Origin of the sequence: Bacillus sp. FSL R12-0074 (assembly GCF_038005725.1) — a bacterium.
Classification (GTDB): domain Bacteria; phylum Bacillota; class Bacilli; order Bacillales; family Bacillaceae_G; genus Bacillus_A; species Bacillus_A mycoides.
The window spans coordinates 5,019,152-5,076,822 of record NZ_JBBOTR010000001.1; the positions used below are offsets into that span (position 1 = coordinate 5,019,152).

Below are 57,671 nucleotides of genomic sequence, written 5' to 3' on the forward strand. Positions count from 1 at the left end.
GCCTCTTTAGAAGGTCTATATAGCGATTCCACAAGTCGATCATATTCACGACGCGTAATTTCTTTATTATACAACTTTAATAATAAATCTCTATGCTCTCTTGAAAATGCCATCTTTTTAATGACTTCAGGATACATAAAACACCCTCTCCATTTCACATAAACTTCTTCATCCCGGAAATAGAACTTACGTTCGCACAAAAGATTATAAAAGATTCAGCCCTAAAAAACAAATAAAATATTACCAAATATAAATTTCTTTCTTTTTAGAATATTTAAATATTGCATTACCGTACTCATTTTTTAAATACATATATATTTCTGGTAGTTTTTTGAATAAATTTTCCAATTCAATCAGAAAATAATGGCAAAAAGAAGGGGAGTATACATATGGATACCGTAACATTAGCAAGGGCATTTTTTGGTTCTTCATTAGCATTCCACATTATCTTTGCAACGCTTGGAGTCGGGCTTTCTTTAATGATTTTTATAAGTGAAATACTCTATCACTGGAAGAAAGATTCCGACTATGCCATTATGGCAAAAAGATGGACAAAGGCTTTTGCTATCCTTCTCGGTGTAGCAATTCCAACTGGAACAATTGTTGGTGTACAAATTTCACTTCTTTGGCCTGGTTTCGCCAAAATTGTTGGGCAAGTTATTTCCGTTCCGTTTCAAATTGAGATTTTCGCCTTCTTTTTAGAGGCTTTATTCATGTCTATTTACGTATATGCGGCTGATAAACTGCCTCCAGTTATGAGATTAATCTCGCTATTTTTCGTTATGATTGGCGCCACTGCATCTGCCGTGCTTATTACATCGGCAAACACATGGATGAATACACCTGCGGGCTTTTCAATGAATCCAGATGGCTCAGTTTTTAACGTTGATCCGTGGAAAGCTTTCTTTAATCCGAGCTTTGGCACAAGTGCATTCCACGTCGTTATTACGGCCTATACAACTGGAGCAGCTGTTATTGCTTCTATCGCTGGATTTAAATTATTAAAGAAAAATTTAAGTGCTCGTGAAATTGCTTACCATAAAAAAGGATTACTGTTAGGGCTTGTCGTTACATTTATCACAGGTGCTACGATGTGGCTTTCAGGACACGAATCTGCTATTGCCTTACATAAACATTCACCTGAAAAACTAGCATCTGCTGAAGCTTTGTTTGAAACGACATCACACGCGCCTTTATCGATTGGCGGGGTTGTGGACCCTAACACACTTGAACTAGACTATGCCCTTGAAATTCCGAACATGCTTAGCTTATTAGTGGGACTAGACCCTAACACCGTTGTAAAAGGTCTAAAGGAATTCCCGCAAGAAACATGGCCACCATTTTACACACATACACTGTTCAATTTAATGGTCGGCACCGCTGCCTTTACCTTTGCAGTTGCAGCTATTGCCCTCTTATATTGGTACTTTGTTTACCGAAAAAAAGGGGTAGAGTTACCGAAGTGGCTTCTTTGGGGAGCTGCCGCCTGTGGACCCGTTATGTTGCTCGGTATTGAATTCGGATGGATTTTTAGTTGTAGTGGTCGTCAGCCATGGACAATTTATGGCATGCAACGCACGGTAGATGCTTCTACCCGCGCTGATTTCGTCGGTCCTTTATTTTTTTTATTCATCATTTTATATATCGGACTCGGTATTTTAACAGTCTTTGTACTACGGACATTCTTTAAGAAACATCCGTTAAAGAATGATTTACATCACGAAGGAGGCGATTCTCGTGCATGAGGAAAGCATTGCAATCATCATCTTATGGGCTCTTATTTTCGTATATAGCATATTAGGATCTATTGATTTTGGAGCTGGTTTTTGGGGCATGGTATACGCTAAACACCCGACGCTTGCTGCCAAGCTTGCTAATCGGTACTTATCACCAACTTGGGAAGTAACAAATACGTTTCTTGTCTTTGTCGTCGTTGCTTTTCTCGGTTTCTTCCCAAAAGCGGCCTTTACCCTTGCAACCGTTATGTTTGTACCAGTTATGTTAATTTTAGTACTCGTTGCGATTCGTAGTACATTTATGGTATTTGCTTACTCCCTGCCAAAATACCAACACCTTCTTCGGATTATTTCAGGTATTACCGGGCTCTTAATCCCAGCTCTATTAATTACCGTTCTGCCAGTTACAGAAGGTGCCTATATTACGATGTCTGAAGGAAAAGAAGTACTCCTTTACGGAAAACTTCTTTCTAGTCCCGTTATTTATTGTTATATGCTCTTCGGACTAACTTCGGAACTATTTCTATCATCTCTCTTTCTTGCTGATTTTGCTAGGGAACAAGGTTCTGAAGATACGTACCGAATTTATAGAAGAAATGCCATCATACTTGGTCCTGCAACGCTCGTGACTGCTATTATCGCTCTCGTTGTAATGGACCCTGAAACACACTGGCTTATGCAAGGACTAATAAAGCAATTCCCATGGTTTACAGTCTCTATCATTTTATTTGTTATCGGATACTCTTCCCTTTGGTGGACAAATAAGAAATATGGCACACTAGGCTTTCCTCGCATTGCAGTTTTAGCTGTCGTCGCTCAATATGCATTTGCAAGCTACGCTTACGGCGTCGCCCATTTACCTTATATCATTTACCCGGACGTAACTGTATTTACAAGCTTTACGACGGTCGAAACATTCTATGCACTTCTTATTCTTTACGCAATCGGGATTGCAATTTTACTACCAGGATTTATTTTCTTCTGGAATTTATTCTTAAAAGATCGAACATTTTTAAAGGAAAAATAGTAAATTAGGGGCATTCACACATAGAATGCCCCTAATTTATTAGACTCCTCTCCTAATAGTTATTACACTACTCCTTATACTTGCCTTATTGCTCAAAATACACATATTCACTAGATTAAGGTAGATGCCTAGTTCTTCTTATTTTCTTTTGAATATAATGCTATATAAACTTGAGACAAGCTACATTTGTTCAAGGGAAAATAGAAAGGTAGGTTAAATATGAGCATTGAAATATGGATTACTATTATTGTATTTTTCTTAACGATGATTGTTATCTTTTGGCGCCCTCGTGGTATAAATGAGGCGTGGCCAGCAGCAATCGGCGCTGGTATTATCCTCATTACTGGAATTGTATCAAAGCCAGATGTCATGGACATTATAAGTAAAATTGGAGGCGCCTCCATAACGATATTAGCGACCATCGTTATGGCAGTTATATTAGAAAGCTTCGGCTTCTTCCATTGGGCTGCAGCAAAACTCGCAAATTTAGCGAAAGGTTCCGGACACCGCCTATACTGGTATATTCAATTACTATGCTTCCTTATGACTCTTTTATTTAATAATGACGGTAGTATTTTAATTACAACTCCAATTTTAATTCTTCTTCTGAGAAATCTTCAATTAAAGCCTCATCAACAAATCCCTTATTTATTAAGTGGCGCTTTAATCGCTACTGCATCTAGTGCACCAATCGGTGTAAGTAATATCGTAAACTTAATCGCATTAAATATCGTCCATATGACTCTTTATATGCATACTGCTATGATGTTTGTACCTGCAACATTAGGATTATTGTTTATGTCATGGCTCATGTATACAGTTTTAAAGAAAAAACTTCCGAAAAAACTACCTGTTTCTTCATATGATATTGAAGAAATTTTCTTCACGAAAAACTTCCATCCGTTAAAAGGAAAAAATTCTGTTGATACAAAACAAAAACGTACAAAATTCATGTTAAAAGTATTAGGTTTCGTCTTCCTTATGCGCTGTCTTCTATTCGTTGCATCCTTCTTATCGATTCCAATCGAAATTGTTGCCGTACTCGGTTCACTCGTTCTTCTCATCTGGAGATGGTACTACTTACGAACGAACCCTGTCGATATTTTGAAAAAGACACCGTGGCACATTTTAATTTTCGCTTTCTCTATGTATGTAATTATTTACGGGCTTCATAACGCAGGGTTAACAGCGGCACTTGTAAGTTGGCTTGAGCCAATTGTAAGTCAGCATCTACTCTATGCTAGCTTTGCAATGGGCGGACTCGTTTCCCTCCTCTCTAACGTCTTCAATAATCACCCTGCACTTATGATTGGTACAATCACATTAACAGAAATGGGACTAGACCCAGTTACATTAAAAACTATCTACCTCGCAAACATTATTGGAAGTGACATCGGTTCACTATTATTACCAATCGGTACGCTAGCTTCCCTCATTTGGATGTATATCCTGAAACAAAATAAAATTAAAGTAAAATGGAAAGATTATTTAAGCGTATCTCTCATCGTTATTCCTCTCACTACGGTCGTCACATTATTCCTCTTGTACTATTGGGTACACCTATTCTTCACCTTATAGACAACAGAAGCCCCTTTGCTACCGTCTTAGCAAAGGGGCTTCTTCTATATTTAAGTTAGGTACAGTGTGATCAATCAAGTAAAGAGGTGTAACGTGTTATTGATATAAATGACTACCAGTTTCTTTAAATTCTTCCGCTTTCTCTTTCATTCCTTTTTCAATTGCTTCTGTCGTTTCTAAATCATTTTCTTTCGCATATTCACGAATATCATGTGAAATTCTCATACTACAAAACTTCGGTCCACACATTGAACAGAAATGAGCTGTTTTCGCTCCTTCTGCTGGCAATGTTTCATCATGATATTCCATTGCGCGTTCAGGATCTAAAGATAAATTAAATTGATCGCGCCAGCGGAATTCGAAACGCGCTTTTGAAAGTGCATCATCACGCTGATGAGCCGTTTTATGCCCTTTCGCAAGATCAGCCGCATGCGCAGCGATTTTGTACGTAATAACTCCTTCGCGAACATCATCTTTATTCGGTAAACCTAAATGTTCTTTCGGAGTTACATAACAAAGCATCGCCGTTCCAAACCAGCCGATCATCGCAGCCCCAATCGCTGATGTAATATGGTCATAACCTGGTGCAATATCTGTCGTTAACGGCCCAAGTGTATAGAACGGCGCGCCCTGACAAATATCAAGCTCTTTCTCCATATTCTCTTTAATTAAGTGCATCGGTACATGCCCAGGTCCTTCAATCATAACTTGCACATCATGTTTCCAAGCGATTTTCGTCAATTCACCAAGTGTTTCAAGCTCAGAGAATTGTGCTTCGTCATTTGCATCTGCAATCGAACCTGGACGTAATCCATCTCCAAGAGAGAACGAAACATCGTACTGCTTCATAATTTCACAAATCTCTTCAAAATGAGTATATAAGAAGTTTTCTTTATGATGGAATAAACACCACTGCGCCATAATCGAACCACCACGCGAAACAATACCTGTCGTACGCTTTGCAGTAATTGGAATGTAGCGAAGTAATACACCAGCGTGAATCGTAAAGTAATCAACGCCTTGCTCCGCTTGCTCAATTAACGTATCACGATACACTTCCCACGTTAAATCCTCTGCAATTCCGTTTACTTTTTCAAGCGCTTGATAAATGGGAACAGTTCCAACTGGTACAGGAGCATTACGGATAATCCACTCACGTGTTGTATGAATATTTTTACCTGTAGATAAATCCATAATCGTATCTGCACCCCAGCGAGTCGCCCACGTCATCTTCTCTACTTCTTCTGCAATAGAAGAAGATACGGCAGAGTTTCCGATATTCGCATTTACCTTCACATGGAAATTACGTCCGATAATCATCGGTTCTGCTTCCGGATGGTTAATATTCGCTGGTAAAATCGCGCGACCTTCCGCGATTTCCTTACGAACAAATTCAGGCTCTACCCCTTCACGAATCGCAACATATTCCATCTCAGACGTAATAACGCCATTACGTGCATAATGCATTTGCGTAACGTTTGCACCTTGCTTTGCTCTAAGCGGCTGGCGATCCATTTGCGGGAAAACAGGTGTATATTTCGAAGCCACTTTCACGCCGTCATCCTCTGGTTTCACTTCACGTCCTTCATATGCTTCTACATCTCTGCGCTCAACAATCCAAGAATGACGTGGCGTTGGAATCCCCTTTTCCAGCTCCACTTTATACGCAGGATCCGTATAAGGACCACTCGTATCATACACACGGATTGGCGGATTTGGGACACCGTTCGTTTCGCTTTGTTCGATCTCGCGCATCGGTACTTTCATACCTTCGCGTGGTCCATTCACATATACTTTCTTACTTCCTGGTAAACTCGATTTCAATTCAATTTGCTCAGCTGAAACAGATTGTTTCATAACCTTTATTGCCCCCCTGTTCGTGACAAGGACGAGATATGGCCAGCGTATGCCAAAATAAAAAGAGCCAGGTCCATAAAAAAACAAGGACCTGGCTCATAAAGACATAATTATGTAAAGCCGTTAACTTCCCTACGCTGGTACGAGCCAGATCAGGTCCAAAGGGTTAAGAAGTTCACGCGCTTCTCTCTCAGCCTACGCATACGTTAGGCACCCCCAGTTTATCACTGATTTAATTTTCAATACTTTCCCATCATACACTATAATCTGAAAAATGCAAAGGTTATTTCTTTTGCTGTTTACGGAATCATCCAAGTTAAATAATAAGCCTGTACATACGTCATAATCCCAACAATAATTACGAAGAATAAACTATGCTTCAATGTAAATCGGAACAAATCTGACTCTTTCCCAGCAAGACCAACTGCCGCACAAGCGATCGCAATCGATTGCGGAGAAATCATTTTACCTGTTACACCGCCCGTTGTATTTGCTGCAACGAGAAGCACTTCAGATACACCGACTTGCTGCGCTGTAATTGCTTGTAAATTCGAAAACAATGCATTCGCAGACGTATCTGATCCTGTTAAGAATACACCGATCCAGCCTAGGAATGGTGAGAAGAACGGGAATAGTCCGCCAGTTCCTGCAAGTGCTAACGCTAATGTAGAAGATAGACCAGAATAGTTTGCGATAAATGCGAATCCTAATACGAATCCGATAGATAGAATTGGCATTTTTAGTTCGTTTAACGTTTCTTTAAATGTTGCTACTGCATCTTTTGCACTCATTTTCAAAATAAAGATAGAAATGATACAAGCAATTAAAATTGCTGTTCCAGTCGCTGATAAAATATCTAATTTCAAGATTGCTTCATAAGGTGTTGGTTTATTTACAATTGGCTCTGCTTTCATTACTAAATTGTGCAAGCCTGGAACTTCAAATTTAAATACGAGACTTTCTAAAGCGCCACCCGGAGCGAATAATGCTTTAAAGAAACTCTGGCTCCAGATGACTACCATCACAGTCAAAATAATGAACGGAGACCATGCTTTTACTACTTTTCCTGCTGTTAGTTTCGGCATAGATGTCACCGTCGTCGCCGCAGCTACTTCACTATTCGCTTCTTTAGATTGATAAATTTCTTTCGGCTGCCAAACTTTTAAGAATAGAGATAAACTCACTAAACTTACAAGTGCTGACGTAATATCAGGAAGTTCTGGTCCTAAAAATGTCGCTGTAATAAACTGTGTAATTGCAAATGAACTACCCGCTACAAATAGAGCAGGCCATGTTTGTCTTACCCCTTTAAATCCATCCATTAAAAATACGATAAAGAACGGAACAAATAATGATAAGAACGGTAATTGATGTCCAGCCATTTGCCCGATTTTATGCGGATCAATACCAGTTACTTGTCCAGCTACTGTAATTGGAATCCCCATTGCTCCGAATGCTACTGGTGCAGTATTTGCGATTAAACAAAGACCAGCCGCATATAAAGGATTTAAGCCAAGGCCTGCAAGAAGCGCTGCCGTAATCGCTACTGGTGCACCAAATCCTGCTGCTCCTTCTAAAAATGCTCCAAATGAAAAACCGATTAAAATAACAAGTAAACGATGGTCATTCGTAATTGATAATACAGATGCACGAATAACATCAAATTGACCTGTTTTCACAGAAATTTTATATAAAAATACTGACATAATAATAATCCATGCAATTGGCCATAATCCGTATAAGAAACCGTATCCCGTCGCTGCCATTGCCATTGTGAATGGCATTTTATATGCAAATAGCGCCACCAAAATTGTAAGTACAACTGTAATAAATCCTGCCACATACCCCTTCATGCGGAAAACTGCTAAAGCTAAGAAAAAAAAGATAATCGGAATAAGTGCGACCGCTGCAGAAATCCAAATGTTCCCGAACGGATCATAAACTTGTGTCCATGTGTTCATTGTTCTCTCCCCCTCAATAATCCCCTTTTAAATAAACATAATCCCATCAATAGACTATCAGGTCATCATACCTTTAAGCCTAAAATAAAAAAACGTTCAGGAAAACGTTTTCATTAATTTTATCACAACAATTTTCATTTAAAAAGATTTTTTTGAAAATTTTATTATTTAAAATAGAAATCTTACAAAAGAGTCACATTCTTGTAATGTTAATCGATAGGAAGCTCGCCAAATTTACTGCATACTAAAGGTATAAACAACGGACATTACTTATGAGGTGATATATATGAACGGAAACAAAATATTAGCAGCTTTATCATACTTTAGCGTACTATTCGCGCCTATCTTATTCCCTATTATCGTGTGGATTGTAGGCGATTCTGAAACAAAACCACATGCAAAACGTGCTCTATGGACACATATCATTCCAAGCATCGCTTCATTTATTGGATTAGTTATTTTAGGAATTATGGGCATCGGATCTGATCAACCAGATGTAACACTTGGAATCGGAGCAATGATTGTTCTATGTATTTGCGGAATCATTAGCTTATACTACTTCATTTGGAATATCGTAAAAGGTATTAAATTACTGAAAGCTTAACTATAAAATGCGACAAGCATAACCTACCTATTAATAAGAAAAAAACCGTCCCAAAATACCTTTTGGGACGGTTTCTTTATCTTCTGCGTTTCTTCTTTTTTCGCATCATTTTCTTTCGGCGTGTATTCACTTTATCCGCTATAATGTGGAGCGTACTCGCCACTACAATTCCCATTATGAACGTTACAATTTCAACCTCATGTTTCTTCGCAATTTCTATTAAATTTCCATCGAGTGCGATTACATTTAATAGGAATAAAAACGGAGAAAATACGATTAACATGTATGCGATACGAATAATATCACCAATTATAATCGTATGTGTGAAGAAGGAACGATGGGGCATTACGCTCCTATATGGATACCAAAAAATGCGGAGGAATCCCCATTTATTATACGCATTACTGTACGTATCTAAATCCGGTGTTAAAAATGAAGTACCTACTAAAAATCCAATTGCAAAAGTTAATAAAAAATCAAAATTTGTTAATCCATACGAAAAGAGCATAAACAAAACAACCGGAAGGGATATTAAGTTTATTTTCGTATGCGTTCTTCCTGATGGCATAATGCACTTCCTCGCTTACGTTCGCCCTGTCACTCTATGACAGTTCTCACCTATTGATCTAATTTCTGATCGATAAATGATGTGTCTATATCCGAACCAAACCATTCTGCCAACTTCACTCGTGCCTTATCTTTCACATCTTCATTAACGTATAACGACGCTTGTAATAATGCAGCCGTTAACGCCCCTAAATCATCCGTATAACCAACTCCAGCAATGAAATCTGGAATGGCATCGATCGGTGCAATGAAATAAGCAAGTGCTCCAATTACAATAATTTTCACTCGTTTTGGAACATCAGGTCTTTGCAAAACGTAAAACAACAATAAACTCGCATAAATTACCGATTGCCCTGCCTGCTTCGCAACATGTTTTATTTTTTTCCAAAACGCTTCAACTGAAAATTTTTGTTTCATTCAAAAGCCTCCCTATTTTTCAAAAAAAATAAGCTACAATATGTTATCAGTAAAAGTTCATCAAAATTACACATAATCTATCAATGAAATTTAATTGTAACAAACACAACCAAAAAGAACAAGTGTTCGTTAATTTTTCTACATTTCCCTTCATATAATTGTTTTCTAGATACCGATTTTAAAGTTTCTATTCCATATTTCTCAACCAAAAAACTTTCAATTCCACTTAACATTCTTTTCTATTTTTGTTATATTTTCTAGTTGACGGGCATATAAACGAATGTTAAAGTTTTCTCTGGTAGTGACAAATCACATACAAAAAATGTAAAATGTTATAGTGTTTCTCAGAAATGAATTTTGTTGTATAATACAGAAATGACGTTATGCTTATGAGCAGCAAAAGAAACCAAAAAAGGGTATGCATAGTTAAAGTCGTATATGGGTGAATATAGAAGCTCTAATTATGGCAAAAGAAACTATGTATTTTTTATTTTAACATTTTTCGCTCCAAAATCGACCAAGCCTGATAGAGAAAGGGTGGAAATGAATGAAAGAAACCTTGAAATCACAATTTCAAAATGTGCGTTTCACTTTATTCGTAGCTTTGGCCATATGGCTAAAAACCTATATCATTACACGCACTAGCTTTGATTTAAAACTTGAATCTTTCATGCAAGAATTCATTTTATTCATTAGTCCATTAGCAGCATCATTACTGTTTGTGGGACTTGCATTATTTGCAAAAGGAAAAAAACGTAACTATATAGCACTAGGAATTAACTTTATCTTAACGTTCATTCTTGTTGGTAACGTAATGTTCTACGGATTCTACAATGACTTCGTTACTTTACCAGTACTAGGACAAACGTCTAATTTCGGAAGTTTAGGTTCTAGTGTGAAAGAATTATTTAACTACAAAATCATCCTTGCATTTGCAGATATTATCGTATTCTTCGTTCTATTGAAGAAGAAGAAAAATTTTGCACCGACAGAGCGTGTAGCACGTCCGATGCGTTCCCTATACTTCGTGTCAACAATTGCTATTTTCTTCGTAAACCTAGGATTTGCAGAAGCTGAGCGTCCAGAACTATTAACACGTTCATTCGACCGCGTTATGCTTGTTAAAAACTTAGGATTATATGTACACCAAGCATACGATCTTGGCTTACAAGCAAAATCAAGTTCGCAAAAAGCATTTGCCGACGGTAGTAAGTTACAAGAAACAGAAAACTATGTAAAAACAACACAAAGTAAACCAGATCCAAATATGTTCGGTACTGCAAAAGGGAAAAACGTAATTGTTGTCTCTCTTGAGTCATTACAAACATTCTTAATTGGTGCAACAGTTAACGGACAAGAAGTTACACCATTCTTAAACCAATTTACGAAAGAAAGTTATTACTTTGATAACTTCTTCCATCAAACTGGGCAAGGAAAAACATCTGATGCTGAATTCTTAGTAGATACTTCAATGTATCCACTAGACCGTGGTGCTGTATTCTTCACACACGGTAACAACGAATACACAGCAACTCCAGAAATTTTACGTCAGCAAGGGTACCACACATCGGTATTCCACGCAAACAACGCAACATTCTGGAACCGTAATATTATGTATCCGGCACTTGGTTATGATCGTTACTACAACGAACTTGACTACAAAATTACGCCAGAAACAAAACTAAACTGGGGACTAAAAGATATCGAATACTTTGATCAGTCTGTCGATATGTTAAAAGAAGTGAAGCAACCGTTCTATACTCGCTTCCTTACTTTAACAAACCATTACCCATTCACTTATGATGACAGTACGAAATTAATCGATGAATACAATTCTGGTGATGGCGTATTTGACCGTTACATGGTAACTGCTCGCTATTTAGACGAAGCAATGAAACACTTTATTGAGCGTCTAAAAGCTGAAGGCATCTACGACAACTCTGTGATCGTATTCTACGGTGATCACTATGGTATTTCTGAAAACCATAACCGTGCAATGGCACAGTTCTTAGGAAAAGAAGAAATCACTACATTTGACCATATGAACTTACAAAAAACACCGATGTTTATTCACGTTCCAGGTCAAAAAGAAGGTAAAACAATTTCAAAACCAACTGGTGAAATTGACATTAAACCAACAATTCTAAACTTACTTGGTGTAGATTCTACGAATCAAATTCAATTCGGTCATGATGTATTCTCACCTGATAATAAAGGATTCGTTGTTCTTCGTGACGGTAGCTTCGTTACAGATAAGTACATGTACACGAACAGTACATTCTACGACCGTAACACTGGCGAAGTTGTACAATTACCGAAAGAAGAATCTCAACCACTTATTGATCGTGCCCAAAATGAATTGAACATGTCTGACAAAATCATTGAAGGTGACTTACTTCGCTTCTCTGAAAGTAACAAGATCAAAACTGGTGAAGTAAAGACAGCTATTAAAGAAGAAAAGAAGAGCGCTGAGTAATCTCAGCCTCTTTTTTTATTTTCTACTATCCTTCCTCTCCTATTCATTAACTTTAAAATTACATAACCTTCACCGAATATTTACACTACATTAATGAAGTATCTTTATAATAAAATATGTAAACGAGGTTTCACATATTTCTTATCTCTCATCTGTGATAAGATCCCTTAGAGAAATATGTGCACCATTTGTTTTCAACTTTCTTATAATTGTCTTACTAAAACTTTTAATAAGACGATGTCCCTACGAAAGATAGCTACCCTCCTTGTGCAGCATTCAATACGAATGTTGCTTTTTTTATTTCAAAAAGCAGGATTCTTATTTCTCATTTTCGAATTTGTATATACAAAATGCTATAAATCACCACTACTTCTCTATAATTTTCAAATACATATACGTCATATGAAGAGAATTGCTCACATAAAAATAACTAGAGTGCTTTTTATTCATGTACTAACGAAAGGATGGGACGAAAATTGGCATACGAAAAATTTGTACTATGGAATGATGCAGTTATTGATACAACAAAACATAGCGCGTACATAGAACTTGAAGAAAGAGGCTTGCAGTTTGGAGATGGTGTCTATGAGGTTATTCGCCTATATAAAGGGAACTTTCACTTATTAGATCCGCATATCACAAGGTTATATCGCTCCATGGAAGAAATAGAATTATCACTTCCTTTCTCAAAAGCAGAGCTTATTATCCTACTTTACAAACTAATTGAAAGTAATAATTTCCACGAAGATGGTACTATTTATTTGCAAGTAGCTCGTGGTGTACAAGCTCGTACCCATGCATTCTCATATGACGTCCCTCCGACAATCTATGCCTATATTACAAAGAAGGAAAGACCAGCTTTATGGATTGAATATGGTGTACGTGCTATATCAGAACCAGATACGCGCTGGCTACGCTGTGATATCAAATCTTTAAATTTATTACCCAATGTATTAGCTGCTACGAAAGCTGAACGCAAAGGTTGTAAAGAAGCTCTTTTCGTACGAAACGGTACTGTAACTGAGGGGAGCTGTTCTAATTTCTTTCTCATAAAAAATGGAACTCTTTACACACATCCAGCCAATCACCTTATTTTAAATGGCATTATTCGTCAATATATCCTTTCCTTAGCGAAAACCCTTCGTATTCCTGTACAAGAAGAACTGTTCAGCATTCGCGATGTTTATCAAGCAGATGAATGCTTCTTTACGGGAACGACTATTGAAATTTTACCGATGACCCACCTTGATGGAACTGCAATTCAAGATGGTCAAGTTGGCCCTATCACAAAAATGCTACAAAAATCCTTTTTTCAAAGCTTGTTACAATCCAACATGTCATCTTCTTAAACACGAATAATTTCAAATCTCTCTACATCCAACATATGTATTTAAATAAAAATCAAGGTGTAGATTTATACCTTGATTTTTTCTTGTAATCTTTTTGTCATATTCAGATTCCCGCATAAGTCTTGACAGTAATCGACATGCTCTTTAGAATTTTTAACAGTTGGTAAATATTTCTTCACTACATTACAGACAGAAAGGAATCGACAAATTATGAAAAAATACCTTGCCGGTCTTGCGGCAGTGTCTGTAGCAGGAGGAGCAGCACCTACACTTGATAGCGTTCAAGCTGCCCCTGAACAAAACACACAAAAAGCTGCTACACAAACTGTCCAAGCTTCCACATCAAACAGTTCATCTTATACGGTGAATGCTAGCGTGCTACATGTTCGTGCAGGATCAAGTACTTCTCACGACATCATCTCTCGCGTTTATAATGGTCAAACATTAAACGTAATTGGAGAAGAAAATGGTTGGTTCAAAATTAACCATAATGGGAAAACAGGTTATGTGAGTGGTGAATTTGTATCAAAAAATGGGAAAAAAACAAATAACAATGTAAGTACAGGTGGAAACAATAAAGTTACTGCTGATGTATTACGTGTACGTACCGCTCCTAACACTTCTAGTTCTGTTTCAGGACGTGTATATGAAGGACAAACATTAAACGTAATTGGTCAAGAAAATGGTTGGGTGAAAATCAACCATAATGGAAAAGTTGGCTATGTAAGTGGCGAATTCGTATCTAGTGTTTCTTCTAATGCAGGTTCTTCAAACAACAATACGAATAATACTGTAAAACCAGCAAGTGGAAACTATACAGTAAACGTATCTTCCCTTCGCGTTCGTACAGGTCCTAGCACTTCTCATACAACTATAGGTTCTGTGAAAAAAGGACAAGTAGTACAAGTTATAGGCGAAGTTCAAGATTGGTTCAAAATCAATTATGCAGGACAAACAGCTTACTTAAGCAAAGACTACGTAACAAAAGGCGGTTCTAACGAAAACACCACGCAAGGTAACAACCAGGAACAAAACAATAATGTAACTGTTCAAACTGGTGGCACTTACGTCGTTAACGCAACATCACTACGTGTTCGTACGGGCCCTGCTACTTACCATAGCGTAATTGGTGGCGTATTAAATGGTACGAAATTAAACGTAGTTGGATCTGAAGGTAGCTGGTTTAAAGTTAATTATCAGGGAAAAACAGGCTACGTTAGCAGCGAATTCGTAAAATTCGTTAAAGGTGGCACTACTACTCCTGAACAACCTGAGCAACCTAACCAAGGTGCAATTGGCGACTACTACATTAATGCTTCTGCACTAAATGTACGTAGCGGCGAAGGTACAAATTATAGAATCATAGGCGCACTTCCACAAGGACAGAAGGTTCAAGTAATCTCTGAAAACTCTGGATGGAGCAAAATTAACTACAATGGCCAAACTGGTTACATTGGAACACGTTTCCTATCTAAAACACCAGTTGGGGGCGCAGTAGATAATAAGCCTAATGAAAATCAAAATAATAATAATAATAACAATAACAATACAAGCAACAATAGCGGTGACAGTTCTTCTATACTTGCATACGCGAAATCTATGCAAGGCGTGCCATACGTTTGGGGCGGTTCTTCTGCTAATGGTGTTGACTGCAGTGGTTACATCTACCACGTATTTAAGAAATTTGGCCATAACATTAGCCGCCAAAGTGTTGCAGGATATTGGAGTAGCTTACCAAAAACTTCAAGTCCACAACCAGGCGACTTAATTTATTTCCAAAATACTTATAAAGCAGGTCCTTCTCACATGGGTATTTACCTTGGAGGTGGATCGTTTATCCAAGCTGGAGATAAAGGTGTAGCAATCGTTTCATTAAACAATTCTTATTGGAAAAGCCATTTCTTAGGGTATACAAAAGCACCTTAAATGATAGTTTCAGAGCCTTCTAGTTTACTAGAAGGCTCTTTTTTAAAGGGCTCAATATAGTAATCCCCTTTCATTCTCTCTACGCAAAAATTATGCGTTCATTTCCTTATTTCATACACTATATTCTATAAAAATCATCCAAAACGTTATCACAATGAATATATTTCCACAAAAAACATAACCTATTTCATGTCGATTCATTTTATATGTGTTTTTTCAAAGAATTTTCTTTTTATTTAAACTTTTCGTTAGACGTTTGACCTCCGATGTCCATTATGATAAGTTACTTAAGATGTTATATTCGCAAAAGTATAGACAACTGGTTTATACACTTTTTTACTATGAGGAAGGAGCATACACTGCATGAATGTTTTATGGGGAATTGGCGGCGTGATTGGAGTATTAGCAATCGCTTTCTTATTATCTTCCAACCGCAAAGCTATTAATTGGCGCACAATCTTAATCGCGCTAGCATTACAAATGTCATTTTCATTTATCGTATTACGATGGGATGCTGGAAAAGCAGTTTTAAAACACGCTGCTGACGGTGTTCAAGGATTAATTAATTTTTCTTACGAGGGAATTAGGTTCGTTGCTGGGGATTTAGTCAACGCAAAAGGACCTTGGGGATTTATCTTCGTGATTCAAGCACTACTTCCAATTGTATTTATTAGTTCATTAGTTGCAATCTTATATCATTTCGGTATTATGCAGAAATTTGTTAGTATTGTTGGTGGCGCATTAAGTAAACTTCTTGGAACCTCGAAAGCAGAAAGTTTAAACTCAGTAACAACTGTATTTTTAGGACAAACTGAGGCACCAATTTTAATTAAACCATACTTAGCACGTTTAACTAACAGTGAATTCTTCACTATTATGGTAAGTGGTATGACAGCTGTTGCCGGATCAGTTCTTGTCGGCTACGCAGCAATGGGAATTCCGTTAGAACACTTATTAGCAGCAGCAATTATGGCAGCTCCATCAAGTTTATTAATTGCAAAACTAATTATGCCAGAAACAGAAAAAGTAGATAATAACGTTGAACTTTCTACAGAACGTGAAGACGCAAACGTTATCGATGCAGCTGCACGTGGTGCATCTGAGGGTATGCAACTTGTTATTAACGTAGCAGCAATGTTAATGGCTTTCATCGCATTAATCGCTTTATTAAATGGCTTATTAGGATGGGTTGGTTCTTGGTTCGATATTAAACTTAGCCTTGATTTAATCTTCGGTTACTTACTATCACCATTTGCAATCTTAATCGGGGTTTCACCGGGTGAAGCTATACAAGCAGCAAGCTTTATCGGTCAAAAACTTGCAATCAACGAATTCGTTGCATACGCAAACTTAGGACCTCACATGGCAGAGTTCTCTGCAAAAACAAATCTGATTTTAACATTCGCAATCTGTGGTTTTGCAAACTTCTCTTCTATCGCAATTCAATTAGGTGTAACAGGAACATTAGCTCCTACTCGCCGTAAACAAATTGCACAATTAGGGATTAAAGCAGTTATTGCTGGTACACTAGCGAACTTCTTAAACGCAGCAGTTGCAGGTATGATGTTCCTATAAATTAATGTACAGTCTCCTCTTTTAAAGAGGAGACTTTTTTGTATACTATAAATATAATTTTCATATATACTAAACACCACATGTCTAGATATCTAGATGATATGTTACGATAATTAGTATGTCTGTTTATTTTTTCTTGCACAAGAGGGATACTATTTGATGTCGCACGCTTTAAAAAAAATTCCAGCTACACGGTCCATTTATTAATAATTGTGCATACTACAAATATCCTGCATGAATTATCTTTAAGGAGGAAAGTTTCGTGAAAGATAAATCCTATAAAGTCCTTTCTATGTGGATTTTACAAATTTTATTTTATTTTACTACTGTACATGTGACGAAATATGAGCACGCGCTCATTTTTACAATTATATATGTCATCATAAATGTACTATTCCTATTTTTAGCTGATAAAACAGCATTTATTTTCTTTATACTGGGAGCCATCATTTCAGTATTCTATTTATTTTATGAAGCGTGGCTTCACTTATGGAGTACATCAGAACAATGGGAATATATCATTACCCACTTCCTAATGGCAGCTAACTTCTTCATTGTTTATATTTCAACCCACCTATTAAAAAAGGTCATCCTTAAAAATAAAGAGTTAACTGAACGAGTGAGAGTGTTGGAGCAATACATCGGAGAATCAAAACTATTAACAAGGCAAGAATTCGAAAGACGACAAGCATTATTAAGGACTGCGATGGATCGTCGTAATGAAACAGGCATGATTATTTTCTTTGATTTCACTTCCTTTAGTAAATATACGAAGGAAAGTGTCATGGATCGTGTAGCTTCATTATTAGTTGATACAGTAAGAACTGACTTTGACCTTGCTGCTGAATATGAAAGCAATACATTGGTCATTTTATTACAAAACACAAATGAAGCTGGTGCTGATATTGTAATGAACCGTCTACATCCAAAAATGGAGCAATGGCTTGCCGCTGAAGCAATTCAAGATATTAAAATAAAACGAGAACAAATCAACACAAAAGGACAGACATTATTATGATGACACTCGTTATACTCCTTTTATTCCTTCTGTTCTGCGTACTCGTATTTTGGATTAGCATCACATTTTCAATCAAATATGTACTTATTTTTACTGCCTTTCTATTCTCAGGCCTACTCGTTTACTACTCTCTCTTAACACTCGCGGGCTTAATTCATCGAAATAGTAAACGAAAAGATCGTACGCTAGAACATTATCCAAGTGTAGATATTTTAATACCTGCCCATAATGAGGGTGTCGTTATTAAAGATACATTAGAAGCGATGGCAAAGATTGAATACCCGGGCAAATTAAACGTTTATTTATTAAACGATAACTCTCAAGATGAAACACCTGAAATTGGCGATGATTTCGACAAAGCTTATGCTCATATTCATCACATTCGTGTACCACCTGGCGAACCGAAAGGAAAATCGCGTGTATTAAACTACGGTCTTAGCATTTCAGATGGTGAATACTTCTGTGTTTACGATGCAGATAATCAACCTGAACCACATGCACTGCGAATGCTCGTAGAACATGCTGAAACCATCCAGGATGCCGTTGGAGCAGTTGGACACGTTCGTACAGTAAATGAAAAGAGAAATTGGCTTACACGAATGATTTCATTAGAATTTCAGATTTTCCAGCTCCTTATGCAATCTGGACGCTGGCTATTATTCCAAACAGGCTCACTGACCGGAACAAACATGCTTCTTCGTCGTTCCGCATTAGAAGAACTTGGCGGCTATGATCCTTATGCAATTGCAGAGGATGCCGAATTAACATTGAGAATTACCCAAAAAGGATATCTCTTACCAATCGTCCCGGAATCGATTACATGGGAACAAGAACCTGAACATTTAAAAATTCTTATTAAACAGCGTACACGTTGGCTTCAAGGAAACTTATATATTTTAGAAAAAATGTTTTCTTCGCTAAGCTTCTTTAAAGGAAAGCTACTCGTCCATTCCTTACAGCAAGTTTTAGTATATGTCGTATTTTGGCTATTCTTAATCATTTCAAACGTTTGGTTTGTAATTGGACTGCTCGGGATATTCCAAATTCAATACAGCATTCCATTACTATTTATGTGGTATGTCGCATATATTACATATGTTTCTCAATTATTTAGTGCCCAGAGCGTCGAACGAACCTTTACACCAACCAACATTTTCATAAGCGTCATTATGTACTTTACGTACGCACAGCTCTTTACGTATTTGTTTATTCGCAGTCTCATTCTTTACTTACGTGCAAAGAGCAAGAAACAAGTAATTGGCTGGGATAAAACAGTACGATTTAAAAAGGAAAAATAAAGTGAAACTTTAATCAGTGGGGTTATTCATTTCCCACTGATTATTAGCCCTCATCAATCGGGCTTTTACGGAATAAAAAATAAGCACAGAGCGCCGTAAGCTCTGTGCTTATTTTTTACCGTAATACTATATATCAGACAATACCCCTTAGCTGAAAGTAATTTCACGTCCATCCCCCAACGAACGATCGACCTTCATTTATATACGAAAAAGTGATTGCTATTTTTGTAGAACCAGTTGCTTTTCTTGCTGCTCTTTGCGCGTTTCAGTCTTAGGTTCCGTGCTTTCTTGGACATTGCGATGTGCCACACGTTTCAAACAAATATGCTTCCACTTTCTTTCGTAACGTTTCATTATTCTAGATGTCCCCCTTGAATGCGATTTAAAAATATTTGAAATCGCTTACAGGAAATAATATAGCACATATACATAAAAGTGACAACACATTTCCGACATATTTTTGTCAAAAATATGAATATAACGTGTAAAATATCAGATATTGTCGAACTATATCGATTTTTCTTTTTAAATTACCGATATCTATAGTATTCCGTAACAAAGTAATGATTTTCCTACAATAGTATAGAACAGTGAAAAAGGACTGCCGACATTCGACAGTCCTAATACTATTTATATATACAGAATTTTTTTCTTCTATTATTAATGCTGTTTCATACGTCCTTCTTTTTGCAACTCTTTAAATAGTGCTGCAATCATAAAGAAAATAACAAATACAAATGGGAATGCCGCAATAATCGACGCAGTTTGCAGCGCCTCTAATCCACCAACATACAATAAGATCGAAGCTAATGCCGCTAGAACAATGCCCCAAACCATTTTAATGCGATTTGGTGGGTTTAAACTACCATGTGTCGTTAACATCGCTAGAACAAACGTAGCAGAGTCTGCCGATGTAATAAAGAATGTTGAAATAAGTAAAATGGCTAACACACATAAAGCCGGTCCCATACTACCCATTTGGTCTAACATCGCAAACAATCCTACTTCTGTGCCCATTTCTTTAATTTGTCCATATATATTTGCATCATCAAATAGCTCCATGTGAATACCTGTTCCTCCGAAAACAGAGAACCAAAGCGCACCAATTACTGTTGGTACGAGTAACACACCAACAACAAATTCACGAATTGTACGCCCGCGTGACACACGAGCAATAAACGTACCTACGAATGGTGACCATGCAATCCACCATGCCCAGTAGAAAATTGTCCATGACTGAATCCATTGATTTCCGCCTTCATTTAATGGACTTAAACGGAAACTCATACTTGGCAATTCTTGAATGTATGAACCGATTGTTGAAGTGAAATAATTCATAATAAAGTTTGTTGGACCTGCAAATAATACAATTATCATAAGTGCAAACGCTAAAATAATATTCGCATTACTTAAATATTTAATTCCTTTATCGAGTCCCGTTTGCGCAGATAGCATATAAAGAACAGTTACAATTCCGATGATTACTAGCTGTGTCGGTAATGAGTTTGGAATGGATGTTAAATAACTAACACCACCCGCAATTTGCTTTGCCCCAAGTCCTAATGATGTCGCCACACCAAATACTGTCGCAAATACAGCTAGAACATCAAACGTATGTGCAATACGGCCATGTTCACCGCCTTTAAATAGCGGACCCACTGTCGCACTAATTGTACTTGCTCTTCCTTTTCTAAATGTAAAATACGCAATACATAATGCTACAAGTGCATATAATCCCCACGGATGTAATCCCCAATGGAAAAATGAGAAACGAAGTGCAAGGCGTGCACTCTCTTCAGTCGCACTCTCTCCAAACGGAGGTGTGTATAAATGGTTCATCGGTTCTGCGACACCCCAGAAAACCAAACCGATTCCCATACCGGCACTAAATAACATAGCAAACCATGTCATATAACTATAATCAGGTTCATCATCCTCTTTACCTAAACGAATCGAACCGTACTTAGAAACAATTAAGAAAATAGCAATTCCTAAGAAAATAGAAACGGAAATAATATAGAACCATCCAAACTTACTAACTAACGCAGCTTGAATTACAGTCGTTACATTTCCTAAGCTACCTTTTCCAATAATAGATTCGGGAATAATCCCCCAAAGTGTAAATGCAATACATAATGTTAATGAGACAATAAATGTTTTCGTCAGTTTCCTCATCAAATCCCCCTTCGTATGTTTCATTTCTTGTAAAAATCATAAATTCCGATATGTTAAATCGGATAGAAAACCATAGTTTTTTGTGGTGATTTTCTTTCGGCTCTCTTAGTTTTGCCTTCACCAATTAGAGTTCTTATGGACAGCCTTACCTTCCGTACAACCTTTCCACTCTGCAAGAGCTACAAGATTGGAATACTACTGTCAAATTGTGTGAGAAAAATGCGGATGGGAAGAGATTTCCCCAAAAAGGATGTGTTACAGTTTTTAAAAAGGGCAGATTTATTCTTTACAACCCTTTCTTCTTGTAACAATTATGCGGTTTTTTGCTAGTATATAGCGCGTGTTTATAACTTCACAAACGAGATGTTTATGTTTATATAACTATATTACCCATAAAACGGTAAAATACTCAAGGAGTGTAACTGTATAGTAATCATCACGTAACACCCCTGTAATATTTTTATTTACACCGAAAAAAATATGTTGTATTAAATATTTTGAATATAACTAGAAACCTACTAATTATATGGAATGAAAAACGCTTTCCTCTCATTCTAGCTATATTACAAAGTGTTAACGACTTATTACGAATGGTTTGTAATTGTGTGTTTTCCCAAAACCCGAAAAAATCTGTTGCTATAATGAGGACACGAAAACAAACGCAATGGAGGCTATCATGAAAAAATTAATTGGAATAGCAACAGCAGCAGTTTTTGGTCTTGGGATTTTCACCGCATCTGCTAATGCAGAAACTGTTGTAACAACAGACGTACTAAACGTACGAGAAAACCCTACTACTGAATCAAAAGTTGTCGGTAAATTACAGAATGGTCATAAATTAGATGTTCTAAATACAGAAAACGGATGGTCACAAATCAAATTAGATGGTAAAGACGCATTCGTAAGTGCAGAGTTTACAAAGAACTCTTACTATGTAACAGCTAACGTATTAAATGTACGTGCTGAAGCGAACACAAACTCAGAAATTCTTGGAACGCTTAAGAAAGACGATATGATCGAAACAACGAACCAAGTACAAAATGAGTGGTTACAATTTGAATATAACGGGAAAACGGCTTATGTTCACGTTCCTTTCTTAACAGGTACAGCACCTGTTATCGAGAAACAAGAACAACCTGCTCCTGCTAAAACTGTAGCACCAGCTAAAGCTCAAGCACCTGCAGCACAAGCAAAACCAGCTGCTAAGCCTGCTGTGAAAGCTGCTGAAACTAGCGAACCTTCTAATGGTCGTGAGTTAACAGTTGTAGCTACAGCATATACAGCTCACCCAAGTGAAAACGGTGGCACATACGGCGGCCGTGTATTAACTGCAATGGGTCATGACTTAACAGCGAACCCAAACATGAAAATGATCGCTGTTGACCCGAAAGTAATCCCATTAGGATCTAAAGTATGGGTAGAAGGTTACGGAGAAGCTATCGCTGGAGATACTGGCGGCGCAATTAAAGGTAACCGTATCGACATCCTACTTGGATCAGATAGCGCTGCTCAAAAATGGGGACGCAAAACTGTTAAAGTGAAAATTTTAAAATAACCAATGACTGCTAAATTACAGCCGGTTCTCTTTATTGAGAGCTGGCTTTTATTTTTTATATAATACATATAAGGAGGTGACGTCCATGAATTTAAAAGCTAAGGTAGACTGGGTCGGTACACCAAAACCGTACATATATAAAGATGATATAACATATGATGCTATCGCAATTGACTTCTCACTCGCAAATGATGACAATCGCTATAAATTAATTGTGCTCAAGTCTGAAGAAAATACACATTACAAAATCGTACAATATGGAATAAAGCCAGGCTCTCAAAAGCCATTTCCTATTGATATTCCATTCGAGCAAGGAATGCTACCGTTTATAGAACAAATATTACAGGATCCATATGTACAAGCGATATTAAAGCAAACACGCTCCTAATTGCCAAAAAGGGTATCACCTAGTAGAATTTTCCGACTAAGTGATATCCTTTTTTATTTTCCCTTCATAAATACGAGTAGAGAAAACTATATCAATGATTTTCCGAATATATCTATCATAAATTACAATATATCAACGGTTCGACATGAAATATCGATTTACCGACAAAGATTGAAAATAGCGGTGCTACATAAAAAAAGAAACTGTTCAAAAATGAACAGTCTCTCTTAATATTAACGAGTCGGACCAGATACTTCCTCTGATTTCAGCGTATTATTCGCTCCAAGAGAATGGTACAATATCTTTCCATTTCCATTAACAGTAACGATATGGTCATTATTAAAGCTTTTGAATTTTACAGAGCCATCACCATAACGAATATGATATTCTTCATATGTCGTTACTTTATACTTCGTTTCACTTTGACGCTCTACATTACGAATTCCCATTGTTAATAAATCTTCTGTAATTCCTTTTTTGTGTAGATATTGCAAGTAATCACGGTCTTCCTTATACGATTTCCCGCTCTTATCATAATCACTTTCAATTAAGCTAAAATCATTTAATGCAATTGCACGCACGTTATTATAAATATGATTTTGTACAAAGTCACCAACTGCTGAGCTTGAAGCTTCTTTCGGGAACTTTAAATAATATGTGCTTTGGTCTCCAACTTTGATGCTTTCGGATTTAATGACACCAAAGTCAGTGTTTTTCTCTAAATGTACTTCTACCGTTTCATCTGTCGGTACAGGACCAAGTTTATAGCTACCGTAACTTAATTTTCCGCGTTTCTTACCATTAACAAAAACAGTTGCGTCGCTTTCATCGGAAGAAATGGTTACATAATTTCCTTCAAGTGACAAATTCACTTCTACTGTCCCATTCTTTTCGTCTGCTAGATCTACTTCTTTTTCTGTCTCTAATTCAGTAAGTTCTGTCTTCGCCTTTACAACATAAGCACCTGGGAAGTATGGACCTAATTCTTTTGAGGTTTTATCACTAGAAAGCTCTGTTTCTTTTTTATCATTTACATATATTTCAGCATTCTTTGCAGTTGTGCTAACACTCATGCAATAAGATTTCATGCTGAACTTATACTTCGGATATAAGAACCACTCTTTCCCGTCTTCTATAATTTGCCCATCTTTAAAAGATGCATTATCACTTGCTAACTTTTGATTTACTGTTTCTTTTTGTAAATAAGACAGTAATGCTTTATTGTACGAAGGATTATCCTTTAAATAACGTATGTAAGCTTTAATATCTTCTGTCTTCACTTTTAAGCTTGGATCGTCTACTTTCAAAAACTCATCGATTGCATTCACATCTTTCTTTTGGAATGCTTCGATCATTGCATTTACTTGCTTTTCCTTCGAAAACTTGCTTGCACCGAATTTATATGCGCCAAACAAAATAGCAACAACAATGACAAAACCTATAAGTAAAAACATGTTTTTCTTACTTTTCACTCGCCTTGTTGCTCTACGCATTTCTGAATGAGAAGAAGCTGTTTGATCAGCAATTTCTTCTACTTTACTTCCACACTCAGGACAAAAGTTCAAATGGTCTGCAAGCTGATTTTTACAAGTTCCACAAAACTTCAATATGCTCTCCCCCTATTTCTTAGCTAATTTCATTCCAGCGAAAGCCGCTACATATGTCACAATGAAACTAAACAAAGTTAAATATATAAATGAATTCTGCATAGATAGCACCGTGCCAATTGCCTCGAATAAATTCATTACATTTCCAGATACATCAATTCAAAACTTAGAAATTATGTTCATTACAATCATCATAATTGTGTAAGAGCCACTGCATACCGCTAGTGTAATATACATATTAGTAGTCGGTAATTCTACTAACTTTCTACCTGCGCTAAACATAAGGAATAACGGAATCACAAGTAATAATAAACCATAATGGAAGCCATCATTTACTTCATCAACCTCTGCGATATCTGCATTTACACTTGCATTCCCTTTTTCAATTGAGCAATTTCTTGTGCAATTTGCAACTTCTGCTTTCCTTGTTCTATTCCCTCTTGTATCTTATTCATTCCACTACCTAATTTCTTCTATAAATCTGACAAGCTAACTCTCTCCCTATAAACATATGGTAATATACAAAATTAACTTCATATATATTACCATGATTTTCCAATTGTGTAATTAGAATTTCATTTTTTCTGTTTTGAGCATTTTTTGTTTATAATGGTAAAGGAATGAAATCTGTGTACGGAGGAATATTATGCTGCAAGACTCAATTACGAAAGATGAAATTATGATGATTGCGAATGAGTTCGTTCAAGGGCTTGATCCACAGCAAGTTGCTGATCAAGAGCATGTCGCTACAGCTCGGCAACTATATCGTAGTGGTGTTGTCTATAACGTTGACTTTGATGGCTATACGCTATCCGGAACTGTAAATGCTGAAGGCAGTGTATATAGCGTTCACATCCCGATTCGTAATGTCACTGAAAGCTATTGCGATTGCTTCGCGCCAACGCAATGTCAGCATATGCTTGCTGTGTTACTATCTGCAGCTTCTAGTTTTGGGCAAGTAGGAGATGTATTAACTTTATTCAAAAATAATACAAAACCTTCTCTTCCTCCTATTCGAACTGCACGACAAGTATTGCAATCATCAGCTTTTGAAGAAATGGATTATAAAAGTTGGCAAACATACTTTGAAAATGAATATGAATCATTTAAAAAAGAACAAGCGCGGCTCACTTATAAACAAATGTATTTTCTTATGAGTCTTTTTACAGACTTCTATACAAAATTAGAACGGAAAGCTCCGCGCATCGTTGCTATTCATGAATTATTTAAGTTGCACGCGGCACTTTATTGCTTTCAAAAATTATTAGAAGAAATTCAAGAATTTGAAGCAAACAAACTATATTCTTATCACCAACCAGTTAACGTCGTTCGCCTATTCGTTGATAAAGTTGAATCTACCGTTAGGGACCTAAAAACAGAGGCGATTCCAGAAGAATCCAAACCGATTTTAGAAGAAACAGCGCGGCTCATACATGAAGCATTCTTCTCTACCGATGCCTATACACAAGAGCGATTCTTCATTTATCGTCACGTATGGGGTGAACTGTTAAGAACAGAAGAGCAGCTACAAGAAGAAAAAAAACGAATCGATACTAAAATCAATCCACTTTCCAAAGCATTAGCATCTTCTCACCTGCTCTTTTTAAACGGTGAAGATGTATCGGCAATGGAATTACTGGAAAAACAGCCTTCTTCTGTTGTGAGCCTTTACTTCTATTGGTTAGAAGAGTTATTAAGTGCGATGGAGTGGGACCGCGCTAAAGATTGGCTTTCCTTTACTTATAAACAAGTAAAAGAAACGATAACGGAACAAGAAAATACCGTCTTCATACAAGATATCGTTCGATTATTTGTGATGATGTATGAGACATATGCAACGCATACGAATGAACAAGCGGGATTAGAAATGATTTTACAAGAACTATTACCGTATAGTTTCACAAATTATGAACAATATGTACTTGCGAAGAAACAATACCATGCATGGACGGAACTTCAGCTCTTATATGGATTCGAAGTAATCGAACTTTTGAAAGACCCATTGAAAGATATTGAAAAAGAAGCGCCCGAAGCAGCACTTCCTCTTTATCACCATGCCGCAATGGAAGCAATTGAAGAGCGAAATCGCAAATCATATAAACGTGCCGTTCGTTACTTAAAGAAATTACGTATGCTTTATAAACGACTGAAGCGAACTGATGAATGGGATGCTTTCATTATTCATATCGCTAACTTACATTCACGTCTGCGTGCACTACAAGAGGAATTACGGAGAGGAAAATTAATCGATGATCATACAAACTGAAGTAACAATTAGGCTCCAGCACGTTAGTCAAGGTTGGTTCCTTTGGGGAGAAGATGATAGCGGTACGCTCTTATCCGTAGCAACTTGGAAAAAAAATGCATTCGCATGGCACTCTACTTCTTTCTACGGAACGTTTTTAAAAGAAGCAACGTATGAGGGAAAACAAGGCGTTATGTTAACGAATGCACAGGCATTTGAATACATCGCAAATAAACCGATGAATTCATTTGCAAATATGCAAATGAACGGTCCTATTACGGCACTTACAAAGGACGCAAGTGAATTATGGGACGCTTTCGTCAGCGGCAGCTTCGCACCTGACATGAAGCATTGGTCTCAGCAGCCATCTTGGAAAGTTCAGAATACCTCAATTGAAGATGACATGTTAGCATCTCTTTTCTCTGCCGCTGTGAACGAAAGTATTTTGCAAGATGCTCGCTCAAATGACGGATGGGAAGATGCAAAGAGACTATATGAACATTACGACTTTACGAAAAGGCAATTGGAAGCAGCACTACATGAAGAAGATTGGCTTCGAAAAATTGGTTACATTGAAGATGATCTTCCATTTACAGTCGGCTTAAGACTACAAGAACCGCAAGAAGAACTTGAAATGTGGAAGCTTGAAACAATCGTTACACCAAAACGTGGTGCACATCGCATATATGTATATGAAAGTATCGATTCCTTACCAAAACGATGGCACGATTACGAAGAACGTATCCTTGAAACACAAGAAGGATTCAGTAAGCTCGTACCGTGGCTAAAAGAGGACGACAAGTTCCGAGAAGAACTCTTTGAAACGGAAGCTTGGAACTTCTTAACCGAAGCAAGTAATGAATTACTGGCAGCAGGTATTACAATTTTACTACCATCATGGTGGCAAAATTTAAAAGCAACAAAACCGAGGTTGCGTGTACAGCTGAAGCAAAGTACAGCACAAACACAGTCTTTCTTCGGCATGAATACGCTCGTTAATTTCGACTGGCGCATTTCAACGGACGGAATTGATTTATCAGAAAGTGAATTTTTCGAACTCGTTGAACAAAACAAACGTCTTTTCAATTTAAATGGTCAATGGATGAGACTTGATCCTGCCTTTATTGAAGAAGTAAAAAAACTAATGCACCGTGCCGATAAATATGGACTTGAAATGAAGGATGTGTTGCAGCAACATTTATCTAATACGGCAGAAACAGAAATTGTAGAAGACGATAGTCCGTTTACCGATATTGAAATCGAGCTAGATGGATATTACGAAGAGCTTTTCCAAAAACTTCTACACATTGGAGATATTCCAAAAGTAGATGTACCATCTTCGCTACAAGCAACACTCCGCCCATATCAACAACACGGTGTTGAGTGGTTACTATACTTACGAAAGCTTGGATTTGGAGCGTTATTAGCCGATGATATGGGACTCGGAAAAAGTATTCAAACGATAACTTACTTACTATACGCTAAAGAAAACAATCTCCAAACAGGTCCTGCAGTAATTGTGGCACCAACATCAGTCCTTGGAAATTGGCAAAAAGAATTTGAGCGTTTCGCACCAAGTTTACGTGTTCAGTTACACTATGGAAGTAACCGATCTAAGGATGAGTCATTTAAAGATTTTCTTCAATCGGCAGATGTTATATTAACTTCTTATGCATTAGCTCAGCTTGATGAAGAAGAACTTAGTACGTTATGCTGGGACGCTGTTATTTTAGACGAAGCACAAAATATAAAAAACCCACATACGAAACAGTCGAAAGCAGTAAGAAACCTACAAGCAAATCACAAAATTGCTTTAACCGGTACACCGATGGAAAACCGACTTGCTGAGCTTTGGTCTATTTTCGACTTTATCAATCATGGGTATCTCGGAAGCTTAGGACAATTCCAGCGCCGCTTCGTCACACCGATTGAAAAGGACCGCGATGAAGGAAAAATCCAGCAAGTTCAGCGGTTTATCTCGCCGTTTTTACTGCGTCGTACGAAGAAAGATCAAACGGTCGCATTAAACTTACCAGATAAACAAGAACAGAAAGCTTATTGTCCACTAACTGGCGAACAAGCTTCCTTATATGAACAACTTGTTCAAGATACATTACAAAATGTAGAAGGATTAAGCGGAATTGAAAGACGCGGATTTATATTACTTATGCTGAACAAGCTAAAACAAATTTGTAATCACCCAGCCCTTTATTTGAAAGAAGAAGAACCACAAAATATCGTCGAGCGCTCTATGAAAACAAAAACGGTAATGGAGCTCATCGAAAATATAAAAGACCAAAATGAAAGTTGCTTAATCTTCACTCAATACATTGGCATGGGGAACATGCTAAAAAGTATGTTAGAAGAAACATTTGGTCAGCGCGTCCTCTTCTTAAACGGGAGCGTACCGAAGAAAGAGCGTGACAAGATGATTGAGCAGTTCCAAAACGGAACGTATGACATCTTCATCTTATCGTTAAAGGCTGGCGGAACAGGATTAAACTTAACTGCCGCCAACCATGTTATTCACTATGACCGTTGGTGGAATCCAGCTGTAGAAAACCAAGCAACAGACCGTGCTTATCGCATCGGTCAAAAACGCTTCGTTCACGTTCATAAGCTTATTACAACGGGAACACTTGAAGAGAAGATTGATGAAATGTTAGAACGAAAACAATCATTAAACAACGCCGTCATTACAAGCGATAGTTGGATGACCGAACTATCAACCGACGAACTAAAAGAATTACTTGGCGTATAAAGTGAAACTTTAATCAATGGGTTTTGTTCATCCCCCACTGATTATTAGCCTTCACCAATCGGGCTTTTACGGACAGTTAATGCTGGATAAGGTGGATGTTTCTATTCCCACAAATAGCGGGATAAATGAAAAAGGAGCAAATCTCTAACTGAGATTAGCTCCTTTTTCTATGCCAAAACCAATTGCTTATTATAATTCCTGTTAACCCGCCGCACGTATCAAGCAATGAATCTTGCCACATCGGTGTACGGTCTCCTGTAAACCATTGATGAATTTCATCAAATGCTGCATACCCCGCAACGAAAAGGAGGGCGTATGCAAAGCACCTTTTTCTCGAATAACCCGATCGATGAAAAGCATAATACGTCAATGAGCCGAGCATAAAGAACACCATAAAATGAGCACCTTTACGTAGGAAAAACTCAACAAATCCAGCTACACCTTTATTTGCGATACTAACAGGTGTACCTCCGCCATAATCGATAGATACCCATGAAAAATGCTCTTTCACAAACTCAACATTTACATATTGCTCAATATCCGAGCGCATATCCTGTTTTTTATATGGCTGAGCTGAAGAATAGAAAATAATCCCCATCCATAGTAATACAGGAATCCAAAATAACCATTTACGATTCATTCTTACGAAAACCCCTCTCTTAGTCTTTTAAGAGTACCAAAAAAAAGAAAAAATTTCACGCCAAAACATGACATTTACACCCTATTTATAAGGTGAAAGGGGGTGATAAACATGGCAGTTGAAACAATCGTAATGGATTTAACTTTACGCCTTGTATTAAACGGAGGATTAGACAAAAACGGTAAAACAGTTTTTAAGAACAAGCAATTCAAACGTGTAAAAACAAATGCAGATTTAGGAAAAGTACATGAAGTAGCACGTGCTCTTGCTTCACTACAACAATCATCACTTCACGCTGTACAACTTGTAAGCACGTCAGATCTTTCTAATCTATAATTAAAAAGGAGGGAATAAAGCATGCAAGTACTAGAGTTAATTTTCGTGAAAGAAGATGGAAAAACAGTTGCCTTTTCTATCGAAAATCCCATTACACCAGTAAAAAGGGTGCACGCCTCATAGAAAAAACGCTTCTGTTGCAAGAAAAGCATTACCAAATGAACGGGTTTCTAAGTGTCTTAGATTAGTGAATAATAAAACTAACGTTCAGGTTTGGGAACATAAAAAAACTAAAAGGGCATTTTATAATGGCCTATTGGTTTGTGGAAGTGTTTGAAATTGTCCGGTTTGCGCAGCGAAAATTAGTGAGAGACGACGTAAGGATTTACAGCATGCTTTTAAGTGAAGGTGGTTATATCGCTTTATTAACCCTTACGTTTGGTCATAATAAAGCTGATAGATTAAAAGAAACGTTAGAAAAATTCGGATTAAGTACGAGTTATAAATATGGTTTGGATTTGCAAGATGGAGATGAAGCTCAAAATTATTTAAGTAAACATGGTACTTGGGGTTTGGATCAGGAACTGAGTAAAGCGCATATTAAAAAAGCTAAAAATGATTCGATGACGCCTTTTGATTTTTTACGGAGATATCTTGAGGAAGATGATGAAAAGTATTTAAAATTATTCCTAGAATATGCTGAGTGTTTCAAAGGTAAGCGCAATTGCAATGGTCACAAGGTTTGAAAAAGAGATTCATATTAGAAGATAAGACAGATGAACAAGTTGCTAAAGAGAAGCTAGAAGACGCTGATTTGTTAGGCTTATTAGATTATGATATTTGGAAAAAGATTTTAAAATACGAAAATCGTTCCTACTTCTTGGATTTATGCGAGAAATATGATTTCAAGAAAGCGGTGAATATCGTGTCTAACTATAAGTTTGACAAAAATAAAAAGCCAAGTCCCCAAGAATTAGAACTTGACTTCAAACAATAGCACATTGTTATATTTTAATTCTTTTGGTGTTAGCGCACTAAAAGGATTTTTTATTGTTTTAATGGAATTATTATAACATAAAATCTGAGTCTTGTTCACGGATTTAATTGCTATTTATTAGTTTTGAGTGAATGTATTCTTTCGTAAAATGCCAATTTTTTGCTTAATTCCTCGCACTTTTCCTTTAATACCTCGCACTCCCTATTTTTGTTGTCGAACCGTTTTGATAAACGTTGGATTTCCTTTTGTAATTCTGTTGAATCGTTAAGTATTCGTGATATCCGCCCTGTTAAAGTAGTCTGTTTTACAAGTTCTTTTATCGCCATAAACTCCAACTCCTTTATGTTTTTTAAATAAAATTCTCTATGAGTTATAAGTTTCCCTTCTTTTATATTTTAAAAAAATGATATAATTGTTTTAAATTAAAAATCAAAAGAGGTGCGACTTATGAGTTATAACGGTTCGGATGAAAATTTAAAAGTAAGCCCTAATTTTAATTTTATTGATGATGTAGGGAGTGCAAAACCTTTAGAGCATAACGTAGATGGACAAAAAGTAATTGTTCCAGTACGACAATATAGCAAGGAAGGCTTTGTTGAAATGAAAACTAATTCCTTTAGATCCTTGCTCGACTCTTTAAATGACAAAATAAAAAAGAACTGGGATTCATATGAGAAAGAAAAAAGACAAACGCAATTATTAAATACTAAATTACTAAACAAACAAGCGGAAATTGAAATGCTAAAAACAAGATTAAAAGCTTATGAAAAATTTGAAAACCAACAAGGAAAAGGAAGGCCAAAAGTATTAAGCGGTGAAGAATTAGCTATTGCCTATAAACATCTTAAATCTTACAAAGAAAAGACAGGTCGCTATAACTATTCGAGGACTTTTCGTTACATGCAAGAAAATTATGCATATGAAGGCTCTCACGTAACGCTGATAAATAGTTTAAGAGAAAAACATCCAGAAATACTGGATAAGCCTTCACAAATTAATACAGGGCAAAACAAACGGTCTAAACCACTATTAACTGATGAAATGTTAGAAATTGCTTATAAATATCGTGTGAAAAATTCAAGAATAGCTGAAGATGGAAAGCGTAAATATCCCAATACTATGAAAATAAACGAATACTTGAAAATAAATCATGGTTACTATGGGGGAGTTGAGCAATTGAAAGAGAGATTATCAGTTAAAATTAGAGAACAAAAAGGTGTTCAGAAAATGGACCCGGCATCGCTAGCTGTTCAAAAGTTGTTTCAAGAAAAATTGAAAGGTGACAAATGATTGGAAAATGGGTAGAAGTCGAGATAAATGGTCAAATATGCTACGAAAAGTTAAAAACAAAGAAGCCTTACCGCCAGTTATCATAAGAGCAATATGGACTCGTTATTCTTGTGGACAAACACCAGAAAAAATATATGAAAAACTAAAAGAAGAACGACAAATAAGTGCTAGTTTGGAAACTATAGAAACTTATATAGAGAAAGTAGTAAAGCCTTATTTCGATAAAAAAGAGAGTGGAGAAGCTTAATTTCTCCACTCTTTTTTACAATCAGGACATTGCCAGTTCAAGATTGTATCGCGTGTGATACTTGAAATCCCGATTTTTCGAGTAAAATGAGTGCAGCCATACCATTTTTGTGATTCTTTAGGAATCGGATCACCTTGCAAATTAGCGTTGCAATGAGGACAAAATTCTTTGCTATCGTTCATGTAATTCACCTCCTTGTTTTTCGGTGTGAGTGTTGTGTCTGAGTATAAATTTGATAAAAATAAAAAAGACAAGTTCCTCCCAAGAACTTGACTTTAAATAATAACTTGTGATTTAAGTATCTAAATTATATGTAGATTAGATTTATTCAATCCTTTTGATGCAACCAACACCGAGAGGAGTTTTTGATTTTTTTGACGGAATTATTGTACCATAAGTTTAGTTTTTTGTTCAATTCAATGTAGTTATAGTTTTGTTTTATCATAAGGTTTTAATTTTTGTCCACAGTTTAACGAAAATCAGCTCAGTTTAGCGAAGTATCAGTTCATTCTCATAAAGTATTAGCTTAGTCTCATTAAGTATCAGCTTAGTCTCATTAAGTATCAGCTTAGTCTAGCAAAAGCGTAGTTTCTTTTGACGATAGGTCAAATTGTTTTAAGGAAGGGATAGCCCACGTTCTTCCATCATTTCAACTAAATCACGAAAACTGATGCTATACCGTCGGTACCATCTCACGGTTAATAAAATAATATCCAGTTGAGAATGTTTCCACTTGAATAGATTGTTCTCTTCCATACCAATCACATCCTTTTTTAGAGTACTAATATCAGTATGTCCAAGTTTAGGAGGTCATTTACAAGCGTTTTGGAGTGTTTGCACCAGAACCAAAAAAACTTTATCTGAAGTTCAGATTACTCCGTAAATCAAAAAGACGAATCTGCATTATTTTGCAGATTCGTCTTTTTTCTTCGGCATTTCAATCGGGATAAAGATGTTTGAAAAGCCAACGCAAACATACTTATAATTCTCTCCGCCTACATCAAACTCTGTCTTATATGTCGAGAAGAAAATATAATCATTTCGCTTTGTATAATGATCGATTAATAATCCAACTTGTGGCTCAACATACTTATTTGCCAATTTCTTTCCCGCCGATGCTAGATCGCCAAGTATACCCTCTTTGTTTTCTTTCTCAACCTCGTCTAGCTTCTTACTCACATCATTACGCTTCATAAATTGTTTTGCTGCCCAATCCGTATATTCTCCCTTACCCGGATTACTGTTTGCTAAATAAACTAAGAGAACAACAGCTAGAGCCATAATAATATACTTTTTCTTCATGCTATATCACCGCCTACTCTTTTCTATTTTCATATATATGTACAAGCGATGCAAATTAGAAAGACTATCATCTATTGATTGTAAACGAACCGTAAAAATTTACAATACGAAACAAAAGATTAATAATGTTTTACATAATTCGTATATAATTATATTCAGAATAAAAATTTTTATAAGGGAGGATTTTAGAATCATGGATAATGAAAATGATATTTTTATTTCTAGTTCTACAATGATGCTCGAACCTTGCAAACACCCTTATTACCGGACAAAAATTATCGACAGTAGCGGAAACCCTCTGTACTCTTGCCAAACAGCTATCCAACTCATAAAGAAATCTTGTCTAACACATGTTCATTCTACTTATCAAGGTAGACGTCATGCAGTCCAAATAAACTTTAAGCTCAAACAAAATGTTCCAATTCCGATTAATCACAAAGAATATATTTGCGTTTTCCCAACAGAATCTCCTTCTTCTCCAAGCTGCATTTGGTTGTTCTATAACCATATAGATGAGATAGAGTTTTCCAAAAAAACTAACAAAGCTAACATTCATTTTTTTAACGGAACTACCATAACAATACAAATAGGTTCTCATAAGTTACAGCAACAATTTTTCAAATCTGGACATGTATTATCCCGAATGAACATGAAAGATTCATTACCTTAAAAAACCTCTTGCCACATTTACTGCCTTAAAGTAAATAGAATGGAACGCAATATTTCCTTTGCCTTCCATTCTACTTATTATTCTTATCCCCTTACACTATCTCTCATTTTCTCAAGTGCTTGTCGATATACCCATCTCACTTGATAGTACGTCATCCCCATTTCAGAAGCTATCTCTCCCATATTTTCCCCTGTAAAAAATCGCTCTGAAATGATATGCTTCTCCCTCTCATCTAACACACTCATAAAATCCTTCGCCCTCGTTCCAGCATCTTCACACTCAAATCGTTCCTCATACTCGTCCGTGCATACATAGCGCTCTTGCACTACGCATTCTTTCTTCAACCTTTCCAATATATAACCACGTACCGTTACAACCGCATAAGCAGGAAAACTCCCTTTCTCCTCCTCATACCTTTCATAAGCATGCCAAAGACCAATTAAACCACATTGATAATACTCTTCATAATCTTGGTAAATATTTAACCTCTTTATTTGATTTACAATCATACCTTCATACAAAACAACCGTATCTGCAAAAGTCGCTGGCTTCACACAGTGCCCGTTTCTAAAAGGTATACCTCTTCAGTATTCCGCGGTACCTCTACAATATAAAATGAGAAAGGAAATTTCATTGTGGGTAATTTCAAATACTGCTGCCGTAATTTGAAATTACACTAGGCAGAATTTGAAATTCTGCTGGGGGTATTTGAAATAGGGGTAAAAATAAAAAAGGTGACTCTAGGAAGAGCCACCTTTTCAAAATAACATATTACTTACCAAAGCCAGAGAACATACCGCCTAACATACTAAATCCAATTGTAAGGATAAAGAATATAGAAATTAAAATTATTGCCTGTTTTTTACTTAAACCGGCAACGATATGCAAGCCTAAACCAGTTAAGATCAAGCTCCAAATGTTAAACACTTCAAACGCAGAACCAATACCATAAGCAATCGTTCCCTGATCAAATAAAGGCGCTAAACTTGTATATTTATCAGTACCAGTTCCACCAAGAATAAAACCTAGCACTGCATTTAGAATACCACCAAGATAATAAACAATATTTGCATATAAGTAAATAGATAATATCTTCATATACGGTGTATCATTACTCATGAACATCATAATAACCTTATAAAATCCAGCTACAATAAACAAACCAACAATTGTTCCAAGGAAACCAAAAATCGCTCCCCCTCCAAGAGTAAACCCTTTAACCATACCTGCTGAATCGCCCTTAAGCTCTTTTGCCAACTCCGGAGTATTAACTACCGCTAAATAAGCCACTACCGCTGCCGTGATTGTCCCAAGTATAGCAAACAGGAAAAATGCCCCCCAAACCGGACTTTTCGTTTTCATTCTCTCAAACTGCACACCTGGAGATGTAATCATTCCAAATAATGATGGCTTTTTCGAACCTACATCTTGCGTATTAATATTCGCTTCCATTATAACGCCTCCCTCTATTTATATAACCCGTTCTAACGGGCGGTTCACATCCTCATGTAGAGGCTACGAACCGCCCACTAGAACGGTAACTTGTAGTAGAGAACTTCTCTACTACACTAATAATCTACTCATAACGAAGTGCTTCGATTGGATCTAATTTCGCAGCTTTGTTTGCTGGAATTAATCCGAAAATAATACCGAGTGTCATAGAGAACAATACGCCTCCAACGACAACTTCCCATGAAACGAGCGGTGGCCATTTCGCAAATGTGGAAACAATATATGCCCCGCCATATCCAAGACCAATTCCGATCAAACCACCTAGAAGCGTTAACATAACCGCTTCAATTAAAAATTGTAATAAAATTTTACTACGCGTTGCCCCAAGCGCTTTGCGTACTCCAATTTCGCGCGTACGCTCTGTTACAGATACGAGCATGATGTTCATTACACCGATACCACCAACGACTAATGAAATACCAGCTATACCACCGATGATCATCGTCATGATATTAGTAACTTTAGAAACATTTTCTTGGAACTCTTTTAAATTCACCAGTTCATATTTACCTGGAATTTCACTTGGCTTACGACTATTTAATACATCAACAGCTTGTTTCCCTGCTGATTCTAAATTGTCTACATTTTTAGATTGAATTGCTATACTTTGAATCTCATCTGTTCCGTATAAAACAGGCCATAAAGTAAGGGGAATTAACGCTTCTTCCATTTCAAATCCCATAAACTCATTGTCAGATGTATACACACCAATAATTTGCATTGGCTGCCCCTTCATCTCAATAATTTGTCCAACTGGGTTTACGTCCTTAAATAACGTCTCTTCTGTTTTTGTACTAATCATCACAACGTTATTTGCATGAGAAATATCGGATTCATTTAAAGTACGTCCCTTTACGACCTTTACTTTATTAACCGCAAAATATTCATTATCAAGACCAATAACATTTAGATTTGCTTTTTTATCATTTACATCAAGTACCTCTGAATTCTGGTTTGTCGTAATAACGTGTGAAACATCTTTCACTTGTTTTACTTCCAAAATATCCTCTTCAGTTAACTTCGGTATTTGAAATCCACCTATAGCAAACTCATCATTAATATCTGGTTTAAATTGAATTGGCATAAGGTTATTACCACCAGAACCTGCGAATTTCGACTTCAGCATCGCTTCCCCGCCTTGCCCAATCGCAACGACAGTAATAATAGAACCAACACCAATAATAATACCGAGCATCGTAAGAGCTGAACGCAGTTTATGAGCTAAAATAGAAGATAGGGCAATTTTTATACTATCTAGTAAACTCATACTGCACACCTTCTATCTTCTGTAATTTTCCCATCTCGCAGTACAATGCGGCGGGAAGAATACGCTGCTACCTCTTCTTCATGCGTAACCATAACAATCGTCGTACCTTCTGCATTTAGCTTCGTGAAAATATCCATAACTTGTGCACCAGACTTCGTATCAAGCGCACCTGTCGGCTCATCGGCCATAATGAACGTTGGATTATTTGCAATCGATCTTGCGATAGCTACACGTTGCTTCTGTCCACCTGATAATTCACTAGGTAAATGGTCTACTCTATCTGATAATCCAACTTTTCCAAGCGCTTCAAGACCTCTTTGACGACGCTCTGCTTTCTTCACTCCACCGTAGATGAGCGGAAGTTCAACGTTTTCCACTGCGGAAAGACGCGGCAGCAAATTAAAGTGCTGGAACACAAAGCCGATATATTCATTACGAATTAAAGCTAGTTTTGACTCGTCTGCTGTTAAGATATTCACATCATTCAACATATATTCACCTTCTGTTGGACGATCTAAACAACCGATAATATTCATAAGCGTTGATTTACCAGAACCAGACGGTCCCATAATAGAAACGAACTCACCGCTTTGAATTGTTAAACTAATACCATGTAAAATCGGCACCGCAAGTTTCCCTTGATAATACGTCTTAGCAATATTATTTAACGTAATCATTTCTCTTTCACTTCCATTCCGTCATACACGTCGTCGGAAGGATTTTTAACCACCTTTTGCCCCACTGTTGCGCCTTCAACAATCTCTGTCCAGTCTCCATCAGTAGAACCTTTTTTCACATTTTGTTTACGAAGCTTTCCTTTCTCTTCAATATAAACTAATGCATCTTCGCCTTTTTCTACAATGCTCTTACTTGGAACAGCAATCATTGTCTTATTCTCTAAATTTACTTGCAGAGAAACGTGATAACCTGGAGATAAACCATCTTGGCTATCAAGACTTGCTTTATATGTATATTGAGACATATTTTGAGTTCCCTCACCAGCAGCTTGAGCCATCTCTGCACTCGTTGGGAATTCACTTACTTCCGTAATTTTACCTGTCCACTTTTTCTTATTATTTGCTTTCGCAGTTACAGTGAACGTTTGATTTTTTTGAATTTGTGACTTTTGAAGCTCTGTTAAAGTCCCTTGAACTTGGAACGGGTCTTTAGAAGCAACTTGTAAAAATGCTTTCCCTTGACCACCTAACGCTTGAGATGAACTTTGTGCCGCATCTTTGTCTAACTTTTGTACAACACCAGTGAAATTACTATAAATCGTAAGTTCTTTCTGTTTTTTACTTAACTCTTCTTTTTGTAACTTTCCTTTTTCTTTTTCAAGATCAGTTGTTTTTTGTACCATTTCTAATTCGCTTACTTGCTCTTCCATTGGGTCTGTTACTTCTTTCCCAGCCCCACTATCTTTTACCTTCTTAATTTCTTTCTTCAATGAATCAATCTTCTTTTTCCCTTGATCGTAACGCATATCAGCCATCTTCTGATCAAGATCAGCTTGCTTCATTTGAAGATTAATTTCTTCATTATCATAAGAGAATAGTTTCGTTCCTTTTTCTACCTCTTGTCCTTCTTTCACTGCAATATCTTTCACTTTTCCTTTAGTCGGATCCGCATAGAAACTTTCAATATTTCCTGGCTTTACTTGACCAGAAATTAACTTCGTATTATTAAGCTTTCGCTCTGTCACTTTCTCAAAACTTACAGCATCTGTCTTCGCCGTACCTTTCTTCTTACCTTGCATAACAAAAATATTAACTGCTGCTACAATAACAATTAGTGCAATAACTCCGATGATAATCCATTTCTTCTTCTTGTTTGGAGTACGAACCGTATTTGGTAACATATTCTCTCTCCTTTTATATCTTAATAGTTTAATAGATATTTAATTGTATAAAACTTTCGGAAAATTGCATCCCCACTTACATTGTTACACTCATTTTACAAAGTTTTACACAATCATTTATATTGTAACAAAAATACCAATGATTAGAAATATGACATTCTATCTTTTAAGATAGTTTTAAGGAAAGGTTTCCTTATATAAAAAAAGCGATCCAAAATAATGATTGGATCACTTTTCTGAATAAACTATTACGCTACTTTAGGACCTTTTCTTTCATGCCCACGTTGCACGATAAATAAGAATACTGTTGATAAAATACCGCCTGCTAATAGTAAGATGAAGCAGCCATCCCAGCCAGAACGATCAACAATAACACCAATTGCTGCGTTTGCTACAAGACTTCCGCCTACATAACCGAACAGACCACACATACCAACTGTTGTACCTACTGCAAATTTCGGTACTAATTCCATCGCACTTAAACCGATTAAAAACTGTGGTACGTAAATTAAACAACCGATAATAGAAACTGCAATACTTACAACAAGTACGCTAGATGCTTGCCAATATACAACCGTACCAACAACAACTCCGGCCATACTCATAATACATAATGGCATACGTTTTCCTTTAAATAACTTATCACTTAAAAGACCAACGATTAATGAACTTGGAATTGCCATACCTTCAAAAATCGCGTATGCAGCATGCGCTTCTGCTTTTGAAAAACCTTTAACTGTCGTTAAATAAAGCGGAACCCAGTTAATAACACCGAAACGAATTAAGTAAACAAATGCATTTGCAATACATAAATACCAAACGAACTTATTTGTCACTACATATTTCATTAAAATTTCTTTCGGTGACATCTTATTAGCATTATCTGCTTTTTCAAGATTTTCATAGTCATTACGATACTCATCAATTGGAGGAAGACCTTCAGATTCTGGTGTATCCTTCGCATTAATCCAAACAAGAACTGCAATTACCATTGCGATAATCGCTGGGAAAATAAATACCCCGCCCTGCCAATGATTTTCACCGAAAATACCTACACCAATTCCGACAAGGGGCGGCACTAGCATTCCACCAACGTTATGTGAAATATTCCAAATACCTGTTTTCGTACCACGTTCTTTCTTCGAGAACCATTTCGTCATAACGATACTACAAGGTGGTGCTCCCATACCTTGTACAATACCATTTAAGACAAGTAATGTAACAATCATCCCAAATGAAGATGCAAAACCGAAACAAATATTTACAAGCCCCGATAAGAATAATCCGACTGCGATAAAGCGCTGGGCGAAAGCTTTATCGGATAAATTCCCCATAAAGAACTTACTAAATCCATAAACAATTGCCATTACTGAACCTAGCAATCCAATTTCCGCTGTACTAAAACCATATTCTTGTACTAAATACGTACTTGATAACGTAAAGTTACTACGCACTAAATAATAAGCAGCATACCCAACTGAAATTCCCATTAGCACACGAATACGTAATAATTTGTATACCCTGTCAATCATATCCGCCGGCAATCTCTCAATTGCAGGTGCTGGCTTAAGCCATTTAAACATATTCTTTCGTCTCCTTTTCTCACTGCTGAGAGAGACGCTGTCTATTCCATATCTCGATTATTCCACTATTTGATATATTTTTGTTCGTCCTTCTAACCGGCTGACCTTCTATCTCTTTCTGATTCTTCGCAAACATCGTTGGTACGCCAAACGAAACTTTTTCTAAAATGTGCCCCGCTTCTTCTGATAAACAATAATCAATAAATAAGTCCGCTATAAAACCACTCGGTGCACGCTTCAGTTTCGAAATCGCATTAACAGATAATCCTGTTTGCTCAGGTTCGTTACTTACAATAGGAAAGCCTTGTTTCTGAAGCATTCTCTGATCTCCCGCAAAATTGATGCCTATCATATATTCACCGCTCGCAACCAGTTCTGCGGGCATATAACCATTCACCGTTACTTCACCAACTTGCCTTGCAAGATTCTTAACATACTCTTTCGATTCTTCTTCACCTAAAGTATCAATAAGTGATTGAAACAAAGTATATGCTGTGCCGGAAACGTTTGGATCAGGCATTGCAATCTTACCCGTATATACCGGATCTAATAAATCTTGCCACCTTGATGGATATGGAAGACCGAGCGGCGCTATTTCTTCATTCCACCGCTCTTTATTAATCGCGATTGCCAGTTTCTCCACTTCATAACCGTACCAATAACCATCTTTATCTTTAACAGTCTTTGAAATACGGTTCGCATGCTGGGTCGTAACAGGAATAGAAAGGTTCTTTTGCTTCATCATTTGATGCGCATCTACTGTACCGCCAATAATAATATCCGCCTTCGGATTTCCAGCTTCCTCTTCTACTCTCCGAAGAAGTTCTTCTGTCGATAGACGAATAAATTCATATGTACACCCGCGTTGTTTACAAAATGACGAAAGCAAAGCTTCACCAACTTCCTCGCGGGCCGCTACATACGCAACGAGATGACGATCATCCAAAATAGGGAGACCACTTTTATTATATTTAATAGAGGTTGTATCTCGAGAGCAACTAGACATCGCTCCTCCGATTACTAGCAAAAAGAAGAAAAAGGCTATCTTTCTCATGACACACTCTCCTTTACAAGGAATTCTGCTAGGGAGCCCTTCATATACATGACATTCCCGTTATTATCACCGAGATATTGCACAACAAAGTACGATGGATACACAGAAATAGTTAGAATATCCTCCCGCTCATTCTTTACACGTTTGCCTGTTTTATAGGCAGTAATATAAGCAATCGGCTCATTCTGTGATTGTAATAATTTCTGAATTTCTCCGTAATCTGTAATTTGCTTTGCGTATCGAATAGAATCAAATATTTGCGTAAGATCTATAGTACGTATTACATCCCCTTGCCTCACTACAACTTCCTTTGCCTCCGCAAAGAAATTACTAATGCGCTCTGGTGTATAATACAGACTTAACAAATACGTTTGAAATGCTGAGATCATCGGATCCGTACCATTCTTTCCGTATACATTAGCCTCGTACTGGAACAAGTCACCTACTGCAAAAGTACGTTTATGTCCATTCAAGTACGTTACTTCTCCAGTAAATACTTGTTCTTGATTCCTCACTTCTCTCGGTTCTATTCGAATTCGGTCAAAGAATGAAACAATCGTATGCAAACGAACTTCATCCGTTACAACAATTTCTCCCCACTTCTCATGCCTTACTTTCACTTCAGTAGGAAGGGATTCATTCACTCTTTGTAAAACGGCTTGTTTGTCATCCACAATTGTAATTCGATTATATATTTGCTTCTCAATAACATAAAACAAAATAAGAGAAACGATCATACAAAAGACAAACATAAGAATTTGAAATGATAGCCTTTTCATTTCTGCCTACCTCCAAGATAAAAAAACGTTGTTTCGAAAATACCGCATAATTGTTTCATAAATGTATCATTTAACCGCTTTCAAGTTTTTTATGTCTTCCATCCGTCTCGGAAGTAAAAATGTAATGCATATTGTAGTCCCCATCTCTTCACTACTCTCAATTCGCATACTTCCGCCTTGCTTCTTCATAATCTCCTGACAAATGTATAAGCCATAGCCATTCCCGTAACTTGAAGGAAGCACCTTACCTTCCGGAGACTCATTCCATTCTGCAAGCACACCTTCATCCATACCAATACCATCATCATGAACAAAAACTTTCGCTTCCTGCTCATTTATAATTACATTCATACGAACTTGCGTAGCATCACTATATTTAATCGCATTATCAAGCACATTCAAGAAAATTTGCTTCGTCTTATCAAAATCCGCAACGACGTGTACTTCTGTTAACTCATTCATAACTTCAATTTCAAACTGCTGCAACCTAAGTTTCACAATCGAAACCGCTTCTTCTGCCAATTCTTTAATATTCACGACTGTAGGTGACACTTCAAACGTACTCTTCCCGTACTTTGAAGACTTAAGTAATTCCTCTACAAGTGATAATAGACGCTCACTTTCTACAGACACATAACGGAGGCTCTCCTGCACATCCTCCTTCGACTGCAACTTCGGAATTAAATCAACATAACCAATAATTGCCGTAAGCGGTGTTTTCAGCTCATGTGTAATGCGGTCTAAGAAATCTTTCTGTTTCTCTTTCTCTTCCTTCAGCTGCTTAATATGCAGTTCAATTCCATCAGCCATCGCATTAAAGGATGCTGAAAGCTGTGCAATCTCCACATACTCATTCAGCTCAATCTTACTTTCATAATCCCCATTCGCGAGCCGATGCGCCATTTGCCTTAACTGATCAATTGGTTTATGAAGAGACTTCGCCAAACGAATCGCAAAGAAAATACCAGCAGCTACTAAACAAAGCGACGTCATCAAAAACGTCCAACTCACATTTGTTAAAACTTCCTTCTCATCCGTTAACTCATTTATAAAACGAATACTCCCAATGACATCGTTTCCATAATGAACTGGACTTGAAAACAAAAGAATTGGAGCTGGGTCTCCCTCCTCGAAAACATAAGATTTCTTTCCCTTCAAAGAACTCTCAATATCAATATTCCGATGAAGTAATGCCCCTTTTTGTGTATCTGCAACAACATCTCCATTCTTCCCAATCATCTGCACCCGGACATCCATTCGCTTCGCTAAATACGAAGCAATTAAAAGCGAATTAGGACCTAACGTCTCTACTTCTGCTTCCTTCTCTAAATAATTCATCGTATAAATTTGCGCTTCCACACTTAACTTTTCTAAGGAATCCGCCGCATTATGATACACATTCTTCTCCAGTGCAATATAAACAACCGCGTATAAAAGAACAAGAATTGGAATCAACAATCCAACTATTCCAAACACCATATTTCGTTTTAAAGACATATCATCACCTTTTAGCAATCAAGCTTATATCCAACACCATAAATCGTCTTAATATGCTCCCCACTATTCCCGAGTTTCTTTCGAAGTCTTTGCACCATAATATCAACCGCTCTCGTATTTCCGATATACTCAAATCCCCATACTTTCTCAAGCAACTCATCTCTCATGAACACACGCTGAGGATTCGAAACAAACAACTGACATAAATTAAACTCTCGATACGTTAACTGAATTTCTTGCCCACTCACATGTACCTTTCTTTCCTTTGGACAAATTACCAATTCCCCTGCTCGGATCACCTCATGAGTAGAAGACACTTCCTCCTTCCTCACACGCCGACTCATATTTTTCACACGAAGAATAAGCTCCGCATAATTAAAAGGCTTCGTCACATAATCATCCGCACCAAGCTGCAAGCCAAGCAATTTATCATTCATCTGACTCTTTGCTGTCAGCATAAGCACTGGGATATCACGATCCTTCTCTCGGAATAAACGTAATAACTCATACCCATCCGTATCAGGAAGCATCACATCTAAAATGAGTACATCCGGCTGCTCATTCCATCTCTCTAAAGCTTCTCTCCCATCAGCTGCCGTCAATACTTCATATCCTTCCATCTCTAACTGCATCCGAATTAAATTGCGGATACTCGATTCATCATCAACTACAAGTATTTTCATCATCATCCTCCTTCCATCCCGTATTATAGTACAGTTTAGTATAGCAAAAATCACACAAAAAAAGAGAGGGTATTGTCGAACATATGTTGAACGACGATACCCTCTCTTTTCCATTTCTACTTACTTCTCATAGCCATGAGGTTTCTTCTGATGCCAATTCCAAGCATGTTCAATAATTATTTTAACCTCTACATACTGTGGATTCCATCCTAATTTCTCTTTCGCCTTTTGTGAAGAAGCAACTAGACGTGCTGGATCTCCCGCTCTCCTTGGTGCTACTTCTGCTGGGATTTCATGATTCGTAACTTCACGAACAGCTTCAACGATTTCTTTAACGCTAAACCCATTTCCATTTCCTAAGTTGTAGAAATCACTTTCCCCGCCGTTTTGTAAGTCTTTAAGACCAAGGAAATGAGCTGCTACTAAATCTTCGACATGAATATAATCGCGAATACAAGTACCATCTGGTGTATTATAGTCTTCGCCAAACATCATAATCTTCTCACGTTGTCCTAAAGCTACTTGTAAAACTAAAGGAATAAGATGCGTCTCGGGACGGTGATCTTCACCAATAATACCGTCTGGCGTTGCACCAGCTACATTAAAGTATCTGAAAATCTTATACTTTAAATTAGAAGCTTGGCTATACCAATGAAGCATCTTTTCAATCGCTAACTTCGTCTCTCCATACGTATTCGTTGGATTTGTTACCGTCTCTTCATTAATAAGATCAACATCTACCTCACCGTAAGTTGCTGCAGTAGAAGAGAAGATAAACTTATCTACTTTGAACTCATCCATTACTTCTAGCAAGCAAAGTGCACCATACACATTATTATTATAATATTGAAGAGGTTTCTCCATACTAACGCCAACTAAAGAATCAGCTGCAAAATGCATAACCGCCTCAATATTTTCTTGTTTAAAAACATCTCTTAGAAAACCTTTATCACGAAGGTCTCCTTTATAAAACTTTGCACCCTCTGTAATCGCATCTTCATGCCCAGTTTGTAAATTATCAACTACTAATACAGATAGGCCTTCATCTATTAATTTTTTTACAGCGTGAGAACCGATGTAACCAGCTCCACCGCATACTAAAATTGAACTCATGTTCTTCCTCCTGCTCATATGTTAGAATCTTATAGTTACTTCCCTTCACCTCTTCTAATAGTCTTACATTATATAATACTAATATAAAAACAAAAAATAAACCCAACTATTTCCAAAAGAGTTGGGTTTATCCGTATTATTACTTATTTTAGCTCAAGATTTGCTTTTAATTTATTTGTTAAATCTTGCTTCGCTGCGTCCGGAACATAGTAATACCAAATACCGTCAGCTGCTTTATGTCCGTCACCTGGGATTTGAATATCTTCACTATTTTGCAAGCAATTCTTATAATTCTTTTGCATATCAAACATTTGATCTTGTGTTAAGTTTGTTTTCACGTTCTTTTGGATTGCTGTAAGTACATCTCCATAATTTGCTAAAGAAGATAAGTTTGCACCTTTTTTAATAACTGCTTGCATCACTTGGCGTTGACGCATTTGACGACCGAAGTCACCACGTGGATCTTCTTTACGCATACGAGTATACGCTAAAGCTTGATCACCTGTTAAATGAATATTCCCTTTTTGGAAGTGCTTTCCTTCAAGAGAGAATTCTAAATCATTATTTACATCAACACCGCCCACAGCATCAACAATATCCTTAAATCCTTCCATATTAACTTCTATGTAGTAATTAATAGGCACACCTAAGAATTTTTCGACTGTTGCGACAGACATATCCACGCCACCAAATGCGTAAGCATGATTAATTTTATCACTTTTTCCTTTACCTACAATTTCCGTATACGTATCACGAGGGATACTTAACGTCTTCATAGAATTGTTTTTCGGATTTAAAGTAATGACCATTAAAGAATCAGAACGCCCTTTATCTTCACCGCGTTCATCTGCACCTAGCAACAGGATTGAAACAGGTTCAGATTTATTAATTTTTTCTTCTTGTTTGTTACCTTGATCACGCTTTAAAGGTTTATGAACTTCATTTAATGTACTTGAGACTTTAGAATATACATTATAAGCGTATACTCCTCCACCTATAATTAGTACTCCTATGATTCCTAATATCCAAAATAGAATTTTCTTTTTCATTATTATAGACCTCATCTTTCAATCATTCTGAATAAATCTCCAGATAATACAAATATTAATTTAGTATATTATATCTTAAGTATTCTAAGCCGCTAGTGGCCTTTTCAAAAAGAATCACGATTATTTTACTGTATAGTATTTTACATACCAATTAGCGAACTCCTGTAAGCCTTTTTCTATAGAAGTTTCAGGTTTAAAATCTACAGCCTTCTGTAATAAATCAGTTGATGCATAAGTAGCCGGTACATCTCCTGGTTTGATAGGCTCAAATACCTTTTCAAATGTCACTTCTCTTCCTAAAGCTTTACCTAGTACTTTCTCTAATGTTTCGATAAATACCATTAGTTTTTCAGGATTATTATTTCCAATATTGAATACTTTATGTTCAACATCGCCTTTAGGTGGATTACTTAAAAGACGTTGGATCCCCTCAACAATATCATCTATATAAGTAAAATCACGATATAGATCATTTTCAAAATCACCATTATTAAATATTTTGATTGAATCACCAGCAAAATACTTATCAGTAAAACCAAAGTAAGCCATATCTGGACGTCCCATTGGACCATACACCGTAAAGAAGCGAAGCCCAGTAGCAGGAATTTTATACAAGTGACTATACGTATGAGCCATTAGTTCATTTGATTTCTTAGTAGATGCATAAAGTGATACTGGATTATCTACAAAATCTGTTTCCTCGAAAGGAACCTTTTTATTTGCTCCATAAACAGAACTCGATGATGCATATACAAGATGATCAACCGAGAAATGTCTACATGCTTCAAGAATATTATAGAAACCAATAACATTACTTTGAATGTATACATCCGGATTTTCAATTGAATATCTCACACCAGCTTGCGCAGCCAAATTCACTACAATATTTGGTTTGTACTCTTCAAAAAGCTTAGTAATCATATCCTTATCAGAAATATCACCTTTAATAAAAGTAAATTTCTCATACGGTTTCAGTTGCTCTAAACGAGCATATTTAAGATTTACATCATAATAATCATTTATATTATCGATACCTATTACTTGGCAACCTTGTTCTAATAATTTCTTAGATAAGAAATATCCAACAAAACCTGCCGCTCCAGTAACAAGGTATACTTTACTATTATCTAGAGGCTTGTAATTCAATATAATCCGACTCCCTCATACATTCTCTACTTGTAGCTTTTCTTCCGATAGAATGATACTCTATCCCAGCTTCTTGCATCGCTGAAACATCATAAATATTTCTTCCATCATATACTAGGGGCGTTCTCATTAACTTCTTATAATTTTCTGGAGCTAATTCTTTCACTTCTCCCCATTCTGTAAAAATAAAGCAGACGTTTGCACCTTCTAAAGCTTGTTCAACATTAGCAACATATGTAATATTACCATTTTTATTTTTACCTTCTGGATATACCTTAGCAAAGTTGCTTGCACCTACTGGATCAAACGCATAAATATCTGCACCTTGTTCTAATAGTAAAGGGATATTTTCAAGAGACGCAGCTTCTCTTAAATCATCTGTTCCAGGTTTAAACGTCAGTCCTAGTACCGCTACTTTTAAACCACTAAAAGTAATTAACCTTTGGCTAGCTTTTTTATATAATAAAGTCTTTTGATCTTTATTCACATCAATTGTAGCCTTTACTATTCTTAATTCGTAACCATGTTGTCTCGCTAAATATTCTAATGCTTTTGTATCTTTAGGGAAACATGATCCCCCAAAACCGATGCCCGCATTTAAAAACTTACTTCCAATACGCTCATCAAAACTCATACCTTTTGCAACATCTTGGATATCCGCACCAACTAATTCACAAAGATTTGCAATATCATTCATATAAGAAATTTTGAGGGCAAGAAAATCATTAGAAGCGTATTTAATCATTTCAGCTGATCGTCTATTTACTGAAACGATAGGTAAATGAAACGGTTTATAAAGATTCATTAATACTCCTTCAGCCCATTTACTTTCTGTACCAATGACAATTCTTTCTGCATATAACGTATCATGAACAGCAGAACCTTGAGCTAAAAATTCTGGATTCGATGCAACTTCTACTTTCACATCATTAACTAAAAAGTCCTGAATAAACTGCTCTACTTTATCGTTCGTTCCAATCGGAACAGTTGACTTTACAACAACAAGGCAATCTTTTTCTATACTTTCAGCAATTTGCTTTGCAACAGTTGCAATATATAAAAGATTTGCAGAACCGTCAGCTTGTTCTGGAGTTCCTACACCAATAAAAATCGCATCTGCATCTTTATATACTGATTTATAATTAGTTGTATAATTAATTCTGCCAGCAGCATAATTTTTTTGCATTAATTCCTCTAAACCAGCTTCATAGATTGGTGAAACACCTGATTTCATTAAATCTACTTTCTTTTCATCAATATCAACACAAGTTACTTGATGCCCAACTTCAGCAAAACATACACCTGCCACTAGACCAACATAACCTGTTCCTGCTACCGCTATCTTGTACATATTTACCTTCCTCTTCATATGTTAATTAACAATTCTATATTCCTCAATAATATAGAAGCGACAAGCATTATACTATTTTATATTATTGCCCCAATATTCATTTCATAAAAAATAAATAGGGGTACTTCATAAATAAAATCTCATAATTTAGTATCCCACTAAAATAAAACTAAATCTCTTTTATCTTTTTAGCTGGTACCCCAACATATAATGAATCTTTATTGATCTTTCCCTTAACAATCGAACCAGCACCAATAACAACATTATTTTCAATAATCGTTCCTGATAAAACCCTTACCCCTGCCCCTAACCAAACATTAGAGCCTATACTAATGGGATTAGAGATTACTGGATTATCTCTGTATATAGTTCCAGATGTATAATCATGTTCAAAGGAAACAATCGTACAATTATGTGCAATCGAAACATCTTTTTGTATTTCTACTCCACCAGTAGCGTCAATATAACATAAAGGGTGAAAACTAACATTATCTCCTACTACTAAATTTTCTAGCTTAAAGAAATATACTCCAGGTCCAATTAAAACATTCTCCCCACAAGATTTACATAAAACCTTAAATATAGTATATCTTATGCCTAATCCTAAATATCCTGGCAAGTTTCGATTTAACACTAATAAAGAATACAATACTTTCCTTGGAAACAAACTCCAAATTCCTATCACTATTCTTAAAAAAAATTGGAATTTCTTTGCTTTTTCTCTTCCTCTCAACTTTTTCAAGCCCTTCCCGTTAAATAATTAATAATATCCCGTTTTACTTTATTTTTGTTTGCACCATACCTAAATCTCCAAATAAACAAAGCAAGCATTCTACAAGGGACTGGATAAACCCTATATTTATTAATAATTTTTGGTATTGGATGATTATTTTCTTTTAAAATATTGAACAATATAATTCTTGCCAAATCCTTATTTAAAATTTTCCCCATCCTTTTTTTCATAGATACCTTTTGTATAGACGAACTTGTATTATTCTGATGTCTCCTATAACACATTAAAGGTTCCTTAAAAGCATAACCTTTATTATAAGCCAATAATAATTGTATTAAGGCAAAATCTTCTCCCTGAATTAAGGTAGGAAATCCACCCACCTTAATAAAATCATCTTTCCTTACAATAAGGCTACTAGTAGGCACTGAATGAATACGAAAATTCCAATCAAAATCTATTATTTTTGGCGGTAAAGTGTATAAATCAAATACTTTTTCATGATTCTCCAAAATTATACTATCTACTTCAATATCATCATGTATTATTAAGCCGTTTGAAAATACAAAAGAAATATCCTGTTCCTCTTTAAAAATTCCCATTTGTTTTTCAAGTTTATTAGGAAACCAAATATCATCAGCATCAAGAAAAGCAATAAAATCTCCGGTAGCAATATTTACACCTTTATTTCTTGCACTAGAAGCTCCACTATTTTTTTGAGTAACATATTTAAATCTTTCCTTATTATTTTCTAACCACTCTAGCGTCCCATCCGTTGAACCATCATCTATAATGATAATTTCTTTGTTTGTATATGTTTGGTTTTCTACACTTTTCACCGCAAATTCTATTAATCGTCCTGGATTATAACTTGGTATTATAATACTAACCAATGGCTCTTTCATCAATCTCCATCCACCTTAAAAGCTTCTTTAAATTCATTAAAGTAGTTTATTTTTTTCTCTTTTAAAATGTCCTCTCTATAATTCTTAATCTCATTAATTCCTAAATTAGAAAGTTCACTTAGTAAAGAAGGAGATTCCATTAATCTTCTAATTGCTTGAGCTAATGTCTTATAGTCACCAACAGGAGCTATACACTCTTTAGGCAAAATTTCAATTGATCCAGAAACCTCTGTTGATACTACCGGTAATCCCCTTGCTAACGATTCAAGTACTACCCTTGGCATACCTTCTGTAAGAGAAGATAGAACAAATAAATCATTTTGATCATATAAACTAAAAAGTTCCTCCCCCCATGGTACAAAACCATGGAATTTTACATATTGTTCTAGTTCCAACTCTTTTACAAACTGTTTTAATTCTGATTCAAGGGGACCCTTCCCCACCATATTTAATTGAATATTATAATTAAAGTTTTTTATAATAAAATGAAGCGCCTTTATTAAAGTTCTTTGATCCTTATAAGGACTTAAATTACCTACATTAATTATTTTAAAAGGTTCTGAAGTTTGCTCCCAAACCCTTGGTGTTTTAATAAAGGAATCTGGTAATCTTAAATCACTTATTACTGCTGCTTTAATTATATTTTTTGGCGCATATCTTTCTTTTAAAGTATCAGAAACATAAATACATCCGTATGCCCCTTCAAGATGTCTCATATGCATTTTTAGAAAAATTTGCTTTACAAACTTGGCAAAAGGAATACCTCTAGCTTTTAAAAAGCCTTCGTGCATTGATTGCTCGCCTCTACTTTCAACAACATAAGGCTTTTTATATTTTTTTAAAGCACTAAACGCTAACTCCGCTTCAAATGATGGGCTATGCAATATCCCACCATCTAATGATTTAACTAATAAATTAATCTTATTTCTCACCTTTATTATACCAATTGCATCCTTTTTCTTAATAGCAGATGAGTCAATAAACTTGACATTCTTATTATCAGCTCTTTTACATCCAGTTGGAAGCTCATTTACTTTTTTTAATGGAGCTAAGACAAAAATTTCATCAAAACTTTTAAGATATTCATCCCACATCGTATTATTATATGATGTCGTTGTCCAAACCCCACCTTCACTTTCATAGTATTGTGAACTTATAGCAAAAATTATTTTCATGTATTAAGCCTCTTTTTCTTAAATTTCACATATATTATTAATGGAAAGATTAAAAACAAATCCTTTGCAACATGCCATAATATTAACCTTGAATCGTGCAGTAAAAATTCCGCACCAAATGTAACTAACAAACCTGCTACAACCGGTGTAATACTCCCAAATTTATTTCTATTTATTACTTCATTTATAACTTCTAGGAAATAGCCAAATATAATTGCTAAAGTCCATATCCCTAAAAATCCAAAGTTCACATAACTTTCTGCCCAGAATCCTCCTATTTTTGCTGTAGTAGGCCTATATTGTTCATAAAATCCTCTACCAAATTCTGCATCATGAGACAAAGCAATCATACCCGGGGGCTTATTAGGTACAATCCAACTAGGTAACATAGTTAAAGCAGCATCAACATAAGTCTTTCCATGCTGGTAATCAATATTACCATTGGGTTGCAATTCCTTATAATATAACATCCAAATGTAATAGCGCCCTAAATCTGTAGCAATTGTGTAACCAGGTGTCAATTGCTCATATTGGTTTTGAATAGACTTTCGGTAATTACTATCTACCAAATAATCGGTATTATATTCCGCATACTTGAATAACTTATATTGTGTAAGTAATGGTATTAATATAATTGTAATTATTATTAACTTTGTAATATTAAATTTTTTATTTAAATAATTTACATAGATATATAATCCCCAAAATGCATAAACTAGAATGAAGAACCTGCTACCTCTATCTAAGTTAAATAAAGAAATTAAGACCACAATAACTAGTAAATATATTAGCCCCAGAAACTTTACGTTTTTATCTTTCTTAGCAACTTTACTAGCCCAGTTAAAATATAAAAATATTAACCCTACACTAAAAAAATCATTTAAAACATAAAGGGTACCCGTTAATACACCTAAGCCTATCCCTGACTCTATAATCATATTTGCACTAAAACCAACCAGTATATAAACAAAAGCGATGAAAGAAATATTAGGTACTTTTATTTCTTCATTCTTAAAAGCTTCTTTTTTTATTCTCCATTTAATATTTTTTCTAATATAGCTCCCAAAATAAAACAATGGTATCACCGGTAATGAAGTCCAAGCAATAATAGCTATTAGGTTTGTAAAATCAGATGGTAAATTATTCGCAATCGGCTGATGCGTTATTAGATGGTACAATGGAGAATAGATAAAAATTAGTATCGAAGTATACGTAAAAATAGCCCAAATATCCAAAGTGGGTACCTTATGAAAAATTATTAATATTATTCTTCGAATGATAAATAAAGCTGTAATTGCAATCGGGATTAAAGTAACTACTTCATTGGTGCTAAAAAACAAAAGTGATATTGAACTAAGTATTACAAGTAGAGCTACGAGTAATACATTAATTAATAGTGGAAATGAAATTACATTCCCACTATTTCTCATTTTACTGTGTTTCATAACTTACTTTCCTTTCACTTTCTTTATTCACTCTTAAAATTATTACAAATCTTCCAATCGCAGTAATACAAGAGCCTACAAGTAATGTAACAGCAGCACCGTATAATCCCCATATCGGGATTAATAAAAATGCACAAATACATGTTGCAATTAACATGAAAATAAGTTGAGGTAACTCATTCTTATAAGTTTTAGTAGCAATAGTTGCGTATCCCATAAACTCAGCAGGATATCTAAAAATAGTCGCTGCCATTAAAAGAGTTAAAAGCGAAGAATATTCGATATAATCTGATCCAAAAAGAATATACAATAAGAACTCTCCAAGATAAAAGGTCAATAATGTACTTACCAGGCCTAAAATCAAGCCAAAGACAACTAGTTTATTAAATAATTTATTAAAATCACTTTTTGACTCCCGATCACTATAACGAGATAATTTATTGCAAAACGACTGCCCTATCGCCCCAACGAGGGTATTTCCCGCTATCATTAGATACGAGAGGGCTGTAAAATAACCTAATTGTTCTGTATCAGTATAATAAGTAATAAAATATCTAGTTATATTTGTATTTAATGAATATAGAAGTGAGATAATCCCCAAAGGTAACAGAGCCCTATATAAATAACTAACCTTTTTCATATCATCAGGTAATTTCAAGTAATCTTTAATATTTCTCTTCTTATTCATATTAATTTTAGAAATATCATATATTAAAAGCGTTACTAACCATGATAATCCTATACTAAGAGTGGCCAATAAAATATCTCTTGTGAAATAATAAAAAATAAAAAACAAAAAAGTTGATGAAATACCTTTTATAAAATTTGAAAATCCTACTTCATGAAGTTTTTCTTGTTGTTGCAAAATACCATAAACTAATTCGGAAACTAATTGAACATTTTTTGCTAACAAGTAGATAAATACTAATTGTGTTACGTCAGAACTAGCTTTTGTAATAAAACAAATACCTAAGGATATTATAGTTGCTAATATTACATTTAAAATTACAATTTCAATATACGCAGATGAGTTACTTTCTTCACTAGTAACTTTATTTCTAATTTGCATCGTAAAAAACATGTATACAGGACCTGTAATCGCTAGCATTAACCCAAACTCTCCTACAACTTCAGCATTACCTAGTCTCGCCAATATTATTATTATTAAAAATTGTGATGCCATAAAAAATGCTGATCCCATAAAAACCGATATAACCTTAAGTAACATAGACTTAGAATTAATCATAATATCATATAACCCTCTTACTTATAATTATTTCTGTACACTGTTTATTACGTCTAGATAAGCATTCAGAACAATATTTCTATCAAATTCCTTTTCAACTTTCTTTCTACCCGCTAAGCCCATGTTCTTTTTATCCTGCCAATCCATACTTAAAAAGCGCTCTATTTTTTCTATTAAGTCCTGACTATTCTTTTGTTTGACAATTAAACCATTTTCTCCATGTTCCACAATTTCCCGACAGCCACTTCTATCAGTGGTAATAATAGGCCTTCCACAAGCAGCACTTTCGAGTAATACATTAGACATACCTTCTGGATAATATGTAGGATGAATAGTACAATGAGAAATTTTATGGAACTCTCTTATATCACTTTGCATTCCATGATACTGAATTATCCCTTTTTCCTGCATTATCTTTAATTTTTCTTCATATTCACCTTCACAAAATCCTAAAATATGAAATATAGTATTTGGGTATTTCTCTCTTATGTATTTAGCAGCATCTAAATATTGATCAATACCTTTTTCCCTCATTACACGAGCAATAAATAAAAAATTAACCTCTTTATCCAATGGATATTCCAGTATGGGATAATAATTAAGATTAACACCAGATCCTGGTATTAATCTTGATTTCCCCTTAACAACCTTTTTTGTACTAAAAAAGGTTTTATTTGATTCATTTTGAAAGAATACACATGTCGCGTCTTTTAGGGCATTTTTATATAGAAATAAAGTGACTTTCTGTAATATCCCATCATTTTCTACCGCTGTTCCAAGACCAGTAATATTACATACATAAGGAATACCTGCCATCCTACAAGCTAGACCGCCATATACGTTAGGCTTTATTGTGTAGGTTAACACCACATCAGGTTTTACCTCTTTAATAATCTTTTTATAGTTCATAAATAATTTTACGTCGGTTATTGGATTAGTACCCCTTCTACTGATTGGTGTATTAATGAACTCACATCCTATTTCCTTTAATTGATGTATAAATTCACCATCTGGGAGTGAAATATAAACTTTATATTCCTTCACTAATTCTTGCATAAGCTCTTTTCTAAATTTATATAAACCGACATCGTTATTTGCTAATATTAAAACCTTTTTCATTCTATAATCTCCTAGATGGAACCCCAACATAAGTTCCTAATTCAGTTATATCCTTAACAACAATAGTTCCTGCACCAATTCTACAACCACCAGTAACATTAATATTATTACTTATAATACTACCAATTCCCAACCAAGTACCTCGCCCAATATTGACCGTACCCGCCAAATGTGCCCCCGGTGATATATGAACATAATCCTCAATTATATTGTCATGATCCACCGTAGAAGTAGTATTAATAATGCATCCTTTCCCGATCTTAGTACAGCAATTAATCACAGCTCCTGCCATAACTACAGTTCCTGCTTCCAAATAGACTTGTTCTCCGATAATTGCACTCGGATGGATCAATACCGGAATGCTCGCCCCTTCGGTCTCAAGTTGCCTCTGAATCTTCTCTCGTATGACATTATTACCAATTCCAACAAAAAAATCGTAATCATCTATATACTTTGAGATACTTGCTGATTTATCAATAATTTCTATTCCCATTGAAGATTTTAGAGTTTCGTTATCATCTAAAAAGGAAATACTCTGCCATTTATTCATTTTCAGTGCGATATCAGCTATGACTTTTCCGTGGCCACTAGCTCCTATTATAAGAAGTTTTTCTTTC

General features: G+C 36.0%; 53 protein-coding genes, 3 pseudogenes and 1 riboswitch (3 of these 57 only partly in view). Of the genes and pseudogenes, 21 read left to right on the forward strand and 35 right to left on the reverse strand.

Annotation, left to right across the window (positions count from 1 at the left end; translation table 11 throughout):
• Positions 1–137, reverse strand: the 5' portion of a protein-coding gene (locus NSS97_RS26255) for a hypothetical protein (protein ID WP_002016173.1). Its footprint begins 13 nt before the window's first position; only the first 137 of its 150 coding nucleotides appear in the window; its start codon is at positions 135–137; its stop codon lies beyond the left edge, outside the window.
• A 252-nt stretch (positions 138–389) separates the two neighbouring features.
• Between NSS97_RS26255 and cydA the strand changes: the two genes are divergently transcribed.
• The 3 genes from cydA (at position 390) to NSS97_RS26270 (ending at position 4,341) form a co-directional block, all read left to right on the forward strand.
• Positions 390–1,745 (forward strand): cytochrome ubiquinol oxidase subunit I, encoded by a 1,356-nt coding sequence (gene cydA, locus NSS97_RS26260; RefSeq protein ID WP_044439413.1) that lies wholly within the window; start codon positions 390–392, stop codon positions 1,743–1,745.
• Positions 1,738–2,763 carry a cytochrome d ubiquinol oxidase subunit II gene (locus NSS97_RS26265; RefSeq protein ID WP_002089640.1) on the forward strand — a complete coding sequence of 342 codons (1,026 nt, stop codon included), beginning with the start codon at positions 1,738–1,740 and terminating at the stop codon, positions 2,761–2,763. The genes cydA and NSS97_RS26265 overlap by 8 nt, the downstream gene beginning before the upstream one ends.
• Before the next feature lie 219 nt (positions 2,764–2,982).
• A complete protein-coding gene (locus NSS97_RS26270) occupies positions 2,983–4,341 on the forward strand; it encodes an arsenic transporter (protein WP_044439414.1) in 1,359 nt (452 codons plus the stop codon).
• A gap of 96 nt (positions 4,342–4,437) precedes the next feature.
• Here the strand turns inward: NSS97_RS26270 and thiC are convergent, their stop codons facing one another.
• Together thiC and lldP are read right to left on the reverse strand one after the other, a co-directional pair.
• Positions 4,438–6,198 carry a phosphomethylpyrimidine synthase ThiC gene (thiC, locus tag NSS97_RS26275; protein ID WP_044439415.1) on the reverse strand — a complete coding sequence of 587 codons (1,761 nt, stop codon included), beginning with the start codon at positions 6,196–6,198 and terminating at the stop codon, positions 4,438–4,440.
• Positions 6,199–6,310: 112 nt separating this feature from the next.
• Positions 6,311–6,426, reverse strand: a riboswitch (TPP riboswitch).
• Between the two features lie 71 nt (positions 6,427–6,497).
• A complete protein-coding gene (gene lldP, locus NSS97_RS26280; RefSeq protein WP_044439416.1) occupies positions 6,498–8,159 on the reverse strand; it encodes an L-lactate permease in 1,662 nt (553 codons plus the stop codon).
• A 286-nt stretch (positions 8,160–8,445) separates the two neighbouring features.
• On the opposite strand from lldP, the gene NSS97_RS26285 reads away from it, so the two are divergent.
• Positions 8,446–8,763, forward strand: coding sequence for a DUF4870 domain-containing protein (locus NSS97_RS26285; protein ID WP_341114416.1), 318 nt, complete (start codon positions 8,446–8,448; stop codon positions 8,761–8,763).
• A 76-nt stretch (positions 8,764–8,839) separates the two neighbouring features.
• Here NSS97_RS26285 and NSS97_RS26290 read toward each other — a convergent pair whose 3' ends face one another.
• On the reverse strand, positions 8,840–9,331 hold the full coding sequence (locus tag NSS97_RS26290) for a metal-binding protein (RefSeq protein ID WP_001139081.1): 492 nt from the start codon (positions 9,329–9,331) through the stop codon (positions 8,840–8,842).
• Between the two features lie 50 nt (positions 9,332–9,381).
• Entirely contained in the window at positions 9,382–9,747 is a 366-nt protein-coding gene (locus tag NSS97_RS26295) for a YkvA family protein (RefSeq protein ID WP_000810366.1), read from the reverse strand.
• A 547-nt stretch (positions 9,748–10,294) separates the two neighbouring features.
• Here NSS97_RS26295 and NSS97_RS26300 point away from each other — a divergent pair.
• The 6 genes from NSS97_RS26300 (at position 10,295) to NSS97_RS26325 (ending at position 19,389) form a co-directional block, all read left to right on the forward strand.
• Positions 10,295–12,223, forward strand: coding sequence for an LTA synthase family protein (locus tag NSS97_RS26300; RefSeq protein WP_044439417.1), 1,929 nt, complete (start codon positions 10,295–10,297; stop codon positions 12,221–12,223).
• Between the two features lie 464 nt (positions 12,224–12,687).
• A complete protein-coding gene (locus NSS97_RS26305) occupies positions 12,688–13,572 on the forward strand; it encodes a D-amino-acid transaminase (RefSeq protein ID WP_341114419.1) in 885 nt (294 codons plus the stop codon).
• Between the two features lie 210 nt (positions 13,573–13,782).
• Positions 13,783–15,498, forward strand: coding sequence for a C40 family peptidase (locus NSS97_RS26310; RefSeq protein ID WP_341114421.1), 1,716 nt, complete (start codon positions 13,783–13,785; stop codon positions 15,496–15,498).
• A gap of 363 nt (positions 15,499–15,861) precedes the next feature.
• Positions 15,862–17,073 (forward strand): NupC/NupG family nucleoside CNT transporter, encoded by a 1,212-nt coding sequence (locus tag NSS97_RS26315; protein WP_001101995.1) that lies wholly within the window; start codon positions 15,862–15,864, stop codon positions 17,071–17,073.
• Positions 17,074–17,335: 262 nt separating this feature from the next.
• Entirely contained in the window at positions 17,336–18,091 is a 756-nt protein-coding gene (locus NSS97_RS26320) for a diguanylate cyclase (protein ID WP_002184642.1), read from the forward strand.
• Positions 18,088–19,389 carry a glycosyltransferase family 2 protein gene (locus NSS97_RS26325; protein WP_000988776.1) on the forward strand — a complete coding sequence of 434 codons (1,302 nt, stop codon included), beginning with the start codon at positions 18,088–18,090 and terminating at the stop codon, positions 19,387–19,389. Before NSS97_RS26320 ends, NSS97_RS26325 begins: the two co-directional genes overlap by 4 nt.
• A gap of 219 nt (positions 19,390–19,608) precedes the next feature.
• On the opposite strand, the gene NSS97_RS26330 is transcribed toward NSS97_RS26325, so the two are convergent.
• The gene (locus NSS97_RS26330; RefSeq protein WP_000833065.1) at positions 19,609–19,743 is read right to left on the reverse strand and encodes a hypothetical protein; all 135 of its coding nucleotides are present in this window, start codon (positions 19,741–19,743) and stop codon (positions 19,609–19,611) included.
• A gap of 306 nt (positions 19,744–20,049) precedes the next feature.
• Positions 20,050–21,564 carry a glycine betaine transporter OpuD gene (gene opuD, locus NSS97_RS26335; RefSeq protein WP_002184641.1) on the reverse strand — a complete coding sequence of 505 codons (1,515 nt, stop codon included), beginning with the start codon at positions 21,562–21,564 and terminating at the stop codon, positions 20,050–20,052.
• A 676-nt stretch (positions 21,565–22,240) separates the two neighbouring features.
• On the opposite strand from opuD, the gene NSS97_RS26340 reads away from it, so the two are divergent.
• The gene (locus tag NSS97_RS26340) at positions 22,241–23,119 is read left to right on the forward strand and encodes a cell wall-binding protein EntA (RefSeq protein ID WP_002184640.1); all 879 of its coding nucleotides are present in this window, start codon (positions 22,241–22,243) and stop codon (positions 23,117–23,119) included.
• 85 nt (positions 23,120–23,204) lie between these two features.
• Positions 23,205–23,507, forward strand: a complete 303-nt coding sequence (locus NSS97_RS26345; protein WP_002184639.1) for a DUF3910 family protein — start codon at positions 23,205–23,207, stop codon at positions 23,505–23,507.
• Positions 23,508–23,740: 233 nt separating this feature from the next.
• Here the strand turns inward: NSS97_RS26345 and NSS97_RS26350 are convergent, their stop codons facing one another.
• Entirely contained in the window at positions 23,741–25,114 is a 1,374-nt protein-coding gene (locus NSS97_RS26350; RefSeq protein WP_107887195.1) for a TcaA NTF2-like domain-containing protein, read from the reverse strand.
• 12 nt (positions 25,115–25,126) lie between these two features.
• Positions 25,127–25,513: pseudogene (locus tag NSS97_RS26355) on the reverse strand (zinc ribbon domain-containing protein); the annotation flags it as partial.
• A 247-nt stretch (positions 25,514–25,760) separates the two neighbouring features.
• Between NSS97_RS26355 and NSS97_RS26360 the strand changes: the two are divergent.
• Together NSS97_RS26360 and NSS97_RS26365 are read left to right on the forward strand one after the other, a co-directional pair.
• Positions 25,761–27,380, forward strand: coding sequence for a hypothetical protein (locus NSS97_RS26360; protein WP_107887194.1), 1,620 nt, complete (start codon positions 25,761–25,763; stop codon positions 27,378–27,380).
• On the forward strand, positions 27,364–30,120 hold the full coding sequence (locus NSS97_RS26365) for an SNF2-related protein (protein ID WP_107887193.1): 2,757 nt from the start codon (positions 27,364–27,366) through the stop codon (positions 30,118–30,120). Before NSS97_RS26360 ends, NSS97_RS26365 begins: the two co-directional genes overlap by 17 nt.
• Before the next feature lie 154 nt (positions 30,121–30,274).
• On the opposite strand, the gene NSS97_RS26370 is transcribed toward NSS97_RS26365, so the two are convergent.
• On the reverse strand, positions 30,275–30,760 hold the full coding sequence (locus NSS97_RS26370) for a VanZ family protein (RefSeq protein ID WP_107887192.1): 486 nt from the start codon (positions 30,758–30,760) through the stop codon (positions 30,275–30,277).
• 111 nt (positions 30,761–30,871) lie between these two features.
• Between NSS97_RS26370 and NSS97_RS26375 the strand changes: the two genes are divergently transcribed.
• The 6 genes and pseudogenes from NSS97_RS26375 (at position 30,872) to NSS97_RS26400 (ending at position 33,570) form a co-directional block, all read left to right on the forward strand.
• A complete protein-coding gene (locus tag NSS97_RS26375; protein WP_002016256.1) occupies positions 30,872–31,096 on the forward strand; it encodes a DUF1659 domain-containing protein in 225 nt (74 codons plus the stop codon).
• A gap of 21 nt (positions 31,097–31,117) precedes the next feature.
• Positions 31,118–31,207: pseudogene (locus tag NSS97_RS26380) on the forward strand (DUF2922 family protein); the annotation flags it as partial.
• 137 nt (positions 31,208–31,344) lie between these two features.
• Positions 31,345–31,782: a hypothetical protein gene (locus tag NSS97_RS26385; protein ID WP_341114430.1), complete on the forward strand. Its 438-nt coding sequence runs from the start codon at positions 31,345–31,347 to the stop codon at positions 31,780–31,782.
• Complete coding sequence (locus NSS97_RS26390) at positions 31,761–32,033, forward strand: hypothetical protein (protein ID WP_025148143.1); 273 nt, start codon at positions 31,761–31,763, stop codon at positions 32,031–32,033. The genes NSS97_RS26385 and NSS97_RS26390 overlap by 22 nt, the downstream gene beginning before the upstream one ends.
• 447 nt (positions 32,034–32,480) lie before the next feature.
• A complete protein-coding gene (locus NSS97_RS26395; protein WP_107887191.1) occupies positions 32,481–33,323 on the forward strand; it encodes a hypothetical protein in 843 nt (280 codons plus the stop codon).
• Complete coding sequence (locus NSS97_RS26400) at positions 33,313–33,570, forward strand: hypothetical protein (protein WP_025148140.1); 258 nt, start codon at positions 33,313–33,315, stop codon at positions 33,568–33,570. The genes NSS97_RS26395 and NSS97_RS26400 overlap by 11 nt, the downstream gene beginning before the upstream one ends.
• Here the strand turns inward: NSS97_RS26400 and NSS97_RS26405 are convergent.
• The 3 genes and pseudogenes from NSS97_RS26405 to NSS97_RS26415 all read right to left on the reverse strand — a co-directional run bounded on the left by NSS97_RS26405 (position 33,567) and on the right by NSS97_RS26415 (position 34,872).
• Positions 33,567–33,752 carry a hypothetical protein gene (locus NSS97_RS26405; protein WP_033713836.1) on the reverse strand — a complete coding sequence of 62 codons (186 nt, stop codon included), beginning with the start codon at positions 33,750–33,752 and terminating at the stop codon, positions 33,567–33,569. The two genes, NSS97_RS26400 and NSS97_RS26405, sit on opposite strands and share 4 nt — an antisense overlap.
• Positions 33,753–34,191: 439 nt before the next feature.
• Positions 34,192–34,326, reverse strand: a pseudogene (locus NSS97_RS26410) (IS6 family transposase); the annotation flags it as partial.
• A gap of 147 nt (positions 34,327–34,473) precedes the next feature.
• Positions 34,474–34,872 (reverse strand): DUF4359 domain-containing protein, encoded by a 399-nt coding sequence (locus NSS97_RS26415; RefSeq protein WP_003192852.1) that lies wholly within the window; start codon positions 34,870–34,872, stop codon positions 34,474–34,476.
• Between the two features lie 193 nt (positions 34,873–35,065).
• On the opposite strand from NSS97_RS26415, the gene NSS97_RS26420 reads away from it, so the two are divergent.
• A complete protein-coding gene (locus NSS97_RS26420; RefSeq protein WP_044439437.1) occupies positions 35,066–35,542 on the forward strand; it encodes a competence protein ComK in 477 nt (158 codons plus the stop codon).
• 83 nt (positions 35,543–35,625) lie between these two features.
• Here the strand turns inward: NSS97_RS26420 and NSS97_RS26425 are convergent, their stop codons facing one another.
• Positions 35,626–36,096: a sigma-70 family RNA polymerase sigma factor gene (locus NSS97_RS26425; RefSeq protein WP_341114437.1), complete on the reverse strand. Its 471-nt coding sequence runs from the start codon at positions 36,094–36,096 to the stop codon at positions 35,626–35,628.
• A 217-nt stretch (positions 36,097–36,313) separates the two neighbouring features.
• A complete protein-coding gene (locus NSS97_RS26430) occupies positions 36,314–36,994 on the reverse strand; it encodes a YIP1 family protein (protein WP_107887190.1) in 681 nt (226 codons plus the stop codon).
• Between the two features lie 124 nt (positions 36,995–37,118).
• Complete coding sequence (locus tag NSS97_RS26435; protein ID WP_002089681.1) at positions 37,119–38,321, reverse strand: ABC transporter permease; 1,203 nt, start codon at positions 38,319–38,321, stop codon at positions 37,119–37,121.
• Entirely contained in the window at positions 38,318–38,998 is a 681-nt protein-coding gene (locus NSS97_RS26440; RefSeq protein ID WP_341114440.1) for an ABC transporter ATP-binding protein, read from the reverse strand. The genes NSS97_RS26435 and NSS97_RS26440 overlap by 4 nt, the downstream gene beginning before the upstream one ends.
• Complete coding sequence (locus tag NSS97_RS26445) at positions 38,995–40,179, reverse strand: HlyD family efflux transporter periplasmic adaptor subunit (RefSeq protein WP_107887189.1); 1,185 nt, start codon at positions 40,177–40,179, stop codon at positions 38,995–38,997. Before NSS97_RS26445 ends, NSS97_RS26440 begins: the two co-directional genes overlap by 4 nt.
• A 248-nt stretch (positions 40,180–40,427) precedes the next feature.
• A complete protein-coding gene (locus tag NSS97_RS26450) occupies positions 40,428–41,762 on the reverse strand; it encodes an MFS transporter (RefSeq protein ID WP_002184617.1) in 1,335 nt (444 codons plus the stop codon).
• Positions 41,763–41,781: 19 nt separating this feature from the next.
• Positions 41,782–42,816 carry an ABC transporter substrate-binding protein gene (locus tag NSS97_RS26455; RefSeq protein ID WP_002184616.1) on the reverse strand — a complete coding sequence of 345 codons (1,035 nt, stop codon included), beginning with the start codon at positions 42,814–42,816 and terminating at the stop codon, positions 41,782–41,784.
• A complete protein-coding gene (locus tag NSS97_RS26460) occupies positions 42,813–43,595 on the reverse strand; it encodes a DUF3919 family protein (protein ID WP_016127655.1) in 783 nt (260 codons plus the stop codon). The genes NSS97_RS26455 and NSS97_RS26460 overlap by 4 nt, the downstream gene beginning before the upstream one ends.
• A 66-nt stretch (positions 43,596–43,661) precedes the next feature.
• The gene (locus NSS97_RS26465; RefSeq protein WP_107887188.1) at positions 43,662–45,092 is read right to left on the reverse strand and encodes an ATP-binding protein; all 1,431 of its coding nucleotides are present in this window, start codon (positions 45,090–45,092) and stop codon (positions 43,662–43,664) included.
• Between the two features lie 11 nt (positions 45,093–45,103).
• Positions 45,104–45,775: a response regulator transcription factor gene (locus NSS97_RS26470; RefSeq protein WP_002184613.1), complete on the reverse strand. Its 672-nt coding sequence runs from the start codon at positions 45,773–45,775 to the stop codon at positions 45,104–45,106.
• A 120-nt stretch (positions 45,776–45,895) separates the two neighbouring features.
• Positions 45,896–46,888 carry a UDP-glucose 4-epimerase GalE gene (galE, locus tag NSS97_RS26475; protein ID WP_341114445.1) on the reverse strand — a complete coding sequence of 331 codons (993 nt, stop codon included), beginning with the start codon at positions 46,886–46,888 and terminating at the stop codon, positions 45,896–45,898.
• A gap of 143 nt (positions 46,889–47,031) precedes the next feature.
• On the reverse strand, positions 47,032–47,937 hold the full coding sequence (tagU, locus tag NSS97_RS26480; protein WP_002184611.1) for a polyisoprenyl-teichoic acid--peptidoglycan teichoic acid transferase TagU: 906 nt from the start codon (positions 47,935–47,937) through the stop codon (positions 47,032–47,034).
• A 120-nt stretch (positions 47,938–48,057) separates the two neighbouring features.
• A complete protein-coding gene (locus NSS97_RS26485) occupies positions 48,058–49,083 on the reverse strand; it encodes a GDP-mannose 4,6-dehydratase (RefSeq protein ID WP_107887187.1) in 1,026 nt (341 codons plus the stop codon).
• The gene (locus NSS97_RS26490) at positions 49,061–50,434 is read right to left on the reverse strand and encodes a UDP-glucose dehydrogenase family protein (protein WP_002184609.1); all 1,374 of its coding nucleotides are present in this window, start codon (positions 50,432–50,434) and stop codon (positions 49,061–49,063) included. Before NSS97_RS26490 ends, NSS97_RS26485 begins: the two co-directional genes overlap by 23 nt.
• A 169-nt stretch (positions 50,435–50,603) precedes the next feature.
• Positions 50,604–51,176, reverse strand: a complete 573-nt coding sequence (locus NSS97_RS26495; RefSeq protein ID WP_002184608.1) for an acyltransferase — start codon at positions 51,174–51,176, stop codon at positions 50,604–50,606.
• Positions 51,173–52,069 (reverse strand): glycosyltransferase family 2 protein, encoded by an 897-nt coding sequence (locus tag NSS97_RS26500; protein WP_078176119.1) that lies wholly within the window; start codon positions 52,067–52,069, stop codon positions 51,173–51,175. Before NSS97_RS26500 ends, NSS97_RS26495 begins: the two co-directional genes overlap by 4 nt.
• A complete protein-coding gene (locus NSS97_RS26505; protein ID WP_107887186.1) occupies positions 52,069–53,244 on the reverse strand; it encodes a glycosyltransferase in 1,176 nt (391 codons plus the stop codon). Before NSS97_RS26505 ends, NSS97_RS26500 begins: the two co-directional genes overlap by 1 nt.
• Positions 53,241–54,689 carry an O-antigen polysaccharide polymerase Wzy gene (locus tag NSS97_RS26510; protein ID WP_107887185.1) on the reverse strand — a complete coding sequence of 483 codons (1,449 nt, stop codon included), beginning with the start codon at positions 54,687–54,689 and terminating at the stop codon, positions 53,241–53,243. Before NSS97_RS26510 ends, NSS97_RS26505 begins: the two co-directional genes overlap by 4 nt.
• Positions 54,676–55,935: an oligosaccharide flippase family protein gene (locus NSS97_RS26515; RefSeq protein WP_107887184.1), complete on the reverse strand. Its 1,260-nt coding sequence runs from the start codon at positions 55,933–55,935 to the stop codon at positions 54,676–54,678. The genes NSS97_RS26510 and NSS97_RS26515 overlap by 14 nt, the downstream gene beginning before the upstream one ends.
• A gap of 27 nt (positions 55,936–55,962) precedes the next feature.
• The gene (locus NSS97_RS26520) at positions 55,963–57,054 is read right to left on the reverse strand and encodes a glycosyltransferase family 4 protein (protein ID WP_002184602.1); all 1,092 of its coding nucleotides are present in this window, start codon (positions 57,052–57,054) and stop codon (positions 55,963–55,965) included.
• A 1-nt stretch (position 57,055) separates the two neighbouring features.
• A protein-coding gene (locus NSS97_RS26525; RefSeq protein WP_002184601.1) for an acetyltransferase crosses the window boundary here: on the reverse strand, positions 57,056–57,671 show its 3' portion. It continues 2 nt past the right edge of the window; the window shows 616 of its 618 coding nt (coding positions 3–618); the start codon is cut by the window's right edge — 1 of its three bases falls inside, at position 57,671; it ends in the stop codon at positions 57,056–57,058.
• Positions 57,670–57,671, reverse strand: partial view of a sugar transferase gene (locus NSS97_RS26530; protein WP_002184600.1) — a 2-nt sliver only. 643 nt of this gene lie beyond the right edge of the window; just 2 of its 645 coding nucleotides fall inside the window; its start codon lies off the right edge, out of view; the stop codon is cut by the window's right edge — 2 of its three bases fall inside, at positions 57,670–57,671. Before NSS97_RS26530 ends, NSS97_RS26525 begins: the two co-directional genes overlap by 4 nt.

Bases quoted from the DNA above. Each gene is read 5' to 3' on its own strand.
- cydA (WP_044439413.1), top strand. From the start codon at position 390: ATGGATACCGTAACATTAGCAAGGGCATTTTTTGGTTCTTCATTAGCA.
- NSS97_RS26270 (WP_044439414.1), top strand. From the start codon at position 2,983: ATGAGCATTGAAATATGGATTACTATTATTGTATTTTTCTTAACGATG.
- thiC (WP_044439415.1), bottom strand. From the start codon at position 6,198: ATGAAACAATCTGTTTCAGCTGAGCAAATTGAATTGAAATCGAGTTTA.
- lldP (WP_044439416.1), bottom strand. From the start codon at position 8,159: ATGAACACATGGACACAAGTTTATGATCCGTTCGGGAACATTTGGATT.
- NSS97_RS26285 (WP_341114416.1), top strand. From the start codon at position 8,446: ATGAACGGAAACAAAATATTAGCAGCTTTATCATACTTTAGCGTACTA.
- NSS97_RS26290 (WP_001139081.1), bottom strand. From the start codon at position 9,331: ATGCCATCAGGAAGAACGCATACGAAAATAAACTTAATATCCCTTCCG.
- NSS97_RS26295 (WP_000810366.1), bottom strand. From the start codon at position 9,747: ATGAAACAAAAATTTTCAGTTGAAGCGTTTTGGAAAAAAATAAAACAT.
- NSS97_RS26300 (WP_044439417.1), top strand. From the start codon at position 10,295: ATGAAAGAAACCTTGAAATCACAATTTCAAAATGTGCGTTTCACTTTA.
- NSS97_RS26305 (WP_341114419.1), top strand. From the start codon at position 12,688: ATGGGACGAAAATTGGCATACGAAAAATTTGTACTATGGAATGATGCA.
- NSS97_RS26310 (WP_341114421.1), top strand. From the start codon at position 13,783: ATGAAAAAATACCTTGCCGGTCTTGCGGCAGTGTCTGTAGCAGGAGGA.
- NSS97_RS26315 (WP_001101995.1), top strand. From the start codon at position 15,862: ATGAATGTTTTATGGGGAATTGGCGGCGTGATTGGAGTATTAGCAATC.
- NSS97_RS26325 (WP_000988776.1), top strand. From the start codon at position 18,088: ATGATGACACTCGTTATACTCCTTTTATTCCTTCTGTTCTGCGTACTC.
- NSS97_RS26330 (WP_000833065.1), bottom strand. From the start codon at position 19,743: ATGAAACGTTACGAAAGAAAGTGGAAGCATATTTGTTTGAAACGTGTG.
- opuD (WP_002184641.1), bottom strand. From the start codon at position 21,564: ATGAGGAAACTGACGAAAACATTTATTGTCTCATTAACATTATGTATT.
- NSS97_RS26340 (WP_002184640.1), top strand. From the start codon at position 22,241: ATGAAAAAATTAATTGGAATAGCAACAGCAGCAGTTTTTGGTCTTGGG.
- NSS97_RS26345 (WP_002184639.1), top strand. From the start codon at position 23,205: ATGAATTTAAAAGCTAAGGTAGACTGGGTCGGTACACCAAAACCGTAC.
- NSS97_RS26360 (WP_107887194.1), top strand. From the start codon at position 25,761: ATGCTGCAAGACTCAATTACGAAAGATGAAATTATGATGATTGCGAAT.
- NSS97_RS26365 (WP_107887193.1), top strand. From the start codon at position 27,364: ATGATCATACAAACTGAAGTAACAATTAGGCTCCAGCACGTTAGTCAA.
- NSS97_RS26370 (WP_107887192.1), bottom strand. From the start codon at position 30,760: ATGAATCGTAAATGGTTATTTTGGATTCCTGTATTACTATGGATGGGG.
- NSS97_RS26375 (WP_002016256.1), top strand. From the start codon at position 30,872: ATGGCAGTTGAAACAATCGTAATGGATTTAACTTTACGCCTTGTATTA.
- NSS97_RS26385 (WP_341114430.1), top strand. From the start codon at position 31,345: ATGGCCTATTGGTTTGTGGAAGTGTTTGAAATTGTCCGGTTTGCGCAG.
- NSS97_RS26395 (WP_107887191.1), top strand. From the start codon at position 32,481: ATGAGTTATAACGGTTCGGATGAAAATTTAAAAGTAAGCCCTAATTTT.
- NSS97_RS26405 (WP_033713836.1), bottom strand. From the start codon at position 33,752: ATGAACGATAGCAAAGAATTTTGTCCTCATTGCAACGCTAATTTGCAA.
- NSS97_RS26415 (WP_003192852.1), bottom strand. From the start codon at position 34,872: ATGAAGAAAAAGTATATTATTATGGCTCTAGCTGTTGTTCTCTTAGTT.
- NSS97_RS26420 (WP_044439437.1), top strand. From the start codon at position 35,066: ATGGATAATGAAAATGATATTTTTATTTCTAGTTCTACAATGATGCTC.
- NSS97_RS26430 (WP_107887190.1), bottom strand. From the start codon at position 36,994: ATGGAAGCGAATATTAATACGCAAGATGTAGGTTCGAAAAAGCCATCA.
- NSS97_RS26435 (WP_002089681.1), bottom strand. From the start codon at position 38,321: ATGAGTTTACTAGATAGTATAAAAATTGCCCTATCTTCTATTTTAGCT.
- NSS97_RS26440 (WP_341114440.1), bottom strand. From the start codon at position 38,998: ATGATTACGTTAAATAATATTGCTAAGACGTATTATCAAGGGAAACTT.
- NSS97_RS26445 (WP_107887189.1), bottom strand. From the start codon at position 40,179: ATGTTACCAAATACGGTTCGTACTCCAAACAAGAAGAAGAAATGGATT.
- NSS97_RS26450 (WP_002184617.1), bottom strand. From the start codon at position 41,762: ATGTTTAAATGGCTTAAGCCAGCACCTGCAATTGAGAGATTGCCGGCG.
- NSS97_RS26455 (WP_002184616.1), bottom strand. From the start codon at position 42,816: ATGAGAAAGATAGCCTTTTTCTTCTTTTTGCTAGTAATCGGAGGAGCG.
- NSS97_RS26460 (WP_016127655.1), bottom strand. From the start codon at position 43,595: ATGAAAAGGCTATCATTTCAAATTCTTATGTTTGTCTTTTGTATGATC.
- NSS97_RS26465 (WP_107887188.1), bottom strand. From the start codon at position 45,092: ATGTCTTTAAAACGAAATATGGTGTTTGGAATAGTTGGATTGTTGATT.
- NSS97_RS26470 (WP_002184613.1), bottom strand. From the start codon at position 45,775: ATGAAAATACTTGTAGTTGATGATGAATCGAGTATCCGCAATTTAATT.
- galE (WP_341114445.1), bottom strand. From the start codon at position 46,888: ATGAGTTCAATTTTAGTATGCGGTGGAGCTGGTTACATCGGTTCTCAC.
- tagU (WP_002184611.1), bottom strand. From the start codon at position 47,937: ATGAAAAAGAAAATTCTATTTTGGATATTAGGAATCATAGGAGTACTA.
- NSS97_RS26490 (WP_002184609.1), bottom strand. From the start codon at position 50,434: ATGTACAAGATAGCGGTAGCAGGAACAGGTTATGTTGGTCTAGTGGCA.
- NSS97_RS26500 (WP_078176119.1), bottom strand. From the start codon at position 52,069: ATGAAAGAGCCATTGGTTAGTATTATAATACCAAGTTATAATCCAGGA.
- NSS97_RS26505 (WP_107887186.1), bottom strand. From the start codon at position 53,244: ATGAAAATAATTTTTGCTATAAGTTCACAATACTATGAAAGTGAAGGT.
- NSS97_RS26510 (WP_107887185.1), bottom strand. From the start codon at position 54,689: ATGAAACACAGTAAAATGAGAAATAGTGGGAATGTAATTTCATTTCCA.
- NSS97_RS26515 (WP_107887184.1), bottom strand. From the start codon at position 55,935: ATGATTAATTCTAAGTCTATGTTACTTAAGGTTATATCGGTTTTTATG.
- NSS97_RS26520 (WP_002184602.1), bottom strand. From the start codon at position 57,054: ATGAAAAAGGTTTTAATATTAGCAAATAACGATGTCGGTTTATATAAA.